The organism is Streptomyces sp. NPDC006711 (assembly GCF_042869775.1).
In the GTDB taxonomy this organism is placed as follows: Bacteria; Actinomycetota; Actinomycetes; order Streptomycetales; family Streptomycetaceae; genus Streptomyces.
This window is the reverse complement of record NZ_JBIAGO010000007.1, coordinates 111,480-168,910: the sequence shown is the minus strand read 5'-3', so window position 1 is coordinate 168,910 and position 57,431 is coordinate 111,480. Positions and strand designations below refer to the sequence as shown.

47 protein-coding genes and 1 pseudogene (2 of these 48 cut by a window edge) are annotated in these 57,431 nt (G+C 70.9%); 30 read left to right on the top strand and 18 right to left on the bottom strand.

The window, feature by feature from the left end:
• Nucleotides 1-1,723, top strand: the 3' portion of a protein-coding gene (locus tag ACFYM2_RS17055) for a TerD family protein (RefSeq protein WP_388836929.1). It extends 248 nt beyond the left edge of the window; the window shows 1,723 of its 1,971 coding nt (coding positions 249-1,971); the start codon falls outside the window, past its left edge; it ends in the stop codon at nt 1,721-1,723.
• Between the two features lie 321 nt (nt 1,724-2,044).
• Entirely contained in the window at nt 2,045-3,025 is a 981-nt protein-coding gene (locus tag ACFYM2_RS17050; protein WP_359004560.1) for a TerC family protein, read from the top strand.
• Nucleotides 3,026-3,154: 129 nt separating this feature from the next.
• Here ACFYM2_RS17050 and ACFYM2_RS17045 read toward each other — a convergent pair whose 3' ends face one another.
• The 3 genes from ACFYM2_RS17045 to ACFYM2_RS17035 all read right to left on the bottom strand — a co-directional run bounded on the left by ACFYM2_RS17045 (nt 3,155) and on the right by ACFYM2_RS17035 (nt 6,059).
• On the bottom strand, nt 3,155-4,441 hold the full coding sequence (locus ACFYM2_RS17045) for an MFS transporter (protein ID WP_388837143.1): 1,287 nt from the start codon (nt 4,439-4,441) through the stop codon (nt 3,155-3,157).
• Between the two features lie 250 nt (nt 4,442-4,691).
• Complete coding sequence (locus tag ACFYM2_RS17040) at nt 4,692-5,348, bottom strand: MBL fold metallo-hydrolase (protein ID WP_359004557.1); 657 nt, start codon at nt 5,346-5,348, stop codon at nt 4,692-4,694.
• A 21-nt stretch (nt 5,349-5,369) separates the two neighbouring features.
• A complete protein-coding gene (locus ACFYM2_RS17035; protein WP_388836926.1) occupies nt 5,370-6,059 on the bottom strand; it encodes a maleylpyruvate isomerase family mycothiol-dependent enzyme in 690 nt (229 codons plus the stop codon).
• Between the two features lie 222 nt (nt 6,060-6,281).
• On the opposite strand from ACFYM2_RS17035, the gene uvrA reads away from it, so the two are divergent.
• A complete protein-coding gene (gene uvrA / locus ACFYM2_RS17030) occupies nt 6,282-9,290 on the top strand; it encodes an excinuclease ABC subunit UvrA (protein ID WP_359004552.1) in 3,009 nt (1,002 codons plus the stop codon).
• 420 nt (nt 9,291-9,710) lie between these two features.
• On the opposite strand, the gene ACFYM2_RS17025 is transcribed toward uvrA, so the two are convergent.
• Nucleotides 9,711-10,607 carry a carbohydrate kinase gene (locus ACFYM2_RS17025; RefSeq protein ID WP_388836923.1) on the bottom strand — a complete coding sequence of 299 codons (897 nt, stop codon included), beginning with the start codon at nt 10,605-10,607 and terminating at the stop codon, nt 9,711-9,713.
• Between the two features lie 806 nt (nt 10,608-11,413).
• On the opposite strand from ACFYM2_RS17025, the gene ACFYM2_RS17020 reads away from it, so the two are divergent.
• Nucleotides 11,414-11,842: a Rieske (2Fe-2S) protein gene (locus ACFYM2_RS17020; RefSeq protein WP_267053822.1), complete on the top strand. Its 429-nt coding sequence runs from the start codon at nt 11,414-11,416 to the stop codon at nt 11,840-11,842.
• Nucleotides 11,843-12,041: 199 nt separating this feature from the next.
• On the opposite strand, the gene ACFYM2_RS17015 is transcribed toward ACFYM2_RS17020, so the two are convergent.
• On the bottom strand, nt 12,042-12,968 hold the full coding sequence (locus ACFYM2_RS17015) for a hypothetical protein (protein WP_359007443.1): 927 nt from the start codon (nt 12,966-12,968) through the stop codon (nt 12,042-12,044).
• A 239-nt stretch (nt 12,969-13,207) separates the two neighbouring features.
• Here ACFYM2_RS17015 and ACFYM2_RS17010 point away from each other — a divergent pair, with 239 nt between their 5' ends.
• From ACFYM2_RS17010 to pgi, 13 genes are all read left to right on the top strand, one after another.
• Complete coding sequence (locus ACFYM2_RS17010; protein ID WP_388836918.1) at nt 13,208-13,828, top strand: papain-like cysteine protease family protein; 621 nt, start codon at nt 13,208-13,210, stop codon at nt 13,826-13,828.
• A gap of 5 nt (nt 13,829-13,833) precedes the next feature.
• Entirely contained in the window at nt 13,834-14,682 is an 849-nt protein-coding gene (locus ACFYM2_RS17005) for a hypothetical protein (RefSeq protein WP_388457484.1), read from the top strand.
• A 570-nt stretch (nt 14,683-15,252) separates the two neighbouring features.
• Nucleotides 15,253-17,379 (top strand): excinuclease ABC subunit UvrC, encoded by a 2,127-nt coding sequence (gene uvrC / locus ACFYM2_RS17000; protein ID WP_388457327.1) that lies wholly within the window; start codon nt 15,253-15,255, stop codon nt 17,377-17,379.
• A complete protein-coding gene (gene rapZ / locus ACFYM2_RS16995; RefSeq protein ID WP_359007431.1) occupies nt 17,376-18,323 on the top strand; it encodes an RNase adapter RapZ in 948 nt (315 codons plus the stop codon). Before uvrC ends, rapZ begins: the two co-directional genes overlap by 4 nt.
• On the top strand, nt 18,212-19,342 hold the full coding sequence (gene yvcK, locus ACFYM2_RS16990) for a uridine diphosphate-N-acetylglucosamine-binding protein YvcK (RefSeq protein WP_388837140.1): 1,131 nt from the start codon (nt 18,212-18,214) through the stop codon (nt 19,340-19,342). The genes rapZ and yvcK overlap by 112 nt, the downstream gene beginning before the upstream one ends.
• Complete coding sequence (gene whiA, locus ACFYM2_RS16985; protein WP_120724474.1) at nt 19,333-20,322, top strand: DNA-binding protein WhiA; 990 nt, start codon at nt 19,333-19,335, stop codon at nt 20,320-20,322. The genes yvcK and whiA overlap by 10 nt, the downstream gene beginning before the upstream one ends.
• A 175-nt stretch (nt 20,323-20,497) precedes the next feature.
• Nucleotides 20,498-23,458 (top strand): M14 family zinc carboxypeptidase, encoded by a 2,961-nt coding sequence (locus tag ACFYM2_RS16980; RefSeq protein WP_388836915.1) that lies wholly within the window; start codon nt 20,498-20,500, stop codon nt 23,456-23,458.
• Nucleotides 23,459-23,664: 206 nt separating this feature from the next.
• Entirely contained in the window at nt 23,665-24,675 is a 1,011-nt protein-coding gene (gene gap, locus ACFYM2_RS16975) for a type I glyceraldehyde-3-phosphate dehydrogenase (protein WP_359007424.1), read from the top strand.
• A 120-nt stretch (nt 24,676-24,795) separates the two neighbouring features.
• Nucleotides 24,796-26,007, top strand: coding sequence for a phosphoglycerate kinase (locus tag ACFYM2_RS16970; RefSeq protein ID WP_359007421.1), 1,212 nt, complete (start codon nt 24,796-24,798; stop codon nt 26,005-26,007).
• A gap of 6 nt (nt 26,008-26,013) precedes the next feature.
• Nucleotides 26,014-26,790, top strand: a complete 777-nt coding sequence (gene tpiA / locus ACFYM2_RS16965; RefSeq protein WP_359007418.1) for a triose-phosphate isomerase — start codon at nt 26,014-26,016, stop codon at nt 26,788-26,790.
• Between the two features lie 108 nt (nt 26,791-26,898).
• Nucleotides 26,899-27,132: a preprotein translocase subunit SecG gene (secG, locus tag ACFYM2_RS16960; RefSeq protein ID WP_261711188.1), complete on the top strand. Its 234-nt coding sequence runs from the start codon at nt 26,899-26,901 to the stop codon at nt 27,130-27,132.
• A 113-nt stretch (nt 27,133-27,245) separates the two neighbouring features.
• Nucleotides 27,246-27,581 (top strand): RNA polymerase-binding protein RbpA, encoded by a 336-nt coding sequence (locus tag ACFYM2_RS16955; protein ID WP_003976875.1) that lies wholly within the window; start codon nt 27,246-27,248, stop codon nt 27,579-27,581.
• Nucleotides 27,582-27,828: 247 nt separating this feature from the next.
• On the top strand, nt 27,829-29,481 hold the full coding sequence (pgi, locus tag ACFYM2_RS16950) for a glucose-6-phosphate isomerase (RefSeq protein WP_359007445.1): 1,653 nt from the start codon (nt 27,829-27,831) through the stop codon (nt 29,479-29,481).
• Nucleotides 29,482-29,565: 84 nt separating this feature from the next.
• On the opposite strand, the gene pgl is transcribed toward pgi, so the two are convergent.
• From pgl to tkt, 5 genes are read right to left on the bottom strand one after another with little or no spacing between them, the layout of a single operon-like run.
• A complete protein-coding gene (pgl, locus tag ACFYM2_RS16945) occupies nt 29,566-30,348 on the bottom strand; it encodes a 6-phosphogluconolactonase (protein ID WP_359007415.1) in 783 nt (260 codons plus the stop codon).
• Nucleotides 30,345-31,379, bottom strand: coding sequence for a glucose-6-phosphate dehydrogenase assembly protein OpcA (gene opcA / locus ACFYM2_RS16940; protein WP_388836912.1), 1,035 nt, complete (start codon nt 31,377-31,379; stop codon nt 30,345-30,347). Before opcA ends, pgl begins: the two co-directional genes overlap by 4 nt.
• Nucleotides 31,376-32,908 carry a glucose-6-phosphate dehydrogenase gene (gene zwf / locus ACFYM2_RS16935; protein WP_359007410.1) on the bottom strand — a complete coding sequence of 511 codons (1,533 nt, stop codon included), beginning with the start codon at nt 32,906-32,908 and terminating at the stop codon, nt 31,376-31,378. Before zwf ends, opcA begins: the two co-directional genes overlap by 4 nt.
• A gap of 3 nt (nt 32,909-32,911) precedes the next feature.
• Nucleotides 32,912-34,030, bottom strand: a complete 1,119-nt coding sequence (gene tal / locus ACFYM2_RS16930; RefSeq protein ID WP_359007407.1) for a transaldolase — start codon at nt 34,028-34,030, stop codon at nt 32,912-32,914.
• 35 nt (nt 34,031-34,065) lie between these two features.
• Complete coding sequence (gene tkt, locus ACFYM2_RS16925; protein ID WP_388836909.1) at nt 34,066-36,153, bottom strand: transketolase; 2,088 nt, start codon at nt 36,151-36,153, stop codon at nt 34,066-34,068.
• A gap of 307 nt (nt 36,154-36,460) precedes the next feature.
• Here tkt and ACFYM2_RS16920 point away from each other — a divergent pair, with 307 nt between their 5' ends.
• The 3 genes from ACFYM2_RS16920 (at nt 36,461) to ACFYM2_RS16910 (ending at nt 39,019) form a co-directional block, all read left to right on the top strand.
• Nucleotides 36,461-37,414, top strand: coding sequence for a heme o synthase (locus tag ACFYM2_RS16920; RefSeq protein ID WP_359007401.1), 954 nt, complete (start codon nt 36,461-36,463; stop codon nt 37,412-37,414).
• Between the two features lie 88 nt (nt 37,415-37,502).
• Nucleotides 37,503-37,859 (top strand): hypothetical protein, encoded by a 357-nt coding sequence (locus tag ACFYM2_RS16915; protein WP_359007398.1) that lies wholly within the window; start codon nt 37,503-37,505, stop codon nt 37,857-37,859.
• Nucleotides 37,860-37,936: 77 nt separating this feature from the next.
• Nucleotides 37,937-39,019, top strand: coding sequence for an amidohydrolase (locus ACFYM2_RS16910; RefSeq protein ID WP_388836906.1), 1,083 nt, complete (start codon nt 37,937-37,939; stop codon nt 39,017-39,019).
• 84 nt (nt 39,020-39,103) lie between these two features.
• On the opposite strand, the gene ACFYM2_RS16905 is transcribed toward ACFYM2_RS16910, so the two are convergent.
• The 4 genes from ACFYM2_RS16905 to ACFYM2_RS16890 form a co-directional block, all read right to left on the bottom strand.
• A complete protein-coding gene (locus ACFYM2_RS16905; RefSeq protein ID WP_388457339.1) occupies nt 39,104-40,099 on the bottom strand; it encodes a heme A synthase in 996 nt (331 codons plus the stop codon).
• A 113-nt stretch (nt 40,100-40,212) separates the two neighbouring features.
• Nucleotides 40,213-40,980 (bottom strand): ABC transporter permease, encoded by a 768-nt coding sequence (locus tag ACFYM2_RS16900; RefSeq protein WP_359007392.1) that lies wholly within the window; start codon nt 40,978-40,980, stop codon nt 40,213-40,215.
• Entirely contained in the window at nt 40,977-41,903 is a 927-nt protein-coding gene (locus tag ACFYM2_RS16895; RefSeq protein ID WP_388836903.1) for an ABC transporter ATP-binding protein, read from the bottom strand. The genes ACFYM2_RS16900 and ACFYM2_RS16895 overlap by 4 nt, the downstream gene beginning before the upstream one ends.
• Nucleotides 41,904-42,068: 165 nt before the next feature.
• Nucleotides 42,069-42,872: an aminoglycoside N(3)-acetyltransferase gene (locus tag ACFYM2_RS16890; RefSeq protein WP_388836900.1), complete on the bottom strand. Its 804-nt coding sequence runs from the start codon at nt 42,870-42,872 to the stop codon at nt 42,069-42,071.
• 173 nt (nt 42,873-43,045) lie between these two features.
• On the opposite strand from ACFYM2_RS16890, the gene ACFYM2_RS16885 reads away from it, so the two are divergent.
• The 8 genes from ACFYM2_RS16885 (at nt 43,046) to ACFYM2_RS16850 (ending at nt 49,628) form a co-directional block, all read left to right on the top strand.
• The gene (locus ACFYM2_RS16885; RefSeq protein ID WP_359007386.1) at nt 43,046-43,798 is read left to right on the top strand and encodes an ArsR family transcriptional regulator; all 753 of its coding nucleotides are present in this window, start codon (nt 43,046-43,048) and stop codon (nt 43,796-43,798) included.
• Nucleotides 43,795-45,216, top strand: coding sequence for a Fe-S cluster assembly protein SufB (sufB, locus tag ACFYM2_RS16880; protein WP_120724505.1), 1,422 nt, complete (start codon nt 43,795-43,797; stop codon nt 45,214-45,216). Before ACFYM2_RS16885 ends, sufB begins: the two co-directional genes overlap by 4 nt.
• A 62-nt stretch (nt 45,217-45,278) precedes the next feature.
• The gene (gene sufD / locus ACFYM2_RS16875) at nt 45,279-46,460 is read left to right on the top strand and encodes a Fe-S cluster assembly protein SufD (RefSeq protein WP_388836897.1); all 1,182 of its coding nucleotides are present in this window, start codon (nt 45,279-45,281) and stop codon (nt 46,458-46,460) included.
• On the top strand, nt 46,460-46,777 hold the full coding sequence (locus ACFYM2_RS16870) for a bifunctional 3-phenylpropionate/cinnamic acid dioxygenase ferredoxin subunit (RefSeq protein WP_100574415.1): 318 nt from the start codon (nt 46,460-46,462) through the stop codon (nt 46,775-46,777). Before sufD ends, ACFYM2_RS16870 begins: the two co-directional genes overlap by 1 nt.
• Nucleotides 46,778-46,784: 7 nt before the next feature.
• Complete coding sequence (sufC, locus tag ACFYM2_RS16865; RefSeq protein WP_388836894.1) at nt 46,785-47,549, top strand: Fe-S cluster assembly ATPase SufC; 765 nt, start codon at nt 46,785-46,787, stop codon at nt 47,547-47,549.
• Entirely contained in the window at nt 47,546-48,817 is a 1,272-nt protein-coding gene (locus ACFYM2_RS16860; protein WP_388836891.1) for a cysteine desulfurase, read from the top strand. Before sufC ends, ACFYM2_RS16860 begins: the two co-directional genes overlap by 4 nt.
• 11 nt (nt 48,818-48,828) lie before the next feature.
• On the top strand, nt 48,829-49,293 hold the full coding sequence (gene sufU / locus ACFYM2_RS16855; protein ID WP_359007374.1) for a Fe-S cluster assembly sulfur transfer protein SufU: 465 nt from the start codon (nt 48,829-48,831) through the stop codon (nt 49,291-49,293).
• Entirely contained in the window at nt 49,290-49,628 is a 339-nt protein-coding gene (locus ACFYM2_RS16850; RefSeq protein WP_350229677.1) for a metal-sulfur cluster assembly factor, read from the top strand. Before sufU ends, ACFYM2_RS16850 begins: the two co-directional genes overlap by 4 nt.
• A gap of 150 nt (nt 49,629-49,778) precedes the next feature.
• On the opposite strand, the gene ACFYM2_RS16845 is transcribed toward ACFYM2_RS16850, so the two are convergent.
• Both ACFYM2_RS16845 and ACFYM2_RS16840 read right to left on the bottom strand, forming a co-directional pair.
• On the bottom strand, nt 49,779-51,350 hold the full coding sequence (locus ACFYM2_RS16845) for an alpha/beta hydrolase (RefSeq protein WP_388836888.1): 1,572 nt from the start codon (nt 51,348-51,350) through the stop codon (nt 49,779-49,781).
• A gap of 650 nt (nt 51,351-52,000) precedes the next feature.
• The gene (locus tag ACFYM2_RS16840; protein WP_388457350.1) at nt 52,001-52,426 is read right to left on the bottom strand and encodes a serine hydrolase; all 426 of its coding nucleotides are present in this window, start codon (nt 52,424-52,426) and stop codon (nt 52,001-52,003) included.
• On the opposite strand from ACFYM2_RS16840, the pseudogene ACFYM2_RS16835 reads away from it, so the two are divergent.
• A pseudogene (locus ACFYM2_RS16835) lies at nt 52,406-53,601 on the top strand (macrolide family glycosyltransferase). The gene ACFYM2_RS16840 and the pseudogene ACFYM2_RS16835 overlap by 21 nt on opposite strands.
• A gap of 770 nt (nt 53,602-54,371) precedes the next feature.
• On the opposite strand, the gene ACFYM2_RS16830 reads toward ACFYM2_RS16835, so the two are convergent.
• Nucleotides 54,372-54,533, bottom strand: coding sequence for a hydrophobic protein (locus ACFYM2_RS16830; RefSeq protein WP_100575597.1), 162 nt, complete (start codon nt 54,531-54,533; stop codon nt 54,372-54,374).
• 283 nt (nt 54,534-54,816) lie between these two features.
• Here ACFYM2_RS16830 and ACFYM2_RS16825 point away from each other — a divergent pair, with 283 nt between their 5' ends.
• Complete coding sequence (locus tag ACFYM2_RS16825) at nt 54,817-55,305, top strand: DUF5946 family protein (protein ID WP_388457354.1); 489 nt, start codon at nt 54,817-54,819, stop codon at nt 55,303-55,305.
• Nucleotides 55,306-55,328: 23 nt separating this feature from the next.
• On the opposite strand, the gene ACFYM2_RS16820 is transcribed toward ACFYM2_RS16825, so the two are convergent.
• On the bottom strand, nt 55,329-57,431 hold the end of the coding sequence (locus tag ACFYM2_RS16820; protein WP_388836885.1) for an SDR family NAD(P)-dependent oxidoreductase. 4,122 nt of this gene lie beyond the right edge of the window; 2,103 of the gene's 6,225 nt are visible here — the last part of the coding sequence; the start codon falls outside the window, past its right edge — the gene reads right to left on this strand; the stop codon is at nt 55,329-55,331.

Sequence of the window (57,431 nt, the reverse complement as noted above, 5' to 3'; positions counted from 1 at the left end):
GGTCAGTGTGCTGCTCGCGCTGCCGCCCGGGGCGCCGGGGCCCAGCCGTTTCGCCGGCCTCGCCGCGCCTTTCGTCGCCGTCACGGGCCTGGACGGCACGGAGATCGCCCGCTACACGATCACTGGGCTCGGCGCCGAGTCGGCGGTGGTGGCCCTGGAGCTCTATCGCCGTCAGGGTGCGTGGAAGATCCGCGCCGTCGGCCAGGGGTACGCGGGGGGCCTCGCCGATCTGCTGTCCGACCAGGGCCTGCCGGAGGCCGGGCAGGTGGCCGGCGCCATTTGGGAGGCGATCGCGCCCGGCTCCACCCGTTCCGTGGCGGCGCCCCCGCCCCATACCGGCGACGACGCCCTCGTACGCGCCGTGAGCGCCGGGGCGCCCGGCGGGCCCGGGCTGGATGCCGCGCCGGATGCCGCGCCGCCCCCAGCCGAGCCGACCACCGTGCCCCAGCAGCAGGAGCAACAACAACACCAACAACACCAGCGGGCCGTCGCCGGTGGCCCGGTCAGTTACGCGCACCCTCGGCGCCAGGCTGCCACCGAGCCGCCCGCCGCCCCCGTGGCCCCGCCGCTCGACCCTCAGGGACCCGACCGGCCCGTCGCGGGCGACGCAGGCGGCTGGTCCATGGACGAGCGCCTGTACAACCAGGTGTGGGGCATGTTCGAGGACCTGGCCCGCACGGTGGCCGCCTATCGCAGCGCCGTGGACTTCGCGGACGCGCGCAGGGAGCAGGAACTGGACCGCGTCCTGTCCGACGCGCGCGCCCGCATGGGCCCCGCGGGGGAGCAGGCCAGGGAGCGGGCCCACGTCAAGCGGGAAGAGCTCGTCGCGCGGGCCGGGGAGGTTCTTGAGCGCGATCTGGCGCAGCTGGTCGCCGAGTCGGAGGTCGTCGAGCCCGTGCTGCCGCCGGCGTACGCCCGGTGGGACAGCCCGGTGTGGCACGCCTACCGGGTGCCGATGGAGATCCCGATGGCGCTGCGCCTCGGGGACGTACGGCTGCCCGAGCGGCCGCTGTTGCGCATTCCGATGCTGGTGAGGCTGCCGCTGGAGCGGGGCTTGTGGATCGACGCGGGCCGCACGGGCTCGGAGGCGGCCGCTTGCCTGGACGCCGAGCAGATCAAGGGGCTCGCGGTGGACACGGCCGTGGCGGTCGCGGCGCGTCTGCTCGCGGTCTACCCGGCCCATGAGTTCGCCGTCCATGTCATCGACCCGGCGGGGGCGGCCGCGGCCCGCCTGGCGCCGCTCACGCGCGCCGGGGTGCTCGCCGCGCCGCCCGCTGCGGGCGCCGCAGGGGTGGCCGAGGTGCTGGCCGGGCTCACCGAGCGCGTGGACCTCGTGCAGATGGCGGTGCGGGGCGGCGCGGGCACGGACGCCCTGCCGCCCGGAATGGACACCGCCGAGCAGCTGCTGATCGTCAATGACTTTCCGCACGGCTTCGACGACCGCGCCCTGAACCAGCTGCGCTACCTCGCCGACGAGGGACCATCGGTGGGTGTGCACCTCCTGATGGTCGCGGACCGCGAGGAGGCGTCGGCGTACGGGCCCGTGCTGCGGCCGCTGTGGCGTTCGCTGCTGCGGCTCACCCCGGTCCCGGACGATCACCTCGCCGACCCGTGGGTGGGGCACGCCTGGACGTATGAACCACCGCTCGCGCCGTCCGGGAGCCGGATCGTGGAGCAGGTGCTCGGCCGGGTCGGCGAGGCGCGCGCCGCCTGGCCCCGCTGACGGCCCGCCTCCGCGGGCGCTCCGGGCGCGCCGCGGTGGTGCGCCTCGCCGCGCGGCACGGCGCGTGCGAACGGGTGATCAAGGAACCTCCCTGACCTGGGTACTTGGGTTTTCTTTACCTATCCCTTTACCTTCTCTTGGTGATTCGGGTAGGCTGCCGTGAAGCGGAGGGGAGTACTCCCGACTGCGGCGTTCCCGTCAATACGGACCCACGGGACGGGTCCCGGGGCGTCGGCCCGCGGCGCGAGGGAAGGCGCCCGGGTGGAGGAGACCTCCGGCAGCGACGACGCTGATCAGTAGCCGTACGACGCCGGAGGCGCAGTGGACGTTTCAATGACCTTGTGGGTGCTGACCATTCTCGGTCTGGGTGCCCTGATCGCGGCCGACTTCTTCATCGGACGCAAGCCGCACGACGTATCGGTCAAGGAGGCCGGCGTCTGGACCGTGGTCTGGATCGTGCTGGCCGCGCTCTTCGGCATCGGCCTGCTGGTGTTCGGCACCAGCCAGGCCTCCGGCGAGTTCTTCGCGGGCTTCATCACCGAGAAGTCGCTCTCCGTCGACAACCTCTTCGTCTTCATCCTGATCATGGCGAAGTTCTCGGTGCCCTCGCACCTCCAGCAACGGGTGCTGCTCTTCGGCGTGTTGATCGCCCTGGTGCTGCGCGCCGTGTTCATCGCGGCCGGCGCCGCGGTCATCGCCAACTTCTCGTGGGTCTTCTACATCTTCGGCGCGTTCTTGATCTACACCGCCTGGAAGCTCATCCAGGAGGCGCGCTCGGGCGACGAGGAGGAGGAGTTCGAGGAGAACCGCCTCCTGAAGTCCGTCGAGAAGAAGTTCGGCGTCGCCGACAGGTACCACGGCACCAAGCTGTTCGTGGCGAAGAACGGCAAGAAGATCATGACGCCCCTGATGGTCGTCATGCTCGCCATCGGCACCACCGACGTGCTCTTCGCGATGGACTCGATCCCGGCGATCTTCGGTCTGACCCAGGACCCGTACATCGTCTTCACGGCCAACGCCTTCGCGCTGATGGGCCTGCGTCAGCTGTACTTCCTGATCGGCGGGCTGCTCAAGAAGCTGGTCCACCTCAGCTACGGCCTCTCGGTGATCCTCGGCTTCATCGGCGTGAAACTGGTCCTGCACGCGCTGCACGAGAACGGCGTGAACGTCCCGGAGATCTCCATTCCGGTCTCCCTCGGTGTCATCTGCGGCGTGCTGGTCATCACCACGATCACCAGCCTCGTCGCGGCGCGTAAGCAGACGGCGGACCAGGATCGGCACAAGGACAGCGTCGGCGCCTGACCGGGCGGAACGGCAGTCCCGGCGCGGGGAGCGAGACGGCCCCCGCGCCGGGGCGTGTGGCGGCTCCCGCGCGGGCGTGCGGCGGCCCTCTCTGCGCGGGGGCGTGAGGCGGTTCTCCCTGCGCCCTCCCTACGCCGGGGCCGCCTCCGACTCCGCTCCGGGCGCCGGGTGGGCGGCTGCCTGCGGACGTGTCTCGGGCAGCAGCGCGAAACAGCCCAGACTCAGCAGCCCGAGACCGGTCAGATACGCGCCCACCCCCCACGGCGGCCCATCGCCCCGGGACAGCGCGGTCGCCACGATGGGGGTCAGCGCGCCGCCGAGCACCCCGCCCAGGTTGTAGCCGACCGCGGCGCCCGTGCAGCGCACCCTCGGCTCGTACAGCTCCGACAGATACGCCGAGATCACCGCGAACATCGAGATGAACGCCAGCATCGCGCCGAGGAAGCCGACGAACATCCACAGCGGCTGCGCCGTCTCGAGCAGCGCCACCAGCGGGAACATCCACGCCACCGTCGGCGCGCACCCGACAAGGCACAGCCGCCGCCGTCCATGGCGGTCGCCCAGCAGGGCCGCGAACGGCGTCAGGACGCCCATGATCGCCACGGCCGCCATGACGCAGACCAGCATCACCGTGCGGTCGACCCCAAGGCGATCGGTCGCGTACGCGAGTGACCAGGTGGACACCGCGTAGAAAACGGCGTACCCGAACGAGAGGGCTCCGGCCGTCAGCAGCACCAACCGCCCGTGCCCGCGCACCACTTCGAGCAGCGGGAGCTTCGCCGGCTCGCCCATCGCGCGGAACTGCGGCGTCTCCGCGAGCGAGCTCCGCAGCGCGAGACCGCCCAGCGCGAGCACCCCCGCGCCCCAGAACGGCACCCGCCACCCCCAGGCGTGGAACTGGGCGTCGCTGAGCCCCGCCGACAGCGCGAGCACGATCCCGTTGGCCAGCAGGAACCCGACGGAGGGGCCGATCTGCGGAAAGCTCGTCCACAGTCCGCGCCGGTGGGCCGGCGCGTGCTCGGCGGTGAGCAGCACCGCGCCGCCCCATTCGCCGCCGAGCCCGAGCCCCTGGAGGAAGCGCAGCACCAGGAGCAGTACGGGCGCGGCGATGCCGATCGAGGCGTAGGAGGGCACACAGCCGACCGCCACCGTGGCGAGCCCGGTCAGGGCCAGTGAGGCGAACATGACCGGACGGCGTCCGTAGCGGTCGCCGATGTGGCCGAAGAGAACCGAACCGAGCGGACGGGCCAGGAAGCCGGCGCCGAAGGTGCCGAAAGCGGCGAGCGTCCCTGCCAGCGCGGAGAAGGTCGGGAAGAACAGCGGGCCCAGCACGAGGGCGGCCGCGGTGCCGTAGACGAAGAAGTCGTAGAACTCGATGGCGGTGCCCGCGAGCGAGGCGGCCGCGAGGCGGATCATCGAGGGGGGACCGGGGGCGGGAAGGGATGGGGTGCGCATGTCGCGCCAACTACCCGCGGTGATCAAGCGTTACGGGGGCGCGCGGAAGCGCCGGGGTCGGCGGGCGGGCGCACGCGCGCACCGCCCATCGCCAACGCGCGCACCGCCCATTGTCAGTGGCGGGTGCCACGATCGGGACATGGACTTCTTCGGCGCGTGGAACGGGCGGGCTCCGCTGGCGCGGCGCGCGGCGGGCATCGCCGCGCGGTGGCTACCAGCCGCGGGCGTGCCACTCGGGCAGGTGCGGGCGCTCGTCACCGAGCGTGGTGTCGTTGCCGTGTCCGGGATAGACCCAGGTCTCGTCCGGCAGGGCGTCGAAGAGCTTGGTTTCGACGTCGTGGATGAGGCTGGCGAAGGCCTTGGGGTCCTCCCAGGTGTTGCCCACGCCGCCGGGGAAGAGGCAGTCGCCGGTGAACACGTGGGGGTGGCCGTGCGGGTCGTCGTAGATCAGGGCGATCGAGCCGGGCGTGTGGCCCACGAGGTGGCGCGCGGTCAGCTCGACGCGGCCGACGCGGATGGTGTCGCCGTCCGCCACGGGCACATCGGTCGCCACCGGGATGCCCTCGGCGTCGTGGCGGCCGGCGTAGGTGCGCGCGCCGGTCGCGGCGACGACCTCGGCCAGGGCTCCCCAGTGGTCGCCGTGGCGGTGCGTGGTGACGACGGACGCGATGCCGTCGTCACCGATCAGCGTGAGCAGCGTGGCGGGCTCGGCGGCCGCGTCGATGAGCAGCTGCTCGCCGGTGGCGCGGCAGCGCAGCAGATACGCGTTGTTGCCCATCGCGCCGACCTGGACCTTGGAGATCATGAGGTCGGTCAACTCGTGCACATCGGCGGGACCGCCGGCCTTCACCGCTCCGCTGTATGTCATGGGATCAGCCTATCGCCAAGATCACAGCGGGGGCAGTGCGGGCAGCGCGGCGCCGGCGCTCTTCAGGCCCCCGCCGTCGCGGCGTCCGGCGAGCCAGCCCACGAGGTCGGCGGCGCGGCCGCTCACGTGGACGGGTTCGGCGTCGGCGCCTCCGCCGGTGGTCCACGTGCGGCCCCTGTCGTCGCTCAGGCGGATCGGCGGCAGATCCTTGTGTCCGGCGAAGCGGTCGGCGAGGAAGTCGGTCTCGCGGCGCACGAAGTCCTCGTCGAGGTCTTCGAGCTCATAGCCGATGCCGAGGTCGACGTGGTGCAGCTCGACCTCGACGAGGCGGCGGAAGGGCACGCGGGCCGCGGCGTCGGTGACGCCGTTGCGCAGCTCGACCGTGCGCGACCAGTCGGCGGGCCGCTCGCCCTCGGCCTGGAAGCCGGCGGCGCTGTCGCGGACGTCCGCGAGCTGTGCGTCCAGCGGGCGCGGTGCGTCCCGCTCGATGTCGGTGTCCCGCGCCTCGGCACTGGCATACATGGGCCGCCCGGCCAGCACGTTGACGAGGGCGTCCGCGTTCCGGGCGACATGGGCCAGTACGTGGCCCCGGCTCCAGCCGGGGAGCCGTGACGGCTCGGCGACGGAGGCGTTGTCCAGTGCGGCGGCCGCGCTCAGCAGCCGTTCGGTGGCTTCGCGTACAGAGGCCAGGTCGCGTGCGTGATCAATCATGGCGCCGACGATAGCCCCGCCACTCGATCGGGTGAAGGTGGCCGGACGAGTCCTTAAATCGAATGTGCGTGCTATACGCTCGGGAATGGCTCCCCTCTCAAAACCGTTGTGGAAGCTGTCCGGATTCATCCAGGAATCAACGACATCACCGTGGCGCCCCCCATACCCTGGGACGGGGGCTCCCGCAGCTCCCCCGCTCTCTCTAGAAAGGTGCGGACCGGCGTGGCCGACCGTCTCATCGTCCGTGGCGCGCGCGAGCACAATCTCAAGAACGTCTCGCTCGACCTCCCGCGTGACTCCCTCATCGTCTTCACCGGTCTGTCCGGGTCGGGCAAGTCCTCGCTGGCCTTCGACACGATCTTCGCCGAGGGCCAGCGGCGCTACGTCGAGTCGCTGTCCTCGTACGCCCGCCAGTTCCTCGGTCAGATGGACAAGCCGGACGTCGACTTCATCGAAGGTCTCTCGCCCGCCGTCTCCATCGACCAGAAGTCGACCTCGCGCAACCCGCGCTCGACGGTCGGCACCATCACCGAGGTCTACGACTACCTGCGTCTGCTCTTCGCGCGCATCGGCAAGCCGCACTGCCCCGAGTGCCACCGCCCGATCTCGCGCCAGTCGCCGCAGGCCATCGTGGACAAGGTGCTCGAACTGCCCGAGGGCAGCCGCTTCCAGGTGCTCTCGCCGCTGGTGCGCGAGCGCAAGGGCGAGTTCGTCGACCTCTTCGCCGACCTCCAGACCAAGGGCTACAGCCGCGCCCGGGTCGACGGCGAGACCATCCAGCTCGCCGAGCCGCCCAAGCTGAAGAAGCAGGAGAAGCACACCATCGAGGTGGTCATCGACCGCCTCACCGTGAAGGACGGTGCCAAGCGCCGCCTGACCGACTCCGTGGAGACCGCGCTCGGCCTGTCCGGCGGCATGGTCGTGCTCGACTTCGTCGACCTCGCGGCCGACGACCCCGAGCGCGAGCGGATGTACTCGGAGCACCTGTACTGCCCCTACGACGACCTGTCGTTCGAAGAGCTCGAACCGCGCTCCTTCTCCTTCAACTCGCCCTTCGGCGCCTGCCCCGACTGCACGGGCATCGGCACCCGCATGGAGGTCGACCCCGACCTGATCGTCCCGGACGAGGACAAGTCGCTCGACGAGGGGGCCATCCACCCCTGGTCGCACGGGCACACCAAGGACTACTTCGCCCGCCTGGTGGGCGCGCTCGCCGGCGAGCTGGGCTTCCGCACCGACATCCCCTGGGCGGGTCTGCCCCAGCGCGCCAGGAAGGCGCTGCTGTCCGGCCACAAGACCCAGATCGAGGTCCGCTACCGCAACCGGTACGGCCGGGAGCGGGCGTACACCACCGCCTTCGAGGGCGCGGTGCCGTTCGTCAAGCGGCGCCACTCCGAGGCGGAGAGCGACGGCGCCCGCGAGCGCTTCGAGGGCTACATGCGCGAGGTGCCCTGCCCCACCTGTGCGGGCACCCGCCTCAAGCCCCTGGTCCTCGCGGTCACCGTGATGGAGAAGTCCATCGCCGAGGTCGCCGCCATGTCCATCAGCGACTGCGCCGAGTTCCTGGCCAAGCTGCGGCTCAACGCCCGGGACAAGAAGATCGCCGAGCGGGTCCTCAAGGAGGTCAACGAACGGCTGAGGTTCCTGGTCGACGTCGGCCTCGACTACCTCTCGCTCAACCGCGCGGCCGGCACCCTCTCCGGCGGCGAGGCCCAGCGCATCCGGCTCGCCACCCAGATCGGCTCCGGCCTGGTCGGCGTGTTGTACGTCCTGGACGAGCCGTCGATCGGCCTGCACCAGCGCGACAACCACCGTCTGATCGAAACGCTGGTGCGCCTGCGCGACATGGGCAACACCCTGATCGTCGTCGAGCACGACGAGGACACCATCAAGGTGGCCGACTGGGTGGTCGACATCGGCCCGGGCGCCGGTGAGCACGGCGGCAAGGTCGTCCACAGCGGCCCCTTGAAGCAGCTCCTCGCCAACAAGGAGTCGATGACCGGCCAGTACCTGGCGGGCAAGAGGTCCATTCCGCTGCCCGACGTCCGGCGTCCCGTGGACCCCAAGCGCCGGCTGACCGTGCACGGCGCGAAGGAGAACAACCTCCGCGACATCGACGTGTCGTTCCCGCTGGGCGTCCTGACCGCGGTCACCGGCGTCTCCGGCTCCGGAAAGTCGACGCTGGTCAACGACATCCTGTACACCCACCTGGCTCGTGAGCTGAACGGCGCGCGCAGCGTGCCCGGCCGGCACACCCGGGTCGCGGGCGACGACCTGGTCGACAAGGTCGTGCACGTCGACCAGTCGCCGATCGGCCGCACCCCCCGGTCCAACCCGGCGACGTACACGGGCGTCTTCGACCACGTCCGCAAGCTGTTCGCCGAGACGATGGAGGCCAAGGTCCGCGGGTATCTGCCCGGCCGGTTCTCCTTCAACGTCAAGGGCGGCCGCTGCGAGAACTGCTCGGGCGACGGCACCATCAAGATCGAGATGAACTTCCTGCCGGACGTGTACGTGCCGTGCGAGGTCTGCCACGGGGCGCGCTACAACCGGGAGACCCTGGAGGTCCACTACAAGGGCAAGTCCATCGCCGAGGTCCTCGACATGCCGATCGAGGAGGGCCTGGAGTTCTTCGAGGCCGTTCCGACCATCGCGCGGCATCTGCGGACGCTGAACGAGGTCGGGCTCGGGTATGTGCGGCTCGGGCAGTCCGCGCCCACGCTCTCGGGCGGTGAGGCGCAGCGGGTGAAGCTCGCGTCCGAGCTGCAGAAGAGGTCCACGGGCCGCACGGTGTACGTCCTGGACGAGCCCACCACCGGGCTGCACTTCGAGGACATCTCCAAGCTGATCAAGGTGCTGTCCGGGCTCGTCGACAAGGGCAACACGGTCATCGTCATCGAGCACAACCTGGATGTCGTCAAGACCGCGGACTGGGTCATCGACATGGGGCCCGAGGGCGGCAACGGCGGCGGTCTCGTCATCGCCGAGGGCACGCCCGAGGAGGTCGCCTCGGTACCGGCCAGCCATACCGGGAAGTTCCTGCGGGACATTCTGGGGGCGGACCGGATCAGCGACGCGGAGCCGGTGCGGGGGCCGGTGCGCAAGGGGGCGAAGAAGGCGGTGTCCGCCGCGAAGGCCGCGCCCGCGAGGAAGACGGCGTCCGGGCGGACGGCGGCGGTCGCCAAGAAGGCGGCGCCGGCGAAGAAGACGACCCGGGCCCGCAAGGCCTGAGCCGCCCCCACCCCGCCCCTTCCCGAGACCCGCCGGGGGTGGGGTGGCGCGCTCGGCGTGTGTTGGCGCTGGGCGCGTGCGGGGGCGGTGCCCGTGCCGGGGGTGGGTGCTTGGGCCTCCGGGGGCCGGGCCATTGCGAGCCCGGCTCGGGTGGCGGCCCCGTACCCCGGCGGGGGCCGTGCTCCCTGCGCCTTTGCCGTGGGGCGGGTGCTGAGGCCCCGGGGCGGGGCCGGGGGCCCGTGTCCCGGTGGGGGTTGCGGCCCCCGCACCCCTGCGGTGGGGTGGGCTCGGGGGCGGTTGTGCCCTCGCGGCGGGATGGATGGTTGGGGCCCCGGAGCCCGGCCCCGTGCCCCTGCGAGCCCGGGCCGGGGTCTGGCCTGCGGCGGGGAGGGTGCCTAGGTCACCGGGCTGGCCCCCGCCCTACGGGTGAGCGGTCAGTTCCTCTGCTGTGGGGGGCTCGGCGCCCCTCTTCGTGCAGGTCAGGGCCGCCGCTTTCGCCGCGTGACGCAGGACCGACGGCCAGTCCGCGGTGGCCAGGGCTTCGGGGTGGGGCGCGAGGCGGTGCAGCAGCGCCGCGTTCACCGTGTCGCCGGCGCCGATCGTGTCCGCCACCTCCACCCGCTCGGCCGGTACGGAATGCTCGGCGCCCCGCGCGGTGTGGACCGTCAGGCCCTCCCCGCCCCGTGTGACCACCACGGCGCGCGGGCCCTCCCGCAGCCACTCCTGGGGCGTCCCGCCCAGCCACGCGGCGTCCTCCTCGGACAGCTTCAGGAGGGAGACGTACGGCAGTCGGCTCACGAAGCGGGCCTTGAAGGCGTTCGGGTCCGGGATCAGGGCCGGGCGGATGTTGGGGTCGAGCAGCGTCAGGACCCCGCGCGCCGCCTCCCTGCGCAGCAGGGCCTCGTACGCGCTCGCCCCCGGCTCAAGGATCAGGGAGCAGCTGCCCAGCGCCAACGCGCTGACGGAGGAGGGCAGTTGAGTAGGCAGCTCGAAGAGCCGGTCCGCGGTGCCGGCCATGTGGAAGGCGTACCCCGCCGAGCCGTCGGCGGCCAGTGTCGCGACCGCGAGCGGGGTCGGTTCCGGGCCGCGCTGCACCAGTGAGGTGTCCACGCCGGCCGTGCGCAGGCCGGCGATGAGGGCTTCGCCGAAGCCGTCCGTGGACATCCGCGAGCAGAAGGCCACCGGCGCACCGCGCCGCCCCAGGGCGACGGCCGTGTTGTACGGGCCGCCCCCCAGACGTGGCGCCAGCGGCCCCAGCGGATTTTCGGGGTGCTGCGGCACGAGGTCGATGAGGGATTCTCCGGCGACGACGATCACGGCGAGAACGTAACCCATCCCACCGCCGCGCCGCAGCCCCCGGCCAGGGGTGGCCCGCCTCCCGGCCGCCGCGCGCCGCAGCCCCGCGCAATGACCGGGCCCTCCCGGCCCCGTACGGCAGTCTGCCCACCGAGCCGCGCCCCCTGACCAAGGGGCCGGATCCACCCGCCGGGGTGCGGCGGCCCGTCCGTAGAGCCGTGCCCGTTCCGGCCGGGGTCGGGATTGGCGTATCCCAGGCAGTGGCCGGGTCCGCGTGCGGTGGCCCGCCCGTACAGCCGTCCCCGGCGAGGGGGCCGGGTTGACGCGCCCCCGGAAACGCCGGGCCCTCCCCGCCCGCGTGCGGCGGTTTGCCCACACATCCCCCCTGCCCCGCCCCGGCCAGGGGAGGGTGGCCATGCCGGCATGGGCGGCCCGCGCCCGCACAGCCGTGCCAGCCGCGGCCAAGGGGCAGGATTGACGCGTCCCGGGAAACGGTCGGGTCCTCCCGGCCCGTGTGCGGTGGCCTGCCCGGACAGCCCTGCCCGCTCCGGCCGGGGGCGGGCTCAGCGTGGCCCGGGCAGTGGCCGGGCCCTTCCCGCCCGCGTGCGGCGGTTTGCCCGGATAGCCGTGTCCTGCCCCGCCCCGGCCAGGGGGTGGGGGCCATGCCGGCATGGGCTTGGCCCGGGCCGTCCCCGTCGGACGGCCCCGGCGTAAGGGGTGGGGGATGCGCCGGTATCGTCGGGTGTGCAACCCGGGTCGGTTGTGGGGCGGTCTCCATGGGCCGTCGCCGGTGGCCGGCCGTGATCCAGTGATTCAGTGGAGTAGCCATGACCGGCCAGCCCGCCGCCCGTCGCACCGTGCTGAAAGGCGCCGCCCTCGCCGGGGCCGCGGGGGTCGGCGTAGCCGCCTGCTCCACCGAGTCCAAGCTCGGCCACGCCGAGACGCCGACCCCGACCGCCCCCGAACCGCTCGGCTCGCCCGACGCGGTCCCCGTCGGCGGCGCCAAGCTCTACCGCGAGCAGCGGGTCATGGTGTGCTGCCCGGCGAAGGGCGAGTACAAGGCGTTCAGCGCGCAGTGCACGCACGCCGGCTGCCTCCTGGAGAAGATCGAGGACGGCCACGCGAACTGCCCCTGCCACGGCAGCCGCTTCAACGTGATGACCGGCAAGCCCGTGCAGGGCCCTGCCACCGTGCCGCTGCCGTCGGTGCCGGTCAAGCTCAAGGACGGGCAGCTGGTGGCCGGCCCCGACGCCTAGGGGGTGTCTGGTGGACCATGGCCGGGGGCGCGGCGTCTGGCACGGCACCTCGCGGCGTTGCCGAATCGCCCCGATAGCTCCGCTATCGAGACGCTCCGGCGCCTTGCGATGCACCGCACCAGACGCCGCGCCCTGACCGACCCTGATCCACCAGACACCCCCTAGGGCCGCTCATTCCGACCCACCCGGGCGCGTGGGGTCACTCCCAGTCCCAGTCGATGCCCAGGATGCCGGGCCGCACCCCCTGCTCCACCAGGTGCACCGAACGGTGGCGGCCGCTGAGGGTGAGGTCGCTGCGCCCCGAGCGGGTGGCGCCCGTGGAGGTCTGGGCGAAGCGGCGGCAGCGGACCGGCAGCGCCCGGTCGTCGAAGCGCACCTGCAATACGTACTGCCCGCCGGCGAAGGTGAAGCCCCGTACGTACTCCTGGCTCGGGCCGCCCGTGCCGTCCTCGAAGCCGTACTCGAACAGAAACGTCTCACCGGCCCTCAGTCGCGTGTCGAACAGCAGCTCGGCGACCAGGACCCCGGTGGTGGCGTCCCAGCGCACCCGCCCGGTGCGGCAGTTCTCGCCCGCGCGCACCTCCACCCGCCCCGGATCGCACCCCGGGTCCCCCCGGTGGATGGCCAGATAGCGGTCGACGCCGTCGCGGTGGGCCCGCACCACGTGCTGCGAGTCGCGTCCTTGCAGCTCACGGCCCGCGCCGATGCGGATGCGCTCGTGGTGGCCGACGGTGTGCAGGCCGCCGTCCACCGGCGCCTCAAGACCGGCGATGAGCTGTTCCACCACGCCCGACGCCTCGACGAGCGAACGGTAGGTGCGCCGCCCGGCGGGCCGGTCCACCTCGGCCGTGGACGCGTCGTCGAGCAGGCGCAGCAGGGAGTTGGCGGGCAGCCCGAGCACGTCCTCAAGGCCGCGTACCGCGCGCAGCGACTCGGCGCGCTGTGGCCGGCGCGCCCCTTGCTGCCAGTAACTCAGGCTGGTCACACCGACCTTGATGCCGCGCCCGGCGAGATGGTGCTGGACGCGCTGGAGCGGCAGGCCCCGTACGGAGAGCGCGGCGCGCAGGGCCAGGTGGAAGGGGCCGGTGTGCAGCGCCTGTTCCAGGTCGGACTCGGTGTGGAGCATGGCCAAACTCCTCAGTGAACGTTCACGGTGGGGGGTGGGCACGGCATGGCGGCAGGTCGGGGAAAACCTGGTGGCGGACAAGGGGTTGTTCACACTCCGGCCACTTCGTTCACACCCGCGTCCCACCCCGCATTGAAGCGCGTTGACCTGTTCTCGACAACGTCCGATGCTCAACGACAAGCGTCCGGACGCGCTCCCTCCACGATCCCCACCCCCCACTCCGCCATGGGAGGAACGCGATGCGCGACAAGAAGAGACGGCTTTCGGCCCTCACCCTCGTGGTGGCGGCCCTGTTCGCCGCCCCCACGGCGACAGCCACCGCCGCCGCCCCGCACCACGACAAGCCGGTGCCCGCCGCAGCCGCCGCGGCGAGCACCACCGGCTCCAAGCGGCTCAACATCACCATGCAGTCCCAGCAGAAGGACAACTGGTGCTGGGCCGGCAGCGGCAACACCATCGCCACCTGGTTCGGCCGCACCTACACCCAGAACCAGTTCTGCAACGCCGCCTTCGGCCGGGCGCAGGGCTACGACTGCCCCAACTGGCAGGCGGACCTCGGCAATGTGCAGAACGCGCTCGACTGGGCGGGCATCAGCTCCGGCTCCTACGTGACCGGTTGGCTGCGGTACTCGACCGTACAGACCGAGATCAACAACAACCGTCCCATCGAGACCCGCATCCAGTGGTCGAGCGGCGGTGGCCACATGCACGTGGTGTACGGCTACGACGACGCCAACTCGTGGGTGTACTGGGGCGATCCCTGGCCCTCCAGCACCCGCTACAACTGGGCGGCGCACGACTGGTACGTCAGCAACGACTCCTTCTCCTGGACCCACTCGCTCTACCGGATCGGGGCGTGAGCACGATGAAGTCGACCCGCCTCACCCGCCTCACTTCCAAGGCTGGTCTCCTGACCGCGCCGGTGGCCGTGGCCGCCGCCCTGGTCGGGCTCGCGGCCCCGCACGCCCTCGCCGACCAGGCGCCGCTCGCCTCCGCCCAGTCAAAGGCGGCGGCGCACGAGGCCGCGTCCGCCCCCGCCACCCTCGACACGCTCTCCCGCTTCTTCGCGCGGGACGGCAAGGTGGCGCTGAAGGCCGCGTCCCCGCGCATCGAGGGTGACGCCGTGCCCGTCTACGCGCTGTCCGAGGCGTTCGTGGCGGGCAAGGCCGGCGCGCCCGTCGCCCAGCTGGAGTACCTGGCCTCCACCGCCGTCTCCTCCGACGGGCAGAAGGCCTCGCTGTGGACGGTTCCCCAGGGCTCGTCCTGGAAGGTCGTCAACATAGCCACCGGCGACGACGAGTCCCACTACGCGGAGGCCGGCGCCGCGAAGCTGCCCGGCGGGACCGTGTTCCAGGAGCCGCAGATCAACGCCTGGTACGTGGAGAAGGGCGACAAGGTGCTGCCGCTGGACGACGACGCGGTCAAGGCGGTGGGCGCGAACGGGACGACGCTGGCCGGGTACCAGAAGCGGGTGGCGCGGGCGTACGGCGACAAGTTGCCGGGGTCGGCGTACGACAGGTCCGGCAAGGCGGGCGGGTACGCGGAGACGGCCGGGGAGGCCCGGGCCCAGGCGGCGCAGGCCGCGGTCGTCGCGGGCCGGGGTGACACGTCGGGGACGGTCTTCGGTGTGGCCGGGGCGGGTGCGGTGCTCGTGCTTGGTCTGGCCGGGGTGGTCGTGGTCAGCCGGCGTCGCGCGGGCGTGGGCCAGGAGTGACGCCCGGGCCGGTGCGGGGCCCCCACGTCCCGCACCGGCTCACGTCCGTTTGCGCAGTTCCCCGCGCCCCTGGCAGGGCTCGTGCTGGCCCACACGGGAACCTCAGCCCCTGACAGGGTCCGTGCATGCCCGTACGGGCATCTTCAGCCCGTCCGGCGATTGAGGACGAGCGCGTTCAGCGCGAACGGGTCTGGGGCGGAGCCCCAGGGGCCTCGGCTGCGGATCGTGGTCGCTTCTCGCGCAGTTCCCCGCGCCCCTGGCGGGGCTGGTGCTTGCCCGCATGGGCACCCTCAGCCCGTCATGGGGGTCCCCCCTGGCCCTTAAGGCCTTGGGGGAGTTTGAGGACGAGCGCGTTCAGCGCGAACGGGGTCTGGGGCGGAGCCCCAGGGAGTTCGGCTGCGGATCGTGCGTGGCTGGTCGCGCAGTTCCCCGCGCCCCTGGCAGGGCTTGTGCCGGCCCGCGTGGGATGCTGCTCGCCCGCGCAGTTCCCCGCCCCTGGCGGGGCTGGTGGCGGCCCGCACGAGCACCGGGCGCGGTGGGTTGTCGGCGGGCGACAGTAGGGTGGTGGGCATGGCAGACCCCTCCACCTACCGCCCCAAGCCGGGACAGATCCCCGACTCGCCGGGGGTCTACAAATTCCGCGACGAACACCGCCGGGTGATCTACGTCGGGAAGGCGAAGTCCCTGCGCCAGCGGCTCGCCAACTACTTCCAGCCACTGACGAGTCTGCACCCCCGCACGGCCACGATGGTCACCACGGCCGCCTCCGTGGAGTGGACCGTCGTCGCCACCGAAGTCGAGGCGTTGCAGCTCGAATACTCCTGGATCAAGGAGTTCGACCCCCGCTTCAACGTCAAGTACCGCGACGACAAGAGCTATCCCTACCTCGCGGTGACGATGAACGAGGAGTTCCCCCGCGTCCAGGTCATGCGCGGCGCCAAGAAGAAGGGCGTGCGCTACTTCGGCCCGTACGGGCAGGCCTGGGCGATCCGCGAGACCGTCGACCTGATGCTGCGCGTCTTCCCGGTCCGCACCTGCTCGGCCGGCGTGTTCAAGCGCTCGGCCCAGATCGGCCGCCCCTGCCTGCTCGGCTACATCGGCAAGTGCGCGGCGCCCTGCGTCGGTCGCGTCACCCCCGAGGAACACCGCGAACTGGCCGAGGACTTCTGCGACTTCATGGCCGGCCGCACCGGCGCCCATCTGCGCCGCGTCGAGCAGGACATGATGGCCGCGGCCGAGGACATGGAGTACGAGCGCGCGGCGCGGCTGCGCGACGACCGGGAGGCGCTGCGCAAGGCGCTGGAGAAGAACGCGGTCGTCTTCACCGACGCCACCGACGCCGACCTCATCGCGGTCGCCGAGGACGAGCTGGAGGCAGCCGTCCAGATCTTCCACGTGCGCGGCGGCCGGGTGCGGGGCCAGCGCGGCTGGGTCACCGACAAGGTCGAGGCGGTCGACACCGCGGGCCTGGTCGAGCACGCGCTCCAGCAGCTGTACGGGGAGGAGAGCGGCGACACCGTACCCAAGGAGGTCCTGGTCCCGGCGCTGCCCGAGGACGCGGACGCGGTGAGCGGCTGGCTCGCCGGGCGGCGCGGGTCCAACGTCTCGCTGCGCATTCCGCAGCGCGGCGACAAGAAGGCCCTGATGGTGACGGTCGGGCGCAATGCCCAGCAGGCCCTCATGCTGCACAAGACCAAGCGCGCGTCCGACCTCACGACGCGCTCGCGCGCCCTGGAGGAGATCGCCGCCGCCCTGGAGCTCGACAGCGCGCCGCTGCGCATCGAGTGCTTCGACATCTCGCACCTCCAGGGTGACGACGTCGTGGCGTCGATGGTCGTCTTCGAGGACGGTCTGGCGCGCAAGAGCGAGTACCGGCGCTTCCAGATCAAGGGCTTCGAGGGCCAGGACGACGTGCGGTCCATGCACGAGGTGATCAGCCGCCGCTTCAAGCGGTATCTGGCCGAGAAGGCGCGGACGGGGGAGTGGGTCGAGGACGAGGCCCAGGAGAGCGGCGACGCGAACCCCGCGCCCGAGACGCCCGCCCCGGCATCCGACCCCGGCCCCGGCCCCGGCGACCTCGGCGACCCCGGCGACCGGGGCCCCGACCCCGCGTCGACGCCCGTGCCCGTCCCGCCCCCCGGCGAGGTCTCCGCGTTCCAGGAGGAGGACGGGCGGCCCAAGCGGTTCGCCTATCCGCCGCAGCTTCTCGTCGTGGACGGCGGGCAGCCGCAGGTCGCCGCCGCGCAGCGGGCCCTGGACGAGCTGGGCATCGACGACATCGCCGTCTGCGGGCTCGCCAAGCGGCTCGAAGAGGTCTGGGTGCCGGGCGAGGACGACCCCGTGGTGCTGCCCCGCACCAGTGAGGGCCTGTACCTGCTGCAACGGGTGCGTGACGAGGCGCACCGGTTCGCCATCACCTACCAGCGCGCCAAACGGGCCAAGCGCTTCAGGGCGGGGCCGCTGGATGCCGTGCCCGGCCTCGGCGACACCCGCAAACACGCCCTGATCAAGCACTTCGGCTCGGTCAAGCGGCTCCGGTCGGCGACAATCGAGGAGATCTGCGAGGTGCCCGGCATAGGCCGCAAGACGGCCGAGACCATTGCCGCGGCCCTCGCCGGGGCCGCTCCGGCCGCGCCCGCCGTCAACACGGCGACAGGAGAGATCATGGAAGAGGACGACGGGGGCAGCACGCCATGAACGAGCAGCAGCACGATGAAGACCGAGAAGCGGGAGTACACGTGAGTACGGGCACGACCACCGAGGCCGGCGGGGCCGATGCGCCCATCCCCGAGCTGGTGATCATCTCCGGTATGTCGGGTGCCGGGCGCAGCACCGCCGCGAAGTGCCTGGAGGACCTGGGCTGGTTCGTCGTCGACAACCTGCCGCCCGCGCTGATCCCGACGATGGTCGAGCTCGGCGCCCGCTCCCAGGGCAATGTGGCGCGGATCGCCGTCGTCGTGGATGTACGCGGCCGCCGGTTCTTCGACAATCTGCGCGAGTCGCTGGCCGATCTCGACGCCAAGGAGGTCACGCGCCGGATCGTCTTTTTGGAGTCCTCCGACGACGCGCTCGTACGGCGCTTCGAGTCGGTGCGCCGCCCGCATCCGCTCCAGGGCGACGGCCGGATCGTGGACGGCATCGCCGCCGAGCGCGACCTGCTGCGCGAGTTGCGCGGCGACGCCGACCTGGTGATCGACACCTCCAGCCTCAACGTGCACGAGCTGCGCGCCAAGATGGACGCCCAGTTCGCCGGCGACGAGGAGCCGGAGCTGCGCGCCACCGTCATGTCGTTCGGCTACAAGTACGGCCTGCCGGTCGACGCCGACCTGGTGGTCGACTGCCGCTTCCTGCCCAACCCGCACTGGGTCCCGGAGCTGCGGCCGTTCACCGGCCTCAACGAGGAGGTGTCGGGCTATGTCTTCAACCAGCCCGGCGCCAAGCAGTTCCTCGACCAGTACAGCGAGCTGCTTCAGCTCATCGCGGCGGGCTACCGCCGTGAGGGCAAGCGGTATGTGACGATCGCGGTGGGCTGCACCGGCGGGAAGCACCGTTCGGTGGCCATGTCGGAGAAGCTGGCCGCCCGCCTCGCCTCCGAGGGGATCGAGACCGTCGTCGTACACCGGGACATGGGGCGCGAGTGAAGGTGTACCGCCGGCGCACCGTCGGACCGGGGCTGCGCACCGGTCGCAAGCGGGGCGCCCAGCCCAAGGTCGTCGCGCTCGGCGGCGGCATGGGCCTTTCGGCCTCGCTCGCCGCGCTGCGCCGGATCACCGGCGATCTTACCGCCGTCGTCACGGTCGCCGACGACGGCGGCTCCAGCGGCCGGCTCCGCGACGAGCTGGGCGTGCTGCCGCCGGGCGACCTGCGCAAGGCGCTGGCCGCGCTGTGCGGGGACGACGACTGGGGCCAGACCTGGGCCCGGGTGATCCAGCACCGCTTCCAGTCCAAGGGCGAGCTGCACGAGCACGCCGTGGGCAACCTCCTGATCGTCGCCCTGTGGGAGCAGCTGGGCGATCATGTGCAGGCTCTCGACCTGGTCGGCAAGCTGCTCGGCGCCCAGGGCCGGGTGCTGCCGATGTCGGCGGTGCCGCTGGAGCTCGAAGCCCTCGTACGGGGTCATGACGTGGGGCGGCCCGACGACGTGGACACCGTGCGCGGGCAGGCCACGGTGGCGCTCACCCCGGGCGAGGTGCTGTCCGTGCGGCTCGTCCCGCACGATCCGCCGGCCGTTCCCGAGGCGGTCGCCGCCGTGCTCGACGCGGACTGGGTGGTGCTCGGTCCCGGCTCCTGGTTCTCCTCCGTCATCCCGCATCTGATGGTGCCCGAACTGCTCGACGCGCTCACCGAGACCAAGGCCCGCCGTGTCCTCTCGTTGAACCTCGCGCCACAACCGGGTGAAACCGATGGGTTCTCACCGCAGCGTCATTTGGAGGTTTTGGGACGACACGCCCCTAAACTCGCCTTCGACGTGGTGCTGGCCGATGTGGCCGCCGTGCCCGACCGGGGGAGCCTGACCGAAGCCGCGAAACGGCTCGGAGCCGAGGTCGAGCTGGCGCCCGTGGCCAGGCCCGATGGTTCTCCGAAGCACGATCCGGAGCTGTTGGCCGCCGCGTACGACCGTATTTTTCGGATGCATGGAAGGATCGGCCCATGGCGATGACGCCGGCGGTGAAGGACGAGATTTCCCGGCTGCCCGTCACCCGGACCTGCTGTCGGAAGGCGGAGGTCTCGGCGATTCTTCGATTCGCGGGCGGGCTGCACCTGGTGAGCGGCCGCATTGTGATCGAGGCGGAGCTGGACACCGCGATGGCGGCACGCCGGCTCAAGCGGGACATTCTGGAGATCTTCGGGCACAGCTCCGAGCTGATCGTGATGGCCCCGGGCGGTCTGCGCAGGGGCTCGCGCTTCGTCGTACGGGTCGTGGCGGGCGGCGACCAGCTGGCCCGCCAGACCGGGCTCGTCGACGGGCGCGGCCGGCCCATCCGGGGCCTGCCGCCCCAGGTGGTGTCGGGCGCCACCTGTGACGCCGAGGCCGCCTGGCGCGGCGCGTTCCTGGCGCACGGCTCGCTGACCGAGCCGGGCCGTTCCTCGTCCCTCGAAGTGACCTGCCCGGGCCCGGAGGCGGCCCTCGCCCTGGTCGGCGCCGCGCGGCGGCTCCAGATCGCGGCCAAGGCGCGCGAGGTCCGCGGTGTGGACCGGGTGGTCGTCCGTGACGGTGACGCGATCGGCGCGCTCCTGACGCGGCTCGGCGCGCACGAGTCGGTGCTGGCCTGGGAGGAGCGGCGGATGCGCCGCGAGGTCCGCGCCACCGCCAACCGCCTGGCCAACTTCGACGACGCCAATCTGCGCCGCTCGGCCCGGGCCGCGGTCGCCGCGGGGGCCCGGGTCCAGCGCGCCCTGGAGATCCTGGCCGACGAGGTGCCCGAGCACCTGGCGGCCGCCGGCCGGCTGCGCATGGAGCACAAGCAGGCATCCCTTGAGGAGCTGGGCGCGCTCGCCGACCCGCCGCTGACCAAGGACGCGGTCGCGGGCCGGATCCGGCGCCTGCTGGCGATGGCCGACAAGCGGGCCCAGGACCTGGGCATCCCCGGCACGGAGTCCAATTTGACGGAGGAGATGGCGGACGGCCTGGTCGGCTGAGCGGCCCTCCCCGGCCTCGTCCGCGACAACTGCCGTGATCCGGCGCCCACTTGGTGGGCGCCGGCCGCCGTTTCCGGCCGGTCCGGCGCGAACCGGCGCGGTATTGACATGATCATGAAGAGTCATGAGCCTGGCGTCTGTCCACGTCCGTGGCACACATCAGCAAGGGGGGCTCATGAGACGAAGAGCGAGAGCGGTCCTCGCCGCCGCGTCACTCCTGACGGCGGGGCTGGTGGCGGCGCCCGCCGCCGCCCAGGCCCGGCCGGGCGGAGCCGACGGCGAGGGCATCGTCGTCTGGAACGCCCAGGTCAGCCGCGCACAGTTGCCGCTGCTCCTGGAGGCGGGCGCCGACGCCCAGGAACTGGGCGCGGACCTGCCCGCCAAGGGCGCCGCGGGAGTCGAGCTCTACCTCACCAAGACCCAGGCCGACGCCCTGCGCGGCAAGGGCGTCGACCTCACCGAGCGCAAGGTCTCCGCCCAGGCCCGCAGCCGCCTCAAGGCCGCGGGCGACGGCGTGTTCCGCCCCTACAGCGGCAAGGGCGGCCTCAAGCAGGAGATCCTGGACACCGGCAAGGCCAACCCGTCCCTGACCAAGGTCGAGTCGATCGGCAAGACGGTCGACGGCCAGGACATCCTCGCCCTCAAGCTCACCAAGGGCGCGACCAGGTCCAAGGACGGCTCCAAGCCCGCCACGCTGTACATGTCCAACCAGCACGCGCGGGAGTGGATCACCCCGGAGATGACCCGGCGGCTGATGCACTACTACCTCGACAACTACGGCAAGGACCCGCGCGTCACCAAGATCGTGGACTCCACCGAGCTGTGGTTCGTGCTCTCCGCCAACCCGGACGGCTACGACTACACCTTCACGCCCGGCAACCGCCTGTGGCGCAAGAACCTCCGCGACAACAACGGCGACGGCAAAATAACCTCGGTCGACGGCGTCGACCCGAACCGCAACTTCCCCTACAAGTGGGGCTACGACAACGAGGGTTCCTCCGACGACCCCTCCAACGAGACCTACCGGGGACCGAGCGCGGGCAGCGAGCCCGAGACCAAGGCGCTCGACTCCTTCGAGAAGCGGATCCACTTCAACTACGCGATCAACTACCACTCGGCGGCCGAGCTGCTGCTGTACGGAGTGGGCTGGCAGGTCGCCACGCCGACGCCCGACGACGTCCTGTACAAGTCGCTGGCCGGCACCCCCGACAAGCCGGCCATCCCCGGCTACCTCTCGGAGGTCTCCTCCGCGCTGTACACCACCAACGGGGAGGCCGACGGGCATGCGGCGAACGTCAACGGCACCATGATGTTCACCCCGGAGATGTCGACGTGCACCACCGCCTCCAACGTGGACCCCAACGACGCGTGGAACGCGGCGGACTGCCCCTCCGACTTCAATTTCCCCGACAGCGAGAAGCTGATCCAGGGCGAGTTCGAGAAGAACATCCCCTTCGCGCTCTCGGTCGCCGAGACCTCCGCCCACCCCGACCGGCCCTCCTCCTCGGTCGGCATCGACGCGCCCGACTTCACGCCGGACACGTTCGCGACGTCGTACACGCGCGACGACGACCAGGAAGTCGCCGTCACCGTACGCAAGTCGGTGCGCGACAAGACCCTCAACTACCGGATCAACAACGGCCGCAGGCACACCGAGGAGCTGGAGCCCTGGAAGGGCGGCGAGGTCTTCGGCGGCGAGGACAACATCCGCTTCGACCAGTACCGCGCCAAGGTCGAGGGCGCGGACGCCGGCGACAAGGTCGAGGTGTGGTTCACCGGCACCACCGCCGCGGGCGACAGGACGTCCAGTACGCCCTTCACGTACACGGTGGCCGGCCGGCCCGGGGGCGACACCCTGGTCCTCGCCGACGAGGGCGGCGCCGCCCCCGCCAAGAACGCCGCGCTCTACACCAGGGCGCTCGCCGACAACGGCGTGAAGGCGGCGGTGTGGGACGTGGCGACCCAGGGCGCCCCGAGCGCGCTCGGTGTGCTCAGCCACTTCCGCACCGTCCTCTGGTACACCGGCGGCGACCCCGCGAGGGCGCCGTCGGCCGCCACCACGTTCGCCGTACGCGACTTCGTCAACGAGGGCGGCAAGCTGATCAACGCAGGTGCGCAGGCCGGCGGCAGCGTCGACCTCGGCGCCGGTGCCCTGTCCGACGACTTCTCGCAGTACTACCTCGGCGCCTACAACAAGGCCGGGCTCGCCTCCCCGCCCGCCTTCGCCGGGGCCGGGAAACTCGCGGGCGCGAAGGCCCCGCTGGGCGCGGCGAGCGGCAGCCCGCTGACGGCGGCCGGCGCGTACACCATCACCTCCGACACCCTCAAGCCCGACCGGTTCCCGCAGTTCCACAGCGCCTCCGCCGGTGACTACCCCGGGGCGCGCACGTCCTTCGAGCCCGCCGAGGGCTCCTGGTTCGCGGCGGCGCGCCACAGCGACGACGCCTACATGCGGCTCGCCCGCACCGTCGATCTCGCGGGGACGACGGCCGCCCGGAAGCCGAGCCTGGACTTCCAGCTCAGCTACGACACCGAACCCGGTTACGACCAGGTGATCGTCGAGGCGCACACGGTGGGCCAGGACGACTGGACGACGCTCGCGGACACCCACGGGGCCAGCACCACCAGCGTGCCCAGCCAGTGCGAACAGGGCTTCCTGCTCAAGGACCACCCCTTCTTGACGCACTACCTCACCCCCGGCTCGCCCGCCTGCGCGGGCTCTGGCACCAGCGGCGTCTGGAACCGGTTCACCGGCTCCTCCAACGGCTGGCGGCAGGTGTCCTTCGACCTCGGCGCGTACGCGGGCAAGCAGGTCGAGGTCGCCGTCTCCTATGTGTCCGACCCGGGCACCGGGGGCCTCGGCGCCTTCGTCGACGACACCCGGCTCGTGGTCGGCGGCGCGCCGCAGGGGGCCGAGGGCTTCGAGACCTCGCTGGGGCCCTGGAGCGTTTTGGGGGCGCCGGCCGGCAGTCCCGGCAACCGGGGGGACTGGGCGCGCTCGCAGGCGCTCTTCCACTCCTCGGCCGCCGTCAGCACCCGCGACACCGTTCTGCTCGGATTCGGCCTGGAAAACATCACTTCGTCCTCCGCCCGCAAGCAGGTGATCGAAAAAGCACTCCACGCGCTTGACCGCTGACAGCACGTAGCGAAATAGGGTGTCCGGGGGTCCGTACCCGCACGAGGTAGGGGCCTCCGGGCCGTTCCGGGCGTGATTTCGGAACCATACGGGCGCTCTGATGTCACCTTGGCGGCCCCGGGGAGGTAGGGTCGTAAGCGGTCGGGGACATCCCATACAACTCGCCGGCGTCGAGTACCCGGCGTACCTAACGAGGAGATCGGTTCGTGACGATCCGCGTAGGCATCAACGGCTTCGGCCGCATCGGGCGCAACTACTTCCGGGCGCTCCTTGAGCAGGGTGCAGACATCGAGATCGTGGCTGTCAACGACCTTGGTGACACCGCGACCACTGCTCACCTCCTGAAGTACGACACCATCCTGGGCCGCCTCAAGGCCGAGGTCACCCACACCGCCGACACCATCACGGTCGACGGCCACACCATCAAGGTGCTCTCCGAGCGCGACCCGGCCGACATCCCCTGGGGTCAGCTGGGCGTCGACATCGTCATCGAGTCGACCGGCATCTTCACCAAGAAGGCCGACGCCGCAAAGCACATCGCGGGCGGCGCGAAGAAGGTCCTCATCTCGGCTCCGGCCAAGGACGAGGACATCACCATCGTGATGGGCGTCAACCAGGACAAGTACGACGCGGCCAACCACCACGTCATCTCCAACGCCTCCTGCACCACCAACTGTGTGGCGCCGATGGCCAAGGTCCTCGACGAGAACTTCGGCATCGTCAAGGGTCTGATGACGACGGTCCACGCGTACACCAACGACCAGCGCATCCTGGACTTCCCGCACTCGGACCTGCGCCGCGCCCGCGCCGCCGCCGAGAACATCATTCCGACCACGACCGGTGCCGCCAAGGCCACCGCTCTGGTCCTGCCGCAGCTCAAGGGCAAGCTCGACGGCATCGCGATGCGCGTCCCGGTCCCGACCGGTTCGGCCACCGACCTGGTCGTGGAGCTCCAGCGCGAGGTCACCAAGGACGAGGTCAACGCCGCGTTCAAGAAGGCCGCGGGCGACGGCGACCTGAAGAACATCCTTTACTACACCGAGGACCCGATCGTCTCCTCCGACATCGTGGGCGACCCGGCGTCCTGCACCTTCGACTCCTCCCTGACCATGGTCCAGGAGGGCAAGACGGTGAAGATCCTCGGCTGGTACGACAATGAGTGGGGCTACTCCAACCGCCTCGTGGACCTGACCGTCTTCGTCGGCGGCCAGCTCTGACCACGGTCCGGTAGGCATTGATGTGAGCCACAGGGCCCGGGCAGCGCGATGATGCGCTGTGCGGGCCCTGTCGCCTGTCCTGACCGCCCCGACTCGTACCATTCAAGGAGCCACCCTCACATGAAGACGATCGACGAACTTCTCGCCGAAGGCGTCGCGGGCAAGCGGGTATTCGTCCGCGCCGACCTCAACGTGCCGCTGGCCGAAGGCCGCATCACCGACGACGGCCGCATCCGCGCCGTGCTCCCCACCCTTCAGGCGCTGCTCGCTGCCGACGCCAAGGTCGTCGTGGCCTCGCACCTGGGCCGTCCCAAGGGCGCCCCGGACCCGCAGTTCTCGCTTCTGCCCGCCGCCGAGCGGCTTGGCGAACTCCTGGGCGCGCCGGTCGCGTTCGCCCAGGACACCGTCGGCGCCGCCGCCCACGACGCGGTCGACGGGCTTGAGCCCGGCCAGGTCGCGGTCATCGAGAACCTGCGCTTCAACGCCGGCGAGACGGCCAAGGACGACGCCGAGCGCGGCGCCTTCGCCGACCAGCTCGCCGCCCTCGCCGATGTGTACGTCGGCGACGGCTTCGGCGCGGTGCACCGCAAGCACGCCTCCGTCTTCGACCTGCCGGCGCGCCTGCCGCACTACGCGGGCCACCTCATCGCCACCGAGGTCGGCGTCCTGAGGAAGCTGACCGAGGACGTCAAGCGCCCCTACACGGTCGTGCTCGGCGGCGCCAAGGTCTCCGACAAGCTCGCGGTCATCGACGAACTGCTCGGCAAGGCCGACCGCCTGCTGATCGGCGGCGGTATGGCGTACACCTTCCTCAAGGCCCAGGGGCACGAGGTCGGCATCTCCCTGCTCCAGGAGGACCAGATCCCGGTCGTCAAGGAGTACATGGAGCGCGCCGAGAAGAGCGGTGTGGAGCTGGTGCTCCCGGTCGACGTGCTGGTCTCCAAGGACTTCCCCGACCTGAAGACCAAGGCGCCGGCCGACTTCGAGACCGTCGACGCGGACAAGATCCCCGCGGACAAGGAGGGCCTGGACATCGGCCCCAGGACCCGCGAGCTGTTCGCTTCGAAGATCACCGACGCCGAGACCGTGTTCTGGAACGGCCCCGTAGGCGTCGCCGAACACCCCGACTACGCCGGCGGCACCGCCGCCGTCGCGCAGGCGCTGCTCGACAGCAAGGGCTTCACCGTGGTCGGCGGTGGCGACTCCGCCGCGGCCGTCCGTAACCTGGGCTTCGACGAGACGAAGTTCGGACACATCTCGACCGGTGGCGGCGCGAGCCTCGAATACCTCGAGGGCAAGACGCTTCCCGGCCTCGCCGCACTGGAGGACTGAACACCTGTGAGCACCCGTACCCCGCTGATGGCGGGCAACTGGAAGATGAACCTCAACCACCTCGAGGCCATCGCGCACGTCCAGAAGCTCGCCTTCGCACTCGCCGACAAGGACTACGACGCCGTCGAGGTCGCCGTCCTGCCGCCCTTCGTCGACCTGCGCTCCGTGCAGACCCTGGTCGACGGCGACAAGCTCAAGATCAAGTACGGCGCCCAGGACATCTCGGCGCACGAATCCGGTGCCTACACCGGTGAGATCTCGGGCGCGATGCTGGCCAAGCTGAAGTGCGCCTACGTCGCCGTGGGCCACTCCGAGCGCCGGCAGTACCACGGCGAGAGCGACGAGCTCTGCAACGCCAAGGTGAAGGCCGCCTTCCAGCACGGCCTGACCCCGATCCTCTGCGTCGGCGAGGGCCTGGACGTCCGCAAGGCCGGCGAGCAGGTCCCCTACACGCTGGCCCAGCTCGACGGCGCCCTCAAGGACGTCCCCGCCGAGCAGGCCGAGTCCATCGTGATCGCCTACGAGCCGGTCTGGGCGATCGGCACCGGCGAGGTCGCCACCCCCGAGGACGCCCAGGAGGTGTGCGGGGCGATCCGCGCGCGCCTGGCCGAGCTGTACTCGCAGGAGCTCGCCGACAAGGTGCGCATCCAGTACGGCGGCTCGGTGAAGTCCGGGAACGTCGCCGCGATCATGGCTCAGCCGGACGTCGACGGAGCCCTGATCGGAGGCGCCGCACTGGACGCCGACGAGTTCGTCAAGATCGTCCGCTTCCGCGACCAGTAAGTATGCGGTAGCGCGGATCCGTCGTACCCTTGCGGGGGCCGGGACAGGGATTGTGGAATGTCCCCCCGGCCCCCGTCGCCATATCAGTCCTAGGAAGTTGGTCCAGCCGTGATTGTCGGGTTCTCGATTGCCCTGATCGTCTTCAGCCTGCTGCTGATGCTGCTGGTGCTGATGCACAAGGGAAAGGGTGGCGGCCTCTCCGACATGTTCGGCGGTGGTATGCAGTCCTCCGTCGGCGGCTCCTCGGTCGCCGAGCGCAATCTCGACCGCATCACCATCGTGATCGGTCTGTTGTGGTTCGCGTGCATTGTCGTACTTGGTCTGCTGATGAAGCTCAAGTAAAGCGTCGTCATCCGGCGTTTCGGGGGTGGGGTGTAACTCCAATCGCTGGACGCGCGTTGGGCCTTACGTAGACTGGGGCATCTTCGAGCACCATCACGCAGGGAGTTACGACCGTGGCAAGTGGCAACGCGATCCGGGGAAGCCGGGTCGGAGCGGGGCCGATGGGCGAGGCCGAGCGGGGCGAGTCCGCGCCGCGCCTGCGCATCTCCTTCTGGTGCTCCAACGGGCACGAGACGCAGCCGAGCTTCGCCAGTGACGCACAGGTTCCGGAGACGTGGGACTGCCCGCGCTGCGGATTCCCCGCGGGACAGGACCGGGACAACCCGCCGGACCCGCCACGCACCGAGCCGTACAAGACCCACCTGGCGTACGTACGGGAGCGCCGCAGCGACGCGGACGGCGAGGCGATCCTCGCGGAAGCACTCGCCAAGCTGCGGGGCGAGATCTGACGGATGAAGGGCCCACGGGATGAACTCGGTTCATCCGCAGGGCCCTTCGGTGCGTCCGGGGCACAAGCCCCGCCCGCTCACGCCTTCCTTCTTCTTTTTCTGGTTCTCCTTCGCACGGCCTTTCTCCTGGCTTCTTCGCGCCTGATACCGCCGCGCTGATTCCTGCCCGCGCCGCCTGATCAATTAGGTTGGAGGGGCAGCGGGGCAAAGGTACGCACGTACGAGTAGAAGTGGGCTGATGCCGCAGATGAACGCAGGAAGCCGTACCAGGCTCAACCAGATGCCCGAGTGGACCGCACTGGGCAAGCACCGGGAGCAGTTGGGCCGGACCCATCTGCGCGAGCTGTTCGCCGCCGAGCCCGACCGGGGCACCGCCTACACCCTGCGGGTCGGCGACCTCCACCTCGACTACTCCAAGCACCTGGTGACCGGCGAAACCCTCGCGCTCCTGCGCGAGCTGGCCGCGGCCACCGACGTCGAGGGGCTGCGGGACGCCATGTTCCGCGGCGAGAAGATCAACACCACCGAGGACCGCGCCGTCCTGCACACCGCGCTGCGCGCCCCGCGCGACGCGGTGATCGAGGTCGACGGCGAGAACGTGGTGCCCGGCGTCCACGAAGTCCTGGACAAGATGGCCGCGTTCTCGGCGAAGATCCGCTCGGGCGAGTGGACCGGCCACACCGGCAAGCCCATCAAGAACGTCGTCAACATCGGCATCGGCGGCTCCGACCTCGGTCCCGCCATGGCCTACGAGGCCCTGAAGTCGTTCAGCGACCGGGACCTGACGGTCCGTTTCGTCTCCAACGTGGACGGCGCCGATCTGCACGAGGCGGTCCGCGACCTGGACGCCGCCGAGACACTGTTCATCATCGCGTCCAAGACGTTCACCACCATCGAGACCATCACCAACGCCACCTCGGCCCGCGACTGGCTGCTCACCGAGCTGAGGGCCGGTCAGGACGCCGTCGCCCGGCACTTCGTGGCCCTGTCGACCAACGCCGAGAAGGTCGCCGACTTCGGCATCGACACGGCCAACATGTTCGGCTTCTGGGACTGGGTCGGCGGACGGTACTCCTTCGACTCCGCCATCGGTCTCTCGCTGATGATCGCGATCGGCTCCGACCGGTTCCGCGAGATGCTGGACGGTTTCCACCTGGTCGACGAGCACTTCCGTACCGCGCCCGCCGAGTCCAACGCGCCGTTGCTGATGGGCCTGTTGGGGGTGTGGTACGGGGCGTTCTTCGACGCCCAGTCGCACGCGGTGCTGCCCTACAGCCACTACCTGTCGAAGTTCACCGCCTACCTCCAGCAGCTCGACATGGAGTCCAACGGCAAGTCGGTGGACCGCGACGGCAACCCGGTCGACTGGGAGACAGGTCCTGTGGTGTGGGGCACCCCGGGCACCAACGGGCAGCACGCGTACTACCAGTTGATCCATCAGGGCACCAAGGTCATCCCGGCCGACTTCATCGGCTTCGCGGAGCCCGTCGCCGGCCTGCTGCCGGGCCTCGTCGCCCAGCACGACCTCCTGATGGCCAACTTCTTCGCCCAGACGCAGGCCCTTGCCTTCGGCAAGACCCCCGATGAGGTGCGCGCCGAGGGCGTGTCCGAAGAGCTCGTGCCGCACAAGACCTTCCGGGGCAACCACCCCACCACCACGATCCTGGCCAAGGAGCTGACCCCCTCGGTCCTCGGCCAGCTCATCGCGCTGTACGAGCACAAGGTGTTCGTCCAGGGCGCCGTGTGGAACATCGACTCCTTCGACCAGTGGGGCGTCGAGCTCGGCAAGGTCCTCGCCAAGCGGGTCGAGCCCGCCCTGACCGAGGGTGCCGACGTGCCGGGCCTGGACGCCTCCAGCAAGGCCCTGGTCGCCACGTACCGTTCGCTGCGCGGCCGTTGAGCCGCTGAGGCGCCCGTAACGGCCAACGGCCCGGTCCGCCCCCGAGTGGGGGAGGGCCGGGCCGTTCGCATCGGGCCTCGGGCGTCAGGCGGACGCCGGGGGATACAGCGACCTGGGCAGCTGGGAGGCGGCGGCCGCGTCCAGGAGCCACAGGGTGCGGGCGCGACCGTAGGCACCGGCCGCCGGGGCCTGCACCTCGCCCGCACCCGACAGGGCCATCTTCGCCGCGCCCGCCTTGTCCTCGCCGGCCGCGAGCAGCCACACCTCGCGGGCCGCCCGGATCGCCGGGAGGGTGAGCGAGATCCGCGTGGGCGGCGGCTTCGGAGCGCCGTGCACCCCGACCACCATCCGCTCGGTCTCCCGCACCCCGGGCAGCTCCGGGAACAGCGACGCCACATGGGTGTCGGGGCCGACGCCCAGCATCAGCACGTCGAACGTCGGCACCGGGCCGTGGTCCTCGGGACCCGCGGCACGGGCGAGTTCGGCCGCGTAGGCGGCGGCCGCCGCATCCGCGTCGTTGCCGTACGCGCCGCCGGCCGCCGGCATCGCGTGGACCCGCCCGGGGTCCAGCGGCACCGCGTCGAGCAGCGCCGCACGGGCCTGGGTGTGGTTGCGCTCGGGGTCACCGTCGGGCACGAACCGCTCGTCACCCCACCACAGGTCGAGACGCGACCAGTCGATCGCGTCCCGGGCCGGCGAGGAGGCAAGGGCCGCGAGCAGCCCGTTGCCGTTGCGGCCGCCGGTGAGGACCACCGAGGCCCAGCCGCGCGAGGCCTGCGCATCCACGACCTTGGTGATGAGGCGGGCCGCCGCTGCCTCGGCCATCAGCTCCTTGTCACGGTGGACGACGAGCTGCGGTGTGCTCACTTGGCCGCTGCCTTCTTGGCCGGCGCCGCCTTCTTCGCCGGCGCCGCCTTGGCCTCGGCGTCGTCGGGGCTGTCCTTGCCGGCCCCCGCGGTCTTCTCCTCCAGGCCGTGGCCGAGCTTGTCGACGCCGTACCTCAACGCGGAGGCGTAGGTGTCGTCGGGGTCCAGGCGGCGCAGTTCCTCCGCGATGAGCTCGGAGGTCTCGCGGCGCTTGAGGGCCACCGCGCGGTCCGGCTGGCCCCGCATGGACAGCGTGGCGAGCGAGCCGTCCGCGCGGTCCAGGACGATCGGGCCGCCGTCCGTCTCCAGGCGTACGGCGGTGAGGCCCGGGCCCTGCGAGAGGGAGCGCCTGACCGGCACGTCGAGGCGGTCGGCGAGCCACATCCCGAGCAGTTCGCAGCTCGGGTTGAACTCCTCGCCCTCCACCTCGGCGGCGGTGACCTTGCAGGCCACCTGGTCGAGAGCGGCGGCCAGCATCGAGCGCCAGGGCGTGATGCGGGTCCAGGAGAGGTCGGTGTCGCCGGGGGTGTACGCCTCGGCGCGCGCGGACAGCTCCTGGATCGGCTGCTCGGCCGTGTAGGTGTCGGTCACCCGGCGCTGGGCGAGCGCGCCCAGGGGGTCCTGTGCCGGGTCGGTCGGGGCGTTCACCGGCCACCACACGACGACCGGCGCGTCCGGCAGGAGCAGCGGAAGGACCACCGACTGGGCGTGGTTGAGCACTTCGCCGTACATGCGCAGCATCACCGTCTCACCGGTGCCGGCGTCCGCGCCGACGCGTACTTCGGCGTCGAGGCGGGAGCCGGTGCGGTCGCGCGGCGAGCGCGAGACGCGCTTGATGACGACGAGCGTGCGCGAGGGGTGCTCGCGCGAGGCGTCGCTCGCCGCGCGCAGGGCGTCGTAGGCGTTCTCCTCGTCGGTGACGATGACGAGCGTGAGCACCATGCCGACGGCGGGGGTGCCCACCGCCCTGCGTCCCTGCACGAGCGCCTTGTTGATCTTGCTGGACGTGGTGTCCGTAAGGTCGATCTTCATGGCCGGCGCCAGCTCCGTCCGTCTCGTGCGAGCATGTCGTCCGCCTCGGCGGGACCCCAGGTCCCCGAGGGGTACTGGGCGGGCTTGCCGTGGGCGTCCCAGTACTTCTCGATCGGGTCGAGGATCTTCCAGGACAGCTCGACCTCCTCCACGCGCGGGAAGAGGTTGGAGTCGCCCAGCAGGACGTCCAGGATGAGGCGTTCGTAGGCCTCGGGGCTCGACTCCGTGAAGGACTCGCCATAGGCGAAGTCCATGGAGACGTCGCGCACCTCCATCGAGGTGCCCGGCACCTTGGAGCCGAAGCGCACCGTCACGCCCTCGTCCGGCTGCACCCGGATGACCAGGGCGTTCTGGCCCAGCTCCTCCGTCGCGGTGTGGTCGAAGGGGGAGTGCGGGGCGCGCTGGAAGACCACCGCGATCTCGGTGACGCGCCGGCCGAGCCGCTTGCCGGTGCGCAGGTAGAACGGGACGCCCGCCCAGCGGCGGTTGTCGATCTCCAGCTTGATCGCGGCGTAGGTGTCGGTGTTCGACTTGGGGTCGATGCCGTCTTCCTGGAGGTAGCCGACGGCCTTCTCGCCGCCCTGCCACCCGGCCGCGTACTGGGCCCGCACGGTGGAGGCGCCGAGGTCCTTGGGCAGCCGTACCGCGCCGAGCACCTTGGTCTTCTCCGCCGCAAGCGCGTCCGCGTCGAAGGAGGCGGGCTCCTCCATCGCGGTCAGCGCCATCAGCTGGAGCAGGTGGTTCTGGATGACGTCGCGGGCCGCGCCGATGCCGTCGTAGTAGCCGGCCCGGCCGCCGATGCCGATGTCCTCGGCCATCGTGATCTGTACGTGGTCGACGTAGGAGCGGTTCCACAGCGGCTCGAACATGGTGTTCGCGAACCGCAGCGCCAGGATGTTCTGGACGGTCTCCTTGCCCAGGTAGTGGTCGATGCGGAAGACCTCGTTGGGCGGGAAGACCTCGTGCACGACCTGGTTCAGCTCCTCGGCGGAGACCAGGTCGTGGCCGAAGGGCTTCTCGATGACCGCGCGGCGCCAGGAGCCGTCCTTCTGGTCGGCGAGCCCGTGCTTCTTGAGCTGCTGGACGACCTTGGGGAAGAACTTCGGCGGCACCGACAGGTAGAAGGCGTAATTGCCGCCCGTGCCCTGCGCCTTGTCGAGCTCCTGGACCGTGGACTTCAGCGTCTCGAAGGCCTCGTCGTCGTCGAAGTCGCCCTGGACGAAGCGCATCCCCTGGATGAGCTGCTGCCAGACCTCCTCACGGAACGGCGTACGGGCGTGCGCCTTGACCGCGTCGTGGACCTCTTGGGCGAAGTCCTCGTCCTGCCACTCGCGGCGGGCGAAACCGATCAGGGAAAAGCCCGGCGGCAGCAGACCCCGGTTGGCGAGGTCATAGACGGCGGGCATCAACTTTTTACGGGACAAATCGCCCGTGACGCCGAAGATCACCAGGCCCGACGGCCCCGCGATGCGCGGGAGCCGTCGGTCTGCTGCGTCACGGAGCGGATTCGCTTGGCGAATCGCGGTCAAGATTTACGCCTCCGAGGGTGCGAGGCGCTTGAGCTCCGCCTCGGTGGACTTGAGCAGGTCGTTCCAGGCGCCTTCGAACTTCTCCACGCCCTCGTCCTCGAGGAGCCGCACGACCTCGTCGTAGGAGATCCCCAGCTTCTCGACGGCGTCGAGGTCGGCACGCGCCTGCTCGTAGGTGCCGGTCACCGTGTCGCCGGTGATCTGCCCGTGGTCGGCGGCGGCCTCCAAGGTGGCCTCCGGCATGGTGTTGACCGTGTTGGGCGCCACCAGGTCGTCCACGTACAGGGTGTCCTTGTACGCCTTGTCCTTGACGCCGGTGGAGGCCCACAGCGGGCGCTGCTTGTTGGCGTGCGCCTTGTCGAGCGCGGCCCAGCGGTCGGAGGCGAAGACCTCCTCGTACGCCTGGTAGGCCAGGCGCGCGTTGGCCAGACCGGCCTTGCCGCGGGCGGCCTTGGCCTCGTCGGTGCCGAGCGCGTCGATCCGCTTGTCGATCTCGGTGTCCACGCGGGACACGAAGAAGGACGCCACGGAGTGGATCTTCGAGAGGTCCAGGCCGCGCTCCTTGGCCTTCTCCAGGCCGGTGAGGTAGGCGTCCATGACCTTGCGGTAGCGCTCGAGCGAGAAGATCAGCGTGACGTTGACGCTGATGCCGAGACCGATGGTCTCGGCGATCGCCGGCAGACCCGCCTCGGTGGCCGGGATCTTGATGAGCGTGTTGGGCCGGTCCACCAGCCACGCCAGCTGCTTGGCCTCGGCGACCGTGGCGCGGGTGTTGTGCGCCAGGCGCGGGTCGACCTCGATGGAGACCCGGCCGTCCTGGCCGTCGGTGGCGTCGAAGACCGGGCGCAGGATGTCGGCGGCGTCCCTCACGTCAGCCGTCGTGATCATGCGGATGGCTTCTTCGACGGTCACCTCGCGGGCCGCGAGGTCGGTCAGCTGGGTGTCGTAGCCGTCACCCTGGCTGATCGCCTTCTGGAAGATGGACGGGTTGGTGGTGACGCCCACCACGTGCGACTGGTCGATCAGCTCGGCCAGGTTGCCGGACGTGATCCGCTTGCGCGACAGGTCGTCGAGCCAGATCGCGACGCCTTCGTCGGAGAGGCGCTTGAGTGCGTCTGTCATGAGAAATGCATCTCCTACTAGTTCGTATACCGGCGTCAGCGCGCGGCGGCTTCCAGAGATTCCCGGGCGGCGGCGGCCACGTGGTCGGCGGTGAAGCCGAACTCCTTGAACAGGACCTTGGCGTCCGCCGAAGCGCCGAAGTGCTCCAGCGAGACGATGCGGCCCGCGTCACCGACGAAGCGGTGCCAGGTCAGACCGATGCCGGCCTCGACCGCGACGCGCGCCTTGACCGACGGCGGAAGGACGCTGTCCTTGTACGCCTGGTCCTGGCTCTCGAACCACTCCACGCACGGCATCGAGACCACGCGGGTCGGGACGCCGGCGGCCTGGAGCTGCTCGCGCGCCTCGACGGCGAGCTGCACCTCGGAGCCGGTGCCGATGAGCACGACCTGCGCGTCGCCGCCCTCGGCGTCCACGAGCACGTAACCGCCCTTGGCGGCGTCCTCGTTGACCTCGTAGGTCGGCACGCCCTGGCGGGTCAGCACGAGGCCGTGCGGGGCCCCCCTGCCGTACACCTTGGTGTAGCGCTTGAGGATTTCGCGCCAGGCGATGGCGGTCTCGTTGGCGTCCGCGGGGCGGACCACGTTGAGGCCGGGGATGGCGCGCAGCGAGGCCAGGTGCTCGACCGGCTGGTGCGTCGGGCCGTCCTCGCCAAGGCCGATGGAGTCGTGCGTCCACACGTACGTCACCGGCAGGTGCATCAGGGCCGACAGGCGCACGGCGTTGCGCATGTAGTCGGAGAACACCAGGAAGGTGCCGCCGTAGACGCGGGTGTGGCCGTGCAGCGCGATGCCGTTCATCTCCGCGGCCATGGAGTGCTCACGGATGCCGAAGTGCACGGTGCGCCCGTACGGGTCGGCCTCGGGCAGCGGGTTGCCGGCCGGCAGGAACGACGACGTCTTGTCGATGGTCGTGTTGTTCGAGCCGGCGAGGTCGGCGGAGCCGCCCCACAGCTCGGGCACGACCGCGCCGAGCGCCTGGAGGACCTTGCCGGACGCGGCACGGGTGGCGACGGCCTTGCCGGTCTCGAAGACGGGAAGGTGCGACTCCCAGCCCTCGGGCAGCTCGCCCGCGTTGACGCGGTCGAACTCGGCGGCGCGCTCGGGGTTGGCGGTGCGCCACGCGGCGAAGGCCTTCTCCCACTCGGCCTTGGCCTCGCGGCCCCGGTCGAGCGCCTTGCGGGTGTGCGCCAGGACCTCGTCGGCGACGTCGAAGGACTTCTCCGGGTCGAAGCCGAGGACGCGCTTGGTGGCGGCCACCTCGTCGTCGCCGAGCGCCGAGCCGTGCGCGGCCTCGGTGTTCTGCGCGTGCGGGGCGGGCCAGGCGATGATCGAGCGCATCGCGATGAACGAAGGGCGGTCGGTGACGGCCTTGGCGGCCTCGATGGCGTCGTACAGCGCCTCCGGGTCCAGGTCGCCGTCGGGCTTGGGCGCCACGCGCTGGACGTGCCAGCCGTACGCCTCGTACCGCTTGACGGTGTCCTCGGAGACGGCGGTCTCGGTGTCGCCCTCGATCGAGATGTGGTTGTCGTCCCACAGCAGGATCAGGTTGCCGAGCTTCTGGTGACCGGCGAGCGAGGACGCCTCGGAGGAGATGCCCTCCTGGAGGCAGCCGTCGCCGGCGATCGCGAAGACGAAGTGGTCGAACGGGGAGGTGCCGGGGGCCGCCTCCGGGTCGAAGAGGCCGCGCTCGTAGCGGGCGGCCATCGCCATGCCCACGGCGTTGGCGACACCCTGGCCCAGCGGGCCCGTGGTCGTCTCGACGCCGGTGGTGTGGCCGTACTCCGGGTGGCCGGGGGTCTTGGAACCCCAGGTCCGAAACGCCTTCAGGTCATCCAGCTCCAGGCCGAAACCGGCCAGGTACAGCTGGATGTAGAGGGTCAGGGACGAGTGGCCCGCCGAGAGGACGAAACGGTCGCGTCCGACCCAGTCGGCGTCCGCCGGGTCGTGCCGCATCACCTTCTGGAAGAGGGTGTACGCGGCCGGGGACAGGCTCATCGCCGTACCGGGATGGCCGTTGCCGACCTTCTGTACGGCATCCGCGGCCAGTACCCGGCCGGTGTCAACGGCCCGCTGGTCCAGCTCGGTCCACTGGAGGTCTGTGGTGGTCGGCTTGGTGCTCACCCTGAGTCAGGGCTCCTCTCCACATGTCGTATCCCGGTGACTGAGGGCGCACCGGGCGTTGTCGAGCCTACCCCCGCAGGAACGCTCATCTTTTCGACCGACTGCACGGCGAGACGGACATGTCCAGGGTGCCGGGGAGCGGCGAAATCCGCCTCCTGACGAACCGTCCCCAACACGACCCCACCCCCGGGGATGGCGGCGTATGGGCAACGTCTACAGTGGCGTGGTACGCGCAAGTCTTTACCGGGCCTTCACGTCCGGGAACGTCCCGGATCACCGGGGACTTGCTGGGAATTCTCTGTCAGGGGTGTGCGTGACGGCCGTCGAGTCCCGACCCGCAGGGGTCGTCTTGACTCCCAGCCCGGGGGGCCATCGGCCGTTCGGGGCCCGCGTCAAGGCCTTTGTGGCGCTGACCAAGCCACGAATCATCGAACTGCTGCTCATCACCACCATTCCGGTGATGTTCCTGGCCGAACAGGGCGTTCCTCCGCTGTGGCTGGTCTTCGCGACCACACTGGGCGGGTACCTCTCAGCGGGCGGCGCAAACGCCCTGAACATGTACATCGACCGCGACATCGACGCGCTGATGGACCGCACGTCGCAGCGTCCGCTGGTGACGGGCATGGTCTCGCCGCGCGAATGCCTGGTCTTCGGCATCTCGCTGGCGGTCATCTCCACGCTGTGGTTCGGCCTCCTGGTCAACTGGTTCTCGGCGGCCCTCTCGCTCGGCGCGCTGCTCTTCTACGTCGTCGTGTACACGATGCTGCTCAAGCGCCGGACCTCGCAGAACATCGTCTGGGGCGGCATCGCGGGCTGTCTGCCGGTGCTCATCGGCTGGTCCTCGGTCACCAACTCGATGTCGTGGGCGCCGGTCATCCTCTTCCTCGTGATGTTCTTCTGGACGCCGCCGCACTACTGGCCGCTGTCCATGAAGGTCAAGGAGGACTACGCGCGGGTCGGCGTGCCGATGCTGCCGGTGGTCGCCTCCAACAAGGTCGTGGCCCGCCAGATCGTGATCTACAGCTGGGTGATGGTCGCCGTCTCGCTGCTGCTGACCCCGCTCGGCTACACCGGCTGGTTCTACACGGCCGTCGCGCTGGTCTCGGGCGGCTGGTGGCTGTGGGAGGCGCACGCGCTCCAGTCCCGCGCCAGGAACGAGACGACCGGCGCCAAGCTCAAGGAGATGCGCCTGTTCCACTGGTCCATCACCTATGTCTCGCTGCTCTTCGTGGCCGTCGCGGTGGACCCGTTCCTGCGCTGAGCGGCCGGTGAACGCGTGGAGGGGCCAGTGGCGCAAGCCACTGGCCCCTCTTCTCGCTCCTGGATCTACCCGCTAGTAGCATCGCGGCATGGCAGACACCCAGGTTGCAGACACCCCGGTTGACGACAAGCAGGGCGCGAAGGCCGAACGGCACGCGGTCAGGCTGGCCCGCGCGATCGGCTCCTTCGCCAAGGAGCACGGCGGCGCCGAGGGCCAGGTGGCGTACATCGGCCAGAAGGGCGCCCGCATCGTGCTGGTGGGCGAGGACGGCGGCTGGGGCGACCTGGTGGCCCCGAGCCACGCCGTCGCGCTGAGCGCCGTGGCGAAGTCCGGCATCACCCTTCACGAGGACTTCGACGGCGAGTTCGCCGCCAAGGTGAGGACCGGGCCCTACGAGTGGTCCCGCATGGCCGGCATCCAGCTCGGCGGTCCGAAGAACAGCTGAGCGAGACGCGGAGCAACACCGATCCGGGGCTCACCCGTTAGGAGGGGTGCAAGCGCGTCCACCGCAGGGAGCCCCGGATGATCGACACCCCGCCCCTGGTGGACCAGTACTGCCACGGCATCCTGCGCACCGAGCTCGGCCTCGGAACCTTCGAGACGGCGCTCGGCCGCACCGGGACGCTGCCCGCCCCCGGCACCACCTTCTTCGACACCCAGACCGGTTTCGCGGTACGCCGCTGGTGCCCCCCGCTCCTGGATCTGGAGCCGCACTGCCCGCCGGCCCGCTATCTGGCCCGCCGGCGCGAGCTGGGCGCCATCGAGGCGGGCAGACGCCTGCTCAGGGGCTCGGGAATTTCCACCTATCTGGTGGACACCGGCGTGCCGGGCGACCTCACCGCGCCCCACGAGATCGCCGCCGCGGGCGCGGCCGACGCCCACGAGATCGTGTGCCTCGAACTCCTGGCCGAGCAGGTCGCCGACACCTCGGGGAGCGTCGCGTCCTTCCTCGCCAACCTCGCCGAAGCCGTCCACACCGCGGCGGCGTCCGCCGTCGCCTTCGCCTGCGTGACGGGCGCCCGCGCCGAACTCGACCCGCGCCCGCCCGGGCCCGGTGAGGTGCGCGGCGCGGCCGGACGGTGGCTCGCGGGCCGGCGCCGGCACGGTCGCCTCGACGACCCGGTGCTCCTGCGCCATCTGCTGTGGAACGCCGTCGCGAGCGGACGCCCGCTCCAGCTCCAGCTGGGGATGGCCGACCCGATGCCGCTGGCCGCGTTCGCGGACGCGACGAGTGGGCTCGGCACCGATCTGGTGCTGCTGCACGGCTATCCCTACCACCGCCAGGCCGCCCATCTGGCGGGCGTCCATCCGCATGTGTACACCGACGCAGGGCCGGCCCTGGTCCGCACCGGGGCGCGGGCCGCGGGCGTCCTGGCGGAGATCATGGAGCTGGCCCCGTTCGGGAAGGTGCTCTACTCCAGCGGGGCCTGGGGGCTGCCCGAACTCCATGTGGTGGGGGCCCGGCTGTTCTCGCAGGCGCTCGGCCGGGTGCTCGGCGGCTGGGTGGCCGATGGCGCGTGGTCGGGCGGGGACGCGCGGCGGGTGGCGGAGATGATCGCGGCGGGCAACGCGCGGCGCGTCTACGGGCTCGCGGGCGCGGCGTAGAGGAGTGGGCGGGGCGTGGAGAGCGGGCGGGACCGCCTCGCCCGGGCCGCCGGACGATGGGCCCGGCGGCGCTCGTCCGGAGGGTCAGGCGTGGCTGAGGGCGGGATCGGCCTGCGCCGGGAGCTCCGCCGTGACCTCGGGCCGCTCGCGCAGCGAGAGCAGCACCCGCAGCACGGCGATCCACACCAGGCACGAGCCCAGCATGTGCAGCCCGACCAGGATCTCGGGCGTCTTCAGGAAGTACTGGACGTAACCGATCACGCCCTGGCCCAGCAGGACGAGGAACAGGTCGCGGGCCCGGGCGCGGGGCCCGGGCGGCGCGTCGACGGCCTTGAGGACGAACCACAGCGCGACGGCGAGCGCCACCACGATCCAGGCGAGGTCCGCGTGCAGCTGGGTGATCATCGTCCAGTCCAGCGGGATGCGCGCCACGTCCTTGGAGTCGCCGGGGTGGCGGCCGGTGCCGGTGACGATCGTGCCGACCGCGATCAGGGCGGCCGACGCGCCCACCAGGAGCCAGGTCAGCTGGACAACCGCCTTGCCCACCAGGGGCCTTGGCGCGCCGTCGCCCTCCCGCGCGCGCTGCCAGGTGACGACGGCCACCGCGATGAGCGCGCTGGAGAGCAGGAAGTGGGCGGCCACCGTGTACGGGTTGAGGCCGACCAGGACGACGATGCCGCCGAGGACCGCGTTGCCCATGACCACCCAGAACTGCACCCAGCCGAGCCGGGTCAGCGGACGCCGCCAGGGCTTCGCCGAGCGGGCCGCGATGATCGCCCAGCCGACCGCCGCGCACAGGACGTACGTCAGCATCCGGTTGGTGAACTCGATCGCGCCGCGAAAGCCCATCTCGCTGGTGGCGGTCAGGCTGTCGCTCGTGCACTTGGGCCAGGTCGGGCAGCCGAGGCCGGAGCCGGTGAGCCGCACCGCGCCGCCGGTCACCACGATGGCGACGGCCATGACGAGGGCGGCGAGGGCCGCGCGCCGCACGATCCGGGGGGACGCGGTCCAGCGCTGTGCGATGAAGAGAAGCGGATTGCGGGCCGCTGCGGTCACATCGGCGCGGGTCACTTTCGGCATGGGCCCTATCGTAAGGGCCCGTTTGTGCATGTTTTCACGAGGGGGTCCCGGCGGGTCCGCCACGTTCCGGCGGGTTCGCCACCGAGCGACGTCCCCCCGGGCACAGCCCCGGCTCACTCCCAGCGGAAGAACTTCGCGGCCGCGCCGAGGCCGAGCACCGCCCACACCGCGAGGATGGCGAGGTCGCCCCACGGCATCGAGGCGCCGCTCGCGAGCACGTCGCGCAGCCCGTCGGACAGGGCCGAGATGGGCAGCAGGTCGAGGACCGTCCGCACGCCGCCGGGGAACTTGTCCATCGGCACGATGACCCCGCCGGCCACGAGCAGCAGCAGGAACACCAGGTTGGCGGCGGCGAGCGTGGCCTCGGCCTTCAGGGTGCCGGCCATGAGCAGACCGAGCCCGGAGAACGCGGCCGTGCCGAGCACCATCAGGAGCAGCACCGCGAAGGGGTTGCCGTGCGGGGACCAGCCGAGCGCGAAGGCGATCACGGTGAGCAGCACGACTTGCAGCACCTCGGTGACCAGCACCGCGAGCGTCTTGGAGGTCATCAGCGCCCAGCGCGGCAGCGGGGAGGCGCCGAGCCGCTTGAGCACCCCGTAGCGCCGCTCGAACCCGGTCGCGATGGCCTGGCCGGTGAAGGCGGTCGACATCACGGCGAGCGCGAGGACCCCGGGAGTCAGGAAGTCCACGGACTTGCCCCGGCCGGTGTCGATGATGTCGACGGTCGAGAACAGCACCAGGAGCAGGCTCGGGATGATCACGGTGAGCAGCAGCTGCTCGCCGTTGCGCAGCAGCATCCGCGTCTCCAGCGCGGTCTGCGCCCCGATCATCCGCCCGAGCGGCGCGGCGCCCGGCTTCGGCGCGTACGTACCGGCGCTCATGCGCGCAGCTCCTTACCGGTCAGTTCGATGAAGACGTCCTCCAGCGTGCGGCGTTCGACCGAGATGCCGTCCGGCATCACGCCGTGCTGGGCGCACCAGGAGGTGACGGTGGCCAGCAGCTGGGGGTCGATGGCGCCGTCGATGCGGTAGGTGCCCGGCGTCAGTTCCGCCGCGGCCGAGCCGTCGGGCAGCGCCTTGAGGAGGGAGGCGAGGTCGAGGCCGGGGCGGCCGGTGAAGCGCAGGGTGTTCTCCGCGCCGCCCTTGCACAGCCGCTCGGGGGAGCCCTGCGCGACGACCTTGCCCGCGTCCACGATGGCCACGTCGTCGGCCAGCGTCTCGGCCTCGTCCATGAAGTGGGTGGTGAGCACCACCGAGACGCCGTCGGCGCGCAGCTCGCGCACGAGGTCCCAGGTGGCGCGGCGGGCCTGCGGGTCCAGGCCCGCGGTCGGCTCGTCGAGGAAGACGAGTTCGGGCCGGCCGACGACGGCCATCGCGAGCGCGAGGCGCTGCTGCTGGCCGCCGGAGAGCCTGCGGTAGGTGGTGCGGCCGCACCCATCGAGCCCCAGGCGCTCGATGAGCGCGTCCACGTCGAGCGGGTGGGCGTGCAGCTTGGCCATGTGGCGCAGCATTTCGTCGGCGCGGGCGCCGGAGTAGACGCCGCCGGACTGGAGCATGACGCCGACACGCGGCTTGAGGCGCGCGGCGTCGGCGACCGGGTCGAGGCCGAGGACGCGGACGGTGCCGGCGTCGGGCCTGCGATAGCCCTCGCAGGTCTCGATGGTGGTGGTCTTGCCGGCGCCGTTGGGGCCGAGGACGGCGGTCACGGCGCCGGCGCCGACCGTGAGGTCGAGGCCGTCCACGGCGGTCTTCGGTCCGTACCGCTTGACCAGGCCCACGACCTGGACGACGGGCTCGCTGTTCATGACCGGCAAGTCTAGGCGGGGCGCGGAACCCCTCGGCGCGGGACCCCTCGGCGCGGGGCCCCGCCGCTGCGGGGGCCCGCTCGGACGCAGGCTGCCGCTGACGAGGTGCGAGGAGGCCGGGGCGTACCGGGTTCACGTGCGGGGCGCGTCGGTTGTTCCCCGCCGTCACTCCTCACGCGGGCGGTGCACGGGCGGCCACCGCCGCGCGTAGGCGACCGCGTCGCGCACCGGGAAGAGGCGGCAGGCCGCGGCCCCCACCGTGCCGCGCGCCACGTCCGTGTCCCGCTCGAAGTCGGTGCCAAGGGCGCCGAAGCACTCGCTGTCCAGGTCGGTGTCGCGCACCGTGAGCCACTGCCGGCCCCGGGGGGTGTGCACCGCGAACGACACGTCCGCCGTGGGCCCGGGCACGCGGTACTCCGCGAGGTGGAAGGAGGTGCAGGAGTCGAAGCCCGCGCCCAGCAGCAGCACCCGGGCGCCGGCTTCCTCCAGGCGGGCCAGCGGGCTGCGCTCGCCGAGCCGGCAGTCGTGGGGGTGGTCCGCGGTGATCCGCGACGCGCCCGGGCCGATCGCGGCGAAGGAGGTCTGCGGGTGGGCGCTGCGCAGCGCGCCGGGCCAGGTGCGCACGGCCTCGGGAACCGCGCCGACGCCGCGACTCGGTGTGGTCGGCGGGTCGTACGCGGGCAGCGTGGCCCGGATGGGCTCCCACCACTCCTCGGGCACGGCGGGGCGGCTCCAGTGCGCGGGGTCGGAGTTGTCGTTGGAGAACGCGGGGACCACGAGCGTGCCCGTTTCGCCCAGCGTGTCGAGAAGGGATCGAACGACCGTGACGGCGCCTCCGCAGACCCAGCCCAGTGACGTCAGGGAGGAGTGCACGAGGAGCGTTTCACCAGGCCGCACCCCCAGGGTGCGCAGGTCGTCCGCGAGCGTGTCGCGCGTACACAAAGGGCCGGTCACAGGCGGTGTGGGCATGGCGGACGAGTCTGGCGCACGGCCTGCCCTCGGGGCCAGTGAATTACCGGCCCGACGATCGATCAAAGATCGTTTCCGCAGGTCAGCTTAGGTTCGCCTAAGTGATGCACCGCACCGGCCGGTGATCGGGACGTGGGTTGTCAGGCCCTGAGGAATTACGCAACAATGGTGTTGTGAAAAACGTCGGTGAGGCTCCCCAGGAGGAACTCGCGACCGGTGAGCGGTCCACCCGCAACCGGGTCGCGCGCTCGATCCTGGACCACGGGCCCTCGACCGCACAGGACCTCGCCAACCGCCTCGGCCTCACCCAGGCAGCCGTCCGCCGCCACCTCGACGCGCTCGTCGCCGACGAGGTCGTCACACCGCGCGAGCAGCGCGTGTACGGCGCGCGGACCCGTGGCCGCCCGGCCAAGGTCTTCGCCCTGACCGACTGCGGCCGGGACGCCTTCGAGCAGTCCTACGACAAGCTCGCCGTCGACGCCCTGCACTGGATCGAGCAGTCCGCCGGCGGCGGCGCGGCCGGCGAGGAAGCCGTCGCGGCGTTCGCGCGCGCCCGCGTCGAGGCCCAGGCCGGGGCGTACCGGGACGCGATCGCGGCCGCGGCTCCCGAGGAGCGCGCCCAAGCCCTCGCCAAGGCCTTGAGCGCGGACGGGTACGCTGCTACGGCGCGCGGCGCGCCCCATCCGCAGCGGGGCGAGCAGCTGTGCCAGCACCACTGCCCGGTCGCCCACGCCGCCGAGCGGTACCCGCAGCTGTGCGAGGCGGAGACCGAGTTCTTCTCCCGCCTCCTGGGAACGCATGTGCAGCGCCTGGCGACCATCGCCCATGGCGACGGCGTCTGCACCACGTTCATCCCGCACGGGGCGCCACCACAGACCACACACCAGCAAGCATCCGCAAGCACGGCCGGGAGGAACCCCGCATGACGCTCCCCACGGAGACTGCCCACCCTGAGCTCGATGGCCTGGGCACGTACGAATACGGCTGGGCCGACTCCGACGCGGCCGGCGCCGCTGCCAAGCGCGGTCTTTCCGAGGCTGTCGTGCGCGACATCTCGCAGAAGAAGAACGAGCCGGAGTGGATGCTGAAGCTGCGCCTCAAGGGCCTGCGGCTGTTCGACAAGAAGCCCATGCCGAACTGGGGCTCCGACCTCTCCGGCATCGACTTCGACAACATCAAGTACTTCGTGCGCTCCACCGAGAAGCAGGCGGCGTCCTGGGAGGACCTGCCCGCGGACATCAAGAACACGTACGACAAGCTCGGCATCCCCGAGGCGGAGAAGCAGCGCCTGGTGGCCGGTGTCGCGGCCCAGTACGAGTCCGAGGTCGTCTACCACCAGATCCGTGAGGACCTGGAGGAGCAGGGCGTCATCTTCCTCGACACCGACACCGCCCTGAAGGAGCACCCCGAGCTCTTCCAGGAGTACTTCGGCACCGTCATTCCGGTCGGCGACAACAAGTTCGCGTCGCTGAACACCGCGGTGTGGTCGGGCGGCTCGTTCATCTACGTGCCCAAGGGCGTCCACGTCGACATCCCGCTCCAGGCCTACTTCCGGATCAACACCGAGAACATGGGCCAGTTCGAGCGGACGCTGATCATCGTCGACGAGGACGCGTACGTCCACTACGTCGAGGGCTGCACCGCCCCGATCTACTCCTCGGACTCGCTGCACAGCGCCGTCGTGGAGATCATCGTCAAGAAGGGCGGCCGCTGCCGCTACACGACGATCCAGAACTGGTCGAACAACGTCTACAACCTGGTCACCAAGCGCGCCGTGGCGTACGAGGGCGCGACCATGGAGTGGATCGACGGCAACATCGGTTCCAAGGTCACCATGAAGTACCCGGCCGTCTACCTGATGGGCGAGCACGCCAAGGGCGAGACGCTGTCCATCGCCTTCGCGGGCGAGGGCCAGCACCAGGACGCCGGCTCCAAGATGGTCCACATGGCGCCGAACACCTCCTCCAACATCGTCTCCAAGTCGGTGGCGCGCGGCGGCGGCCGCACCTCCTACCGGGGCCTCGTCGAGATCGGCGAGGGCGCCCACGGCTCCAAGTCGAACGTGCTGTGCGACGCGCTGCTCGTCGACACGATCTCCCGCTCGGACACCTACCCCTACGTGGACGTCCGCGAGGACGACGTGTCCATGGGCCACGAGGCGACGGTCTCCAAGGTCTCAGAGGACCAGCTCTTCTACCTGATGAGCCGCGGTCTGACCGAGTTCGAGGCGATGGCGATGATCGTGCGCGGCTTCGTCGAGCCGATCGCCAAGGAGCTCCCCATGGAGTACGCCCTTGAGCTCAACCGGCTGATCGAACTGCAAATGGAGGGATCGGTCGGATAACGACCGTTCCCCGTCCGGCAGTTGAGCAGATTCTGATTCAGGAAGAGAGCACTACGACAGCCATGGCTGAGGCTACGAATATCCCGGTGGGCTCCACCACCGCCGGCTCCATCGCGGTGGCCGCCGAGTCGACCGTCGCCACCCGCATGAGCGCCCCTCCGTCCTTCGACGTCGGTGACTTCCCGGTCCCGCACGGCCGCGAGGAGGAGTGGCGGTTCACGCCGCTGGAGCGGCTGCGCGGGCTGCACGACGGCACCGCCGTCGCCACCGGTGAGGCCCTGAAGGTCACCGTGGACGCGCCCGGGGGCGTCACCGTGGAGAGCGTCGGGCGCGACGACGCCCGCCTCGGCAGGGCGGGGACGCCGGTGGACCGCGTCGCGGCCCAGGCGTACTCGTCCTTCGAGCAGGCCAGTGTCGTGAGTGTCCCCAAGGACACGGTGCTCACCGAGCCGATCCGGATCGCCGTGCACGGCGAGGGCGGCGTGGCCTACGGCCACCAGGTGATCGAGCTCGGCGCCTTCGCCGAGGCCGTCGTGGTCCTGGACCACACCGGCGACGCGGTGCTCGCCGCGAACGTCGAGTACGTCCTGGGCGACGGCGCCAAGCTGACCGTCGTCTCCGTCCAGGACTGGGACGACAAGGCCGTCCACGTGGCCCAGCACAACGCGCTGATCGGCCGCGACGCCACCTTCAAGTCGTTCGTGGTCACCTTCGGCGGCGACCTGGTGCGCCTGCACCCGCGCGTCGCCTACGCGGGCACCGGCGGTGAGGCCGAGCTGTTCGGCCTGTACTTCACCGACCACGGCCAGCACCAGGAGCACCGCCTCCTGGTCGACCACAACACCCCGCACTGCAAGTCCAACGCGGTGTACAAGGGCGCCCTCCAGGGCGAGGACGCGCACGCCGTGTGGATCGGCGACGTCCTCATCCAGGCCTCGGCCGAGGGCACGGACACCTACGAGATGAACCGCAACCTGGTTCTGACCGACGGCGCCCGCGTCGACTCGGTGCCGAACCTGGAGATCGAGACCGGCGAGATCGCCGGCGCGGGACACGCCTCGGCCACCGGCCGCTTCGACGACGAACAGCTCTTCTACCTGATGTCCCGGGGCGTCCCGCCGATGGAGGCCCGCCGCCTGGTCGTCCGCGGCTTCTTCGCGGAACTCGTCCAGCAGATCGGCCTGCCGGACGTCGAGGAGCGCCTGCTCGCGAAGATCGAGACGGAGCTGGAGGCTTCCGTCTGATGGCCTTCGTCAAAGCCTGCGCGCTGAGCGAGCTGGAGAGCGACACGCCCAAGCGGGTGGAGATCGACGGCACGCCGGTGTCCCTCGTCAAGACCGAGGGCGAGGTGTTCGCGATCAACGACATCTGCTCGCACGCCAATGTGTCGCTCTCGGAGGGCGAGGTGGAGGACTGCGCCATCGAGTGCTGGCTGCACGGCTCCAGCTTCGACCTCCGCACCGGCAAGCCGTCCGGCCTTCCCGCGACGCGCCCCGTCCCCGTATACCCCGTACAGATCCAAGGGGACGATGTGCTCGTCTCCGTCACCCAGGAGTCCTGAGTTCCCCATGGCAACGCTTGAAATCCGCGACCTGCACGTCTCCGTCGACACCGAGAACGGTACGAAGGAGATCCTCAAGGGCGTCAACCTGACCGTGAAGCAGGGCGAGACCCACGCCATCATGGGCCCCAACGGCTCCGGCAAGTCCACCCTGGCGTACTCGCTGGCCGGGCACCCCAAGTACTCGATCACCAGCGGCACCGTCACGCTCGACGGCGAGGACGTCCTGGAGATGTCCGTCGACGAGCGCGCCCGCGCCGGCGTCTTCCTCGCCATGCAGTACCCGGTCGAGGTCCCCGGTGTCTCGGTCTCCAACTTCCTGCGCACCTCGGCCACCGCGATCCGCGGCGAGGCGCCCAAGCTGCGCACCTGGGTGAAGGAGGTCAAGTCCGCGATGGAGCAGCTCCAGATGGACCCGGCCTTCGCCGAGCGCAACGTGAACGAGGGCTTCTCCGGCGGCGAGAAGAAGCGCCACGAGATCCTTCAGCTGGAGCTCCTGAAGCCGAAGATCGCCATCCTCGACGAGACCGACTCCGGCCTCGACGTCGACGCGCTGCGCCAGGTCTCCGAGGGCATCAACCGCGTCCGTGAGAACGGCGAGGTCGGCACCCTCCTGGTCACGCACTACACACGCATCCTGCGCTACGTGAAGCCCGACTACGTGCACGTCTTCTCGGCCGGTCGCATCGTCGAGTCCGGCGGCGCGGAGCTCGCCGACAAGCTCGAGGCCGAGGGCTACGCGTCGTACACGAAGGGCGGCGCTTCCGAGTGACACAGCTGCCGGGCCTCCTCACCGAGTCCGCTCTCCTGGACGAGGCGATCCGCAAGGACTTCCCCTTGCTGGACCGTGTGGTCCACGACGGGAAGAAGATCGTCTACCTCGACAGCGCCGCGACCTCGCAGAAGCCGCGCCAGGTGCTCGACGCGCTCAACGAGTACTACGAGCAGCACAACGCCAATGTGCACCGCGGCGTGTACCTGGTCGCCGAGGAGGCCACGGCGCTGTACGAGGGCGCCCGTGACAAGGTCGCCGCGTTCATCAACGCGCCGAGCCGCAACGAGGTGATCTTCACCAAGAACGCCTCGGAGTCGCTGAACCTCGTCGCCAACATGCTGGGCTGGGCGGACGAGCCCTACCGCGTGGACAGCGACACCGAGATCGTCATCACGGAGATGGAGCACCACTCCAACATCGTGCCGTGGCAGCTGCTCGCGCAGCGCACCGGCGCGAAGCTGAAGTGGTTCGGCCTGACCGACGACGGCCGGCTCGACCTGTCGAACCTCGACGAGATCATCACCGAGAAGACGAAGATCGTCTCCTTCACGCTGGTCTCCAACCTGCTCGGCACCCACAACCCGGTCGAGGCGATCGTGCGCCGCGCGCAGCAGGTCGGCGCGCTGGTCTGCATCGACGCCTCGCAGGCCGCCCCGCACATGCCGCTCGACGTGCAGGCCCTCCAGGCCGACTTCGTGGCCTTCACCGGCCACAAGATGTGCGGCCCGACCGGCATCGGCGTGCTGTGGGGCCGCCAGGAGCTCCTGGAGGACCTGCCGCCGTTCCTGGGTGGCGGCGAGATGATCGAGACGGTCTCGATGCACTCCTCCACCTATGCTCCGGCGCCGCACAAGTTCGAGGCGGGCACGCCCCCGATCGCGCAGGCCGTGGGCCTGGGCGCGGCGGTGGACTACCTCTCCGCGATCGGCATGGACAAGATCGCCGCGCATGAGCACGCGATCACCGAGTACGCGGTCAAGCGGCTGCTCGAAGTCCCCGACCTGCGGATCATCGGTCCGACCACCGCCGAGGACCGCGGCGCGGCGATCTCCTTCACGCTGGGCGACATCCACCCGCACGACGTCGGCCAGGTCCTCGACGAGGAGGGCATCGCGGTCCGCGTGGGCCACCACTGCGCGCGCCCGGTCTGCCTGCGCTACGGAATTCCCGCGACCACGCGAGCGTCTTTCTATCTGTACTCCACGCCCGCCGAGGTCGACGCCCTGGTGGACGGCCTGGAGCACGTACGAAACTTCTTCGGCTAGGGGTTACCGACGTGAAGCTTGATTCGATGTACCAGGACGTCATCCTGGACCACTACAAGCACCCGCACGGGCGGGGCTTGCGGGCCGGTGACGCCGAGGTGCACCACGTGAATCCGACGTGCGGCGACGAGATCACCCTGCGGGTGAAGTACGACGGTTCGCTCATCGAGGACGTCTCGTACGAGGGCCACGGCTGCTCCATCAGCCAGGCCAGCGCCTCGGTCCTCAACGACCTGCTGGTCGGCAAGGACCTGGCCGACGCGCGGCGGATCCAGGAGGCCTTCCTGGAGCTGATGCAGTCCAAGGGCCAGCTGGAGCCCGACGACGCGATGGAGGAGATCCTGGAGGACGCGGTGGCGTTCGCCGGGGTCTCCAAGTACCCCGCACGCGTGAAGTGTGCTCTGCTGAGCTGGATGGCCTGGAAGGACGCGACGGCCCAGGCTCTGGGCGAGATCGCCGAAAGGAAGACGGCATGACCGAGAACGCACAGGCGGCGATCAAGCCGGCGACCGAAGAAGAGATCCGCGAGGCGCTGTACGACGTCGTCGACCCCGAGCTGGGCATCGACGTCGTCAACCTCGGCCTCATCTACGGCATCCACGTCGACGACTCCAATGTCGTCACGCTGGACATGACCCTGACGTCCGCGGCCTGCCCGCTGACCGATGTGATCGAGGACCAGGCGAAGGCCGCGACCGACGGCATCGCCAGCGAGCTGAAGATCAACTGGGTCTGGATGCCGCCGTGGGGTCCGGACAAGATCACCGACGACGGCCGCGAGCAGCTGCGTGCGCTGGGGTTCAACGTCTGAGTCCCGCCCGCGAGTCGAGACCCCCGGTACCGCTGGTACCGGGGGTCTTCGCATGGGGGCCCTTCGCGTGGCACGGTGACGGGGACGGTCTCCGGGCGCCGTGGACGGCCGGCGACCAGGACACCACCGGGACCCGGACCCCGCGGGCCGCTACCCCGCCTGCTTGACGCAGGTCCGGTCCCTCGCAGGCAGCTTGCCTGTGGCCAGGTACCGGTTGACCTGGCCGTCCACGCACGCGTTGCCGTAACGCCCAAAGAGGGCGTGCCGGTTGGCACCCTTGAGGGTGAGCAGCCTGGAGCTCGGCAGCTGCTGGTGGAGCTCGACGCTCCCCTTGTACGTGGTACGCGGGTCCCCGGTGGCGGCGACGATCAGTACGGGGGCATCGCGCCGCACCCGGGTGGGCTCTTCGCGCGGCGAGTCCCAGAAGGCGCACGGGTTGATGTTGTTGGTCAGAGCGCCGAACAGCGGGTGCGCGACGCGGTTTCGCTCGATGTCGCGCCAGTAGAGCTCGGGATCGCGCGCGGCGGCCACGTCCCCGCAGATGACCGCGGACTGCGCGCCAGTGGGCTCGCCCTCACCGCGCAGCACGTACCGGAGTTCCGGGACGAGCGCCGGCGGCACCGCCGCCGGCCGGCCCTCGGCGGCTTTGGCCAGAGCGGAAACCAGCTCGCCGAGCGACGCCCGCGCCGGGGCGGTGTCGTCCGCGATGCCCGAGAAGAGGAGGAGCGGCACCTGGCTGTCGTCGATCCGGAAGGCATCGGCGCCGGTACCGATGGTCAGCGGACCGCGCGCGGCCGCCGCGCCGATGCGGTCGACGGCGGCGAGCACCTTGGCGCGGCTGCGGCCGAGGCCGTAGGTGTCGTGGTGCTCCGCGGCCCAGGCGGCCCAGTCGGACAGCGCCTTCTCGTTCTCGGGCTCGGTGCCCTTCAGCAGCCGGGGGCGGTAGTCGCTCGGGTTGATCGCCCCGTCCAGCACCATCCGGTCCTGGCGGCCGGGGAACATCTGTGTGTAGACCGTGCCCAGGTAGGTGCCGTACGAGTAGCCCAGGAAGGAGATCTTCCGCTCGCCGAGCGTGCCGCGGATGACGTCCATGTCGCGGGCCGTGTTGCGGGTGGTGATGTGCGGGAGCACGTCGGCGTCCTTGGCCCGGCACTTGTCGGCGAGGCTCTTCTGCAGGGCGACCTGGCGGTCGAAGCCCGCCCGGCCGGCGCCGGCGGACAGCCAGGTCATGCCGACGGGCAGGCCGCAGTCCAGCGCGGTGCTGCGCCCGATGAAGCGCGGGTCGAAGCCGACGATGTCGTAGCGCGCGCCGACCTCCTTCATCGACGCACGGGCCTGCGGCGGGGACTGGAGCGCGGGCCCGCCCGGACCGCCGTTGTTGAGGAGGATCGCGCCGATGCGATGGCGGGTGTCGGTGGCCTTGAGCCGGGAGATCGCCACGGTGATCGTGCGCCCCCGGGGGTCGGCGTAATCCAGGGGCACGGTCACGTCGGCGCACCGCACGCCCGCCTGGTCCAGATCGCGGCCCGTGGTGTCGTCGGCGCCCTTGACGCAGCTGCCCCAGCCGAGGCGCTGGTGGTAATACCGGTCCAGTGCGGCCCCGGAGCTGTCCTGGGCGGGGGTCTCGGCGGCCGTGGCCAGGACCGGGGAGGACGTGAGGCAGGCGGCGAGGGTGAGGCTCACGGCCAAGGCGCGGCGTGGGGCGGGGCCGACAGTGGCCACGGGGTCTCCTTGAGTATCGTCCGCTTCGTGTGATCGCATGCCCCGAGGCTAGGAACCCGCCCTGGTGAGGCACATCGCCCGAGGGCACGAGGACCCCGGTCCTGGCCGCGCCTCGTCCGGGACCTGCGTCCCGGACCGGTCTCCTCCTCCGGGAGGAGACCGGCGGCGAGACCGCGCCAAGAAGCCGCTCCTTGAGGGACGCGGAGTGCAGCAGCAGGCTCGCAAGCCCTGGCGGGTCTACGAGGTGTCCTGTCCTGAGCGCGATCAGGGCAGCGAGGCCAAATGCCTCACCGCCGCACGCCGTCGCCGGCTCGCCTGTCACCACCTCCCACAGCGTGTTCGTGGTCAGCGCCATCTCGTCCACGCGCCGAAGCGTCTGCGGCACTCAGCCGCTCCGGGCGGCGCCGCGCTCACTGCCGCGCGAAGGCCCCGGCACGGGCAAGCTGAGGCGATGAGCGCGCCGCACCGCCGCCCCTCTGGGCGCCGGCCAGGTCCCGGCCGGCGGCCCGTTCGCAGGTGAACAGCCCCGGCCACGTACGAGGCCCCTGTGACCTGTCCCAGGGGGCGGACGGCCACCCGATGACGAGGACCGTCTGCGTTGGCCCGGTCCCGCACCCGGATCACCGGGAGTGGCCTCAAGACCTCGTCGCTCACGCGCCGCAGAACTCCGCTTGGACGACCCGCTGCTCATGGACGTTCCAGTCGCCGTTGAAGTTCAACGACAGGACGTGCCCACCATCTGTGGTCGCCATGGTCTGCGATACGGAGCCCTGAATGCCGCCGCTGTGCCCCCACACCTGGGTACCGCAGGACAGTGTCATTCTCATCAGGCCCAGCCCGTAGGAGACGCCCGGCGCCTCGGGGATGGAGACGGCCGTGGTCATCTCCTTCATCTGACGCTTCTGGAGGAGCCGCCCGGAGAGCAGGGCCTGGTAGAACCGGTTGAGATCGCGGGTGGTGGAGATCATTTCCCCGGCGGCGCCCGCGAGGGAGGGGTTGAGTTCGGTGACGTCGTACGTCGCACTGTCGGGTTCCCCGGGGCCGGCGAGCTCTCCATGTCCCGTCGCCGCGCCCATATCGCGATGATCGGCATCCCCATCATCAGCCACGTCCTGCCCAGCCTCGCCCTCATCCGCGAGCTGGTGGCCCGCGGGCACCGGGTCACCAGCGCCAACGACCCGTTCGTGGCCGACCGGATCGAGTCCACCGGCGCGGAGTTGGTGCCCTGCACCTCCACGCTGCCCGTCGAGGACAACGACTGGCCGGCCGATCCCATCGCCGCGGCGAGCCTCTTCCTCAAGGACGCAGTCCAGGCGCTCCCGCAACTGCGCGCCGCCTACGACGACGATCCGGCCGACCTGTATCTCTACGACATCGGCGCCTACGCGGCGCGCGCCCTCGCCGAAGCGCAGGGCCGTCCCCTCGTGCAGCTGTCCCCGACGTTCGTCGGCTGGGACGGCTACCAGGAGGAAGTCGCGGCCCAGCTAAGGAAGCTGCCGGGCGCTGACGCGTACCAGGCCGGGTTCGCGCGGTGGCTCGCCGAGTGCGGGGCGACCACCACGGACGTGGACACGTTCTGCGGCCCGCCCGCCCGGGCCCTCGCCCTGATCCCGAAAGCGATGCAGCCGCACGGCGATCGGGTCGACACCGACACGGTGACCTTCGTCGCCCCTGCTTCGACACCCGGGCGGGCACGGACGGCTGGACACGCCCGGCCGGCGCGGACCACGTGCTGCTCATCTCGCTCGGTTCGGCGTACACGCGCCAGCCCGCGTTCTACCGCCAGTGCGTCGCCGCCTTCGGCGACCTGCCCGGCTGGCACGTCGTCCTCCAGATCGGCAAGTACACCGACCCCGGAGAACTCGGCACCATCCCACCCAACGTCGAGGTCCACTCCTGGGTCCCGCAGCGGGCGATCCTGGAACAGGCCGACGCCTTCGTCACCCACGCCGGCATGGGCGGCTGCGCCGAAGGGCTCCTCGCCGGCGTTCCCATGATCGCCGTGCCGCAGGGAGCCGAGCAGTTCATGAACGCCGACCGGCTCGTGGAACTCGGCGTCGCCCACCGTGTGGACACCGCCGACGCCACCGCCGAGACGCTCCGTGCGGCGCTGAACGACCTGGTCGCGGATCCGGACCGCCTCGACCGGTCCAAGCGGTTGCAGGCCGCCGCCCGGGCCGAGGGCGGCACCCCGCGCGCTGCCGGCCTCATCGAGAGCACGCTGGCCGCCGCCAGGGGGCCCGCGCTCTGAGACTCCGTACTACCGGCGTCCTGTCGGCCGAGGGCACACGGTGGCCGAAAGCCGGCCTTTCGAGAACTGGCGACAGTCGAATTCGCGAGCTCACCAGGGCCGGGGGCTCAATCGCACTCGTACGTCGACAAGCATTCACGGACATCTCGTCAGCGGCACGCCGCTGACCTCCTGACGACGTCAGGAGCTCCTACAGGCTGCGTACGGGGCGCTGTGAACACTTGGGTTGTGTGACGTTCCGGGCCGGGTCACGTGCCGGGTGTTCGCGCCCGGGCGGGATCAGTGGGGGCCATGGTGTGGGTGTCCGGCCGAACCAGTGCGGCTCCGCACCAACCGGCACCCGTCACACCCGTACCGGGGTGCCGTGAACTCAGGGTGTCAGGTCTGCTCGCATCATCACCCACCGTCGCCGCCCTCGCGCTTGCCGCAGCCGGCCCGGCCACGCCCATCGCCGCGCACCAGGCCGAGCAGCTGATCTCCCTGGAGTCGTTGAACGCTCCATGCCGTTCACTTCGAGGCGTCAGATGTGACGAGGGTGTTTCGGAACGCCCCTGGGAATTCGGGTGGCCGCGGCGCGATTTCCTGGAGGCGCGGTTCCCATGCGCGGATACCGCGCCACGGCCACGCGATGCCCGTACCCGCGATTTTGAACGTGATGACCCTCATCCCCCAAGTGCCCCTAAATGCCCCTGAGTGATGGGGCGCGACAAACAGGTGGGTGCCCCGCGCCGAAGCGCGGGGCACCCACCTGATGATCGATTATGCCCGGCCTACCAGCGGTACCAGCGGCCGCTCCCTCCCTTGGGGCGGGCGACGAACCCGACGAGCCAGACGACGAGCACGATGATCGCGATCCACCACAGGGCCTTCAGGGCGAAACCCGCGCCGAAGAGGATCAGAGCCAGCAGAAGAACGAGAAGCAGGGGAACCATAGTTATCAACCTCCGAGCCATCGAATGCCCCGGCTTTCCGCGCCGACACGGCCCCGGCACAATTGTTTACAAGATTCTTATCCGGGCATTCGGTTGCGTCCTTCCTTTGCGCTGACCGTCGCTCGGGAAGGATCCTGGTGATCGGCGCCCGCTCAGTAAGTGGTCAGACCGCACCCCACGTCGACCACCGGCCGCAACTGTCTGTCCACCGGGTTCCACCAGCGAGATCACCTCTACGGCTGGGGTACTGGCTACGTTGTACTTCGAGGATCAAGGAGAAGGTATGGACTCCTGCGCGGAGTGCGGTGCGTCGATGGACCCGCGATCCTGTGACGACCTGTTCCACGCCTTGCTCGCGTTGGACCATGCACGGAGGGCACCATGGGGGCCGCTGCACGGCGTCTCGGTCTCTTGCTTCCTGCTCCAACACCCCAGTCGGCTTCCCGCCGACGACGGCGCGATGGCTTGGGCGCTCCTGCGCGCATACCTCGAAGGCGGCCTCGACGAAGTGGACCAGCTCGTCGGTCGGGCTCGTCGTGGCAACTCCCATCGCGCCAAGGGCAGGCCGTCACGAGTCGTCCGGGACACGGCGCTACCGCACGGGGACGCGCCGCGATCCCGTTTTTCCGTCACGATCGAAGACGTCGCCATCGACGGGACGTTCCCCTCGGCGGGGTTCTCGGAACGCGTCAAGGCTTGGGCCACCGCGACGGTCGACGCGTGGGGACGCGGGCGGCCGGGCGGCCGGGCAGCGTGCGGTGAGGCGCGCTGATCCTGCGGAAGTGAAGTGCCGGGTCAGTTGAGGTGCTGGTCGATGTGGACGGTGAGGGCATGGACGCTGGGGGCCTTGTACATGGCGGTGACGGGGATGTCGATGCCCAGGCCGGTTTGTAGGCGTCGGCGTAGGCGGATGGTATGGAGGGAGTCCATGCCGAGGGCGACGAGGGAGGTGTGGAGGTCGATACGGGCCGGGTCGGTGTGCAGGACGTCGGCGGCCAGGTCGCGGATGTGTGCGGCCAGGAGCCGGATCCGGGCCTGGGTGTCGGTGGTGGCCTGGAGTTCGGCGAGCACACCGCGCGATGGTTCCTGGGGCCGGTCCGGCCGGTCCGGCGAGCCTGTGCGCAGAAGCGGCGAGAGGTAGGCGGAGGCTGCCACGTCGGGGTAGGGCTGGAGCCACGCGGCGACATCGAGGTCGATGCAGCCGGTGGCGGGGCGGGAATGTGCCAGGAGGCGTTCGAGGACGAGAAGGGCTTGTGCGGGGGCGATGGTGGCGAATCCGCGGGCGCCGATGGTACGGGCGCCGATGCCTCGCTCCCCCCAGGGGCCCCAGTTGACGCCGAGTGCTTGCAGCCCCTGAGCATGGCGGTGCGTGATCAGGGCGTCGAGCCAGGCACTGGCCGAGGCGTATGGGCCCTGGCCCGGAGAACCGATCTGGGAGACGAAGGAGGAGAAGGCGACCCACCAGTCCACCGGGTGGGAGAGGGTCGCCTGGTGCAGCAGCCAGGCCCCGAGGGCTTTGGGGCGCCAGACCCGTTCGATGAGTTCGGGTTCGGTGCGGGTGACGGTGGCGTCGTCGACGACCGCGGCGGCGTGGATGACTCCGCGCAGGGACAGGTCTGTCCCGGTGGCGAGGTCGACGAGGCGTTCGGCGGTGCCGGGTTCGGCGAGGTCGGCGTTGAGGACGTCGATGCGCGCCCCTGCCTCTTGCAGGTGGCGTATCTCGGCGAGGGCCTCGGGGCCGGGGACGGAGCGGCTGTTGAGGACGATGCGGCCGGCGCCACGCTCGGCCAGCCATCGGCACAGGATCAGGCCGAGGCCGCCGAGGCCGCCGGTGATGATGTAGCCGCCGTCGTCGCGGACGGTGCGCAGGCCGGCGGGCGGGATGTACGCGGTGATCGGGGTGCGGGGCCAGGTATAGACCGCGCTGTTCGGCCCTGAGGGATGTGCGGCGGGGGCGGTGAGGTCGGCGAGGGGAAGGCGGCTGACGGGCAGGAGCGGCAAGGTCCCTTCGGCCAGCGCGTGACCTGTCCGGCCCAGGTGCTCGGCGGTCTGCTCGGGTGTCGCCAGGACGGCGGCCAGATGGGGGTGTGCGGTCAGAGTGCCCGGGGCGGCGGGCCGGGAGGCGGGGGTGGACGTGGTGATCCAGCGGGCGCCGGGTTTGAGCGGGGGCAGGGCGTGGGGGTCGGGGCGGGTGGTGGCGTCGAGAATGACGTCGTAGGCGAGGCCGTCGTGGGCACGGTGGGGGTGTACGTGCTCGGGCATCGGGACGTCCGGTCCGGTTGTGGCGGAGTGTGTGTGGGCGCCCGCCGCACCGGCCACGTGGGCGGCTGCCAGCAAGGTGGCGGTGTTCGTGCCCAGCAGCAGGACCCGTTCGTGCCGGGTGACGCGGGCAAGGTCGTGGAGGATGTGGTGGGCGGTGAGGTAGGGCAGCAGGCTGCCGGCGAAGGCGGCCGGGTCCAGGTGGCCGGGTACGGTCACCGTCGACGGCGCCTCCACGGTGACCTGGCTGTCCAGGCCAGGGGCAGGGATCAGGGCTGCCACCGGGTGGCCGGTGCTCGGCTCGCCGGCGCCGGACAAGGTGCGTCCCGCGCAGGCCCGTACCGGCAGTTGCGGGTCGCCGTCGAAGCGGCAGGTGTGTGTCACCGCGATGCGTATGCGGTCCTGAGTGCGGGCCGCATCGGCGGCGTCGGGGCCGGGGCCGGGGCCGGGGCAGAGGGTGTAGGTGAGATGGCCGGGCACTGCCGCGGGTTCGGCGGTGACGGCGTGGTCGCCCGGTGCGAGGGTGCGAGTTCGGCGTTCGTCGGGTCGCAGGGGAGCGGGGGTGAGGCGGGCGGCATGCCGGCGGCCCGCGCGCCACGCCACCTCGTCGATTCCGTCCGGCTCGGCGAGGAGTTCGCG

What these genes read in the sequence shown, in the direction of transcription:
- ACFYM2_RS17045 (WP_388837143.1), bottom strand. Translation starts at nt 4,441, where the DNA reads ATGATCCGCCTCGCGGCCGCCTCGCTCGCGGGCACCGCCATCGAGTTC.
- ACFYM2_RS17040 (WP_359004557.1), bottom strand. Translation starts at nt 5,348, where the DNA reads ATGACATACAGCGGAGCGGTGAAGGCCGGCGGTCCCGCCGATGTGCAC.
- ACFYM2_RS17035 (WP_388836926.1), bottom strand. Translation starts at nt 6,059, where the DNA reads ATGATTGATCACGCACGCGACCTGGCCTCTGTACGCGAAGCCACCGAA.
- ACFYM2_RS17020 (WP_267053822.1), top strand. Translation starts at nt 11,414, where the DNA reads ATGACCGGCCAGCCCGCCGCCCGTCGCACCGTGCTGAAAGGCGCCGCC.
- ACFYM2_RS17015 (WP_359007443.1), bottom strand. Translation starts at nt 12,968, where the DNA reads ATGCTCCACACCGAGTCCGACCTGGAACAGGCGCTGCACACCGGCCCC.
- ACFYM2_RS17010 (WP_388836918.1), top strand. Translation starts at nt 13,208, where the DNA reads ATGCGCGACAAGAAGAGACGGCTTTCGGCCCTCACCCTCGTGGTGGCG.
- ACFYM2_RS17005 (WP_388457484.1), top strand. Translation starts at nt 13,834, where the DNA reads ATGAAGTCGACCCGCCTCACCCGCCTCACTTCCAAGGCTGGTCTCCTG.
- uvrC (WP_388457327.1), top strand. Translation starts at nt 15,253, where the DNA reads ATGGCAGACCCCTCCACCTACCGCCCCAAGCCGGGACAGATCCCCGAC.
- rapZ (WP_359007431.1), top strand. Translation starts at nt 17,376, where the DNA reads ATGAACGAGCAGCAGCACGATGAAGACCGAGAAGCGGGAGTACACGTG.
- whiA (WP_120724474.1), top strand. Translation starts at nt 19,333, where the DNA reads ATGGCGATGACGCCGGCGGTGAAGGACGAGATTTCCCGGCTGCCCGTC.
- ACFYM2_RS16980 (WP_388836915.1), top strand. Translation starts at nt 20,498, where the DNA reads ATGAGACGAAGAGCGAGAGCGGTCCTCGCCGCCGCGTCACTCCTGACG.
- ACFYM2_RS16970 (WP_359007421.1), top strand. Translation starts at nt 24,796, where the DNA reads ATGAAGACGATCGACGAACTTCTCGCCGAAGGCGTCGCGGGCAAGCGG.
- pgi (WP_359007445.1), top strand. Translation starts at nt 27,829, where the DNA reads ATGAACGCAGGAAGCCGTACCAGGCTCAACCAGATGCCCGAGTGGACC.
- opcA (WP_388836912.1), bottom strand. Translation starts at nt 31,379, where the DNA reads ATGAAGATCGACCTTACGGACACCACGTCCAGCAAGATCAACAAGGCG.
- tal (WP_359007407.1), bottom strand. Translation starts at nt 34,030, where the DNA reads ATGACAGACGCACTCAAGCGCCTCTCCGACGAAGGCGTCGCGATCTGG.
- ACFYM2_RS16915 (WP_359007398.1), top strand. Translation starts at nt 37,503, where the DNA reads ATGGCAGACACCCAGGTTGCAGACACCCCGGTTGACGACAAGCAGGGC.
- ACFYM2_RS16910 (WP_388836906.1), top strand. Translation starts at nt 37,937, where the DNA reads ATGATCGACACCCCGCCCCTGGTGGACCAGTACTGCCACGGCATCCTG.
- ACFYM2_RS16905 (WP_388457339.1), bottom strand. Translation starts at nt 40,099, where the DNA reads ATGCCGAAAGTGACCCGCGCCGATGTGACCGCAGCGGCCCGCAATCCG.
- ACFYM2_RS16900 (WP_359007392.1), bottom strand. Translation starts at nt 40,980, where the DNA reads ATGAGCGCCGGTACGTACGCGCCGAAGCCGGGCGCCGCGCCGCTCGGG.
- ACFYM2_RS16895 (WP_388836903.1), bottom strand. Translation starts at nt 41,903, where the DNA reads ATGAACAGCGAGCCCGTCGTCCAGGTCGTGGGCCTGGTCAAGCGGTAC.
- ACFYM2_RS16890 (WP_388836900.1), bottom strand. Translation starts at nt 42,872, where the DNA reads ATGCCCACACCGCCTGTGACCGGCCCTTTGTGTACGCGCGACACGCTC.
- sufB (WP_120724505.1), top strand. Translation starts at nt 43,795, where the DNA reads ATGACGCTCCCCACGGAGACTGCCCACCCTGAGCTCGATGGCCTGGGC.
- sufD (WP_388836897.1), top strand. Translation starts at nt 45,279, where the DNA reads ATGGCTGAGGCTACGAATATCCCGGTGGGCTCCACCACCGCCGGCTCC.
- ACFYM2_RS16870 (WP_100574415.1), top strand. Translation starts at nt 46,460, where the DNA reads ATGGCCTTCGTCAAAGCCTGCGCGCTGAGCGAGCTGGAGAGCGACACG.
- sufC (WP_388836894.1), top strand. Translation starts at nt 46,785, where the DNA reads ATGGCAACGCTTGAAATCCGCGACCTGCACGTCTCCGTCGACACCGAG.
- ACFYM2_RS16850 (WP_350229677.1), top strand. Translation starts at nt 49,290, where the DNA reads ATGACCGAGAACGCACAGGCGGCGATCAAGCCGGCGACCGAAGAAGAG.
- ACFYM2_RS16840 (WP_388457350.1), bottom strand. Translation starts at nt 52,426, where the DNA reads ATGGGCGCGGCGACGGGACATGGAGAGCTCGCCGGCCCCGGGGAACCC.
- ACFYM2_RS16830 (WP_100575597.1), bottom strand. Translation starts at nt 54,533, where the DNA reads ATGGTTCCCCTGCTTCTCGTTCTTCTGCTGGCTCTGATCCTCTTCGGC.
- ACFYM2_RS16825 (WP_388457354.1), top strand. Translation starts at nt 54,817, where the DNA reads ATGGACTCCTGCGCGGAGTGCGGTGCGTCGATGGACCCGCGATCCTGT.